Genomic DNA, 43,283 nt, shown 5'->3' with positions numbered 1-43,283 from the left:
GATGTTATTAGCGATGCGCTAAGCCGCTGGCACGAATAACTGACACTAAAAGGACGCTAAAAGCGTCCTTTTTTATTTGCTTTGCACAAATGGGTTAATCTTTTGATCCCGATTACGTATAATTCCCGAACGTAGTTATCCTGATGGATGTGTTATGAGTCAGTTAGCCCCCAGCCCATTTGCTCCAACAATAGAAACCATTGATTACCCGTTTCCGCCTAAACCAGTGCCTTTGTCCGATGCGCAAAAAGCCGATTACAAGGCGCGTATCAAACAACTGCTCATTGAAAAAGATGCCGTTCTGGTTGCCCACTATTATACCGATCCTGAAATCCAAGCCCTTGCCGAAGAGACTGGCGGCTGCGTTTCAGACTCCTTAGAAATGGCGCGCTTTGGCCGCGATCACCCAGCAAAAACCTTGATCGTTGCTGGGGTCAAGTTTATGGGCGAAACCGCCAAGATTTTGAGCCCTGAAAAAACTATCCTAATGCCGACCCTTGAAGCGACCTGTTCATTGGATTTAGGTTGTCCGATTGATAAGTTCAGCGCTTTCTGCGACGCGCACCCAGATCATACTGTGGTGGTTTACGCCAATACCTCGGCTGCGGTTAAAGCGCGCGCCGATTGGGTGGTGACCTCCAGCATTGCCCTCGAAATCGTTGAGCACTTAGACAGTGAAGGCAAAAAGATCATTTGGGGACCAGACCGTCATTTAGGCAGCTATATTGCCAAACAGACGGGCGCCGACATGTTGATGTGGCAGGGCGATTGTATCGTTCACGACGAGTTTAAATCTAATGCGCTGCGCGATATGAAAAGCGTTTACCCAGATGCAGCTATTCTTGTGCATCCGGAGTCGCCAGCCAGTGTGGTGGCGATGGCCGATGCAGTTGGCTCTACCAGTCAACTGATTAAAGCAGCGCAGACCATGCCAAATGAGCGTTTTATCGTGGCAACCGATCGCGGCATTTTTTATAAAATGCAGCAGGCGGCGCCAGGTAAAATTTTAATCGAAGCGCCAACGGGCGGAAATGGCGCAACCTGTAAGAGCTGTGCTCACTGTCCTTGGATGGCGATGAACGGTTTGCAGGCCATTGAAGCGTCACTCGCCGACAGCGATAAAACCACCCATGAGATTTTTGTGGATGAAGACTTAAGAGTTAAGGCGCTTATTCCGCTGACGCGTATGCTGGATTTTGCCAAGACACTGAATATGAAAGTGAAGGGTAATGCCTAAGCGCATTATTTAGCTTTTCTTCAGCCTAATAAAAATCCCTGCCATAGTGTGGGGATTTTTTATGCCTGTTGTTTTTATTAAAACTAAGGCAATAAAAAGCCCCGCAAATGCGAGGCTTAATTGAGTAACGCGGAATCTAGTGACTAGATTACTTTACGCTTACTTACTTGGCGTTCATCAGTGCAACCGCGTTATCTAACATACGGTTACTGAATCCCCACTCGTTATCATACCAAGACATCACTTTCACTAAACGACCGTTTACACGGGTTTGAGTTGCGTCAAAGTTTGAAGAAAACGCATTGTGGTTAAAGTCGATAGACACCAATGGCTCTTTGTTTACCGCTAACACTTCGCTCAATGGCGCAACGCTGGCAGCGCGTTCGATAATGGCATTCACTTCTTCAACTGTCGTGTCACGGGCAGCGATGAAAGATAAATCCACGAGTGATACGTTAACTGTAGGTACACGAACCGCTAAACCGTCGAATTTACCTTGTAATTCAGGTACAACCAAACCTACAGCAGCAGCTGCGCCAGTTTTAGTTGGGATCATTGACAGTGCCGCAGCACGGGCACGACGTAAATCTGTATGGTACACGTCAGATAAACGTTGATCGTTGGTATAAGCGTGAATGGTGGTCATCAGGCCTGATTCGATACCAATCTCGTCATTTAACGGCTTAGCAAAAGGGGCTAAACAGTTTGTTGTACAAGAAGCATTTGAAATCACTGTCATGTCTGACGTCAGCACGTTGTTGTTCACACCGTAAACAACTGTGGCATCGACGTTTTTGCCTGGAGCAGAAATAATCACTTTCTTCGCGCCAGCGGTTAAATGTGGTTGAACGGTTTCTTTAGAAGTGAAGATACCGGTACATTCGAAAACCACGTCAACCTGTAGCTCTGCCCATGGCAGTTTTGCAGGATCACGTTCTTGGAAAGTGAGGATCTTATCGCCATTCACATAAATGGCTTCTGCATCATGGTCAACCTTGGCATTGAAACGACCATGAACAGAATCGTATTTTGTCAGGTGAGCGTTGATTGAAGCGTCGCCTAAATCATTAATAGCGACAATCTTGATTGGATAAGCTTTTTCGCTTTCGTACAAGGCGCGTAATACGTTTCTACCGATACGGCCATAGCCATTTATTGCTACACGGATAGTCATCTCATATCCCTCTGGTGATTATAAAATTCAACTGGTAGTAAAATTACCAAACTGACAGCTATCGTCAAGTTAAATCGGCATTTTACCGCTGTCTTGATTAACAAATTAGGTATTTTTTTTACATCGGTCGCGAAATCGCCATTTTTTACGCGTTAATTGGGTAAAAAATTACAAGATGGCAAACATTTTGCCATCGATTGCTTAGTTTACTTTTTCGACAGGCGCAGGCGGCACCACCTCAGTTACAGTTGGCGCTTGGGCAACCGCTTGAGGATCAAGCCATTGTCTTACTGGGCTCATAGAATAAGTGCCCTTTTTTAGCGCATCGATAAGGGCTTGGGCTTTTAAATCGAGTTCAGTCGCCAGCGTTTTATTGCCACCGAGCAAGGCTAGCATTTTTTCTTCAGAATACTTCTGCTGCGTAAGTAGTAAATTTGCTTTTGTTAGCATATAGGATTTATCTAAAACCTGTTGCTGGCGATAGGCAGATGCGAGCCCAAGTAACCAGTTAACGTCGAAATCATCGTATTGGATCTCCGCAAAGACTTTAAGATAGAGTTGTTGCGCTTTGATGGCATTTCGATTGCTGTAATAGGTTGCGACTTGGGCAAGTAGAAAGGGGTCAGTCACTTCGCCGGCGTTTTCCTGTTCTAATAATCTATTTAACGCAGCGGTATCGCCAAAGCGAGTCCATTGGTAATAGGACATAAAAGGGTCTTGCCGTTCACGGGTTTGATCTTGTAGTAAACTTAAATTTTGAGTGCTTAGTCTAAAGGCTCTGGCTCTATCTGCTGTGCGATTGGTGTGGATGATATGCTGAACGCCAGAGGCGAGTTCAATGCAACGGCTGTAATCCTCAAGGTAGGTTAATTGTGAGTAGAGCTGCTTACCTGTGAGGTTTTCGTTGTCTTTTAACATGTAGCGGTTTTGGATAAGCTTGGTCTTTTCAGTCAAACACCAGCTGTCCTTATGCAAATCGGCACAAATTTCAGGATTATTTTTACAAATTGCTGAGATATTTCGGTCATTATCACAACCGAAAAGACCGAAAAAGCTCATCCCTAAGGTAAATGATGTAATTATTACTAGATTTTGTCTCAAAACACTCTCCAAACGATAATTTTTCTAATAAAATTACAGATTTACAGAAAATATCTTACTGGCAACAAAGCGCGACTTTCATTACAATGGCGCCGACCAAAACAGGGTTTTCCCTAAAACCCGCATTAGATTATTGGTCTTTTCGTCATGTTACTCAAACCTTTCAGTACATTTTATTGAAAAGTGAGATAAAGGATCTGTAAATGAGCGCTGATAAACACCTACAAAGTTGGCAAGAACGTTTTGAAATGGCAGAGGCGATGCAGCCTTTGTTAGGCAAGTTGTACCGTAACCAAGGCGTTGAAGTCGTGGTCTACGGCAAGCCGTTACTCAATGCTTCTACGATTGAAATCATTAAAGCGCACCGTTTAGTTCGTCGTCATGTCGGTGAAAAATTACGTTTACGCGAGAGTTTCCCCTTCGTTCAAGCTTTGAGCAAACTCGCAGTTAAACAATGTAAAGTGGATATTGGTAAACTCGCTGTCAATTACTGGCGCGACCATACTGATGTCAGCGAAATTGAAAGCTATATGGCAAAAGAATTGGCCGATGCTATCGACCATGCCGATGATGTCGCGCCGCGTGACGTCGTGCTTTATGGTTTTGGCCGTATCGGTCGCTTATTGGCACGCTTGCTGATTGAACGCACAGGTCGCAGCAATAAGTTAAGGTTACGCGCTATCGTTTTACGTGGCGGTAAGAAAGGCGATTTAGAAAAACGCGCGAGTTTACTGCGTCGTGACTCAGTCCATGGTCCTTTCAATGGTTCTGTTGAAGTTGACGAAGAGAACAACGCCATCATAGCCAACGGCACTTATATCCAAGTGATCTATGCTAATTCACCCGACGAAGTGGATTACACTAAATACGACATCAATGATGCATTGATTGTTGATAACACGGGTATTTGGAAAGATGAAGCGGGTCTTGGTTTACACCTTAAGAGCCCAGGTGCCAGCAAAGTATTACTGACGGCTCCTGCAAAAGGCGCGATTAAGAACATTGTTTACGGTGTGAACGAAGGCGATATTACCCCAGAAGACATTATTGTTTCAGCGGCAAGTTGTACCACCAATGCTATTACGCCAGTACTGAAAGCTGTGAATGATAAATATGGTATCGAGAATGGTCACGTTGAAACGATTCATTCTTATACTAACGATCAAAACCTGATTGATAACTATCATACCGCTGACCGTCGTGGCCGTAGTGCACCATTAAACATGGTGATCACTGAAACGGGTGCAGCAAAAGCGGTTGCTAAAGCTTTACCTGCATTAGCCGGTAAGTTAACAGGTAACGCGATTCGTGTGCCGACGCCTAACGTCTCTATGGCGATCATCAGCATGAACCTGAATGCTGAAACCAGTAAAGATGAGCTGAACGAGTATCTGAAAGATACGGCGCTACAATCACCACTGCAAAATCAAATTGACTACACAGACTCTACTGAGATTGTATCGAGCGATTTAGTGGGTTCTCGCTACGCGGGTGTGGTTGATTCACAAGCGACTATTGCAGAAGGCAAGCGTGCCATTCTCTATGTATGGTATGACAACGAATTTGGTTACAGTTGCCAAGTGGTTGGCGTAATGCAAACTATGTTAGGTTTAACGACGCTATCTCTACCTGCGTAAATTGCCCACGTAGTTTTTGCTTGAGTGATTAATAACTTTGCCTAACCTTTGAATAAAGCGCCCAATAGGGCGCTTTTGTTTTTCTATACTTCTACAATTTTATTGGACTCGACTCCATAGCTCACCATGATCCCCTGTTTATCTGCCGCGTTTAATTAGCGGTAGCATCGGCATCAGTATCGGTAAAAAGCTTAAATTGATGAATGAAACATCAACTTTACTGAGGTGTGGCGGTTTATTGGGCAAACGATGCGGCTTAGATCATTTTTTAAAAATTGTTGATTGACTCTGAGGTCTAAATCGGTAGAATGCCAATCCGCAGTCAGGGGAAAGCATGCCGAGCATGAGTTCAAATGATTAAGCGCAATGATAGGCGACATTAGCTCAGTTGGTAGAGCGATACCTTGCCAAGGTATAGGTCATCGGTTCGAACCCGATATGTCGCTCCAAATTTTAATAAATTTGGGAGTTTGGGCGCGATGGCAGAATGGCTATGCTGCGGATTGCAAATCCGTCGATCTCGGTTCGACTCCGGGTCGCGCCTCCATAGATTAAAGTATTAATGACACGATTCCCGTCGTTAATATAAAGAGTTTGCCCGAGTGGTGGAATCGGTAGACACAAGGGATTTAAAATCCCTCGCTGGTAACAGCGTGCCAGTTCAAGTCTGGCCTCGGGTACCAAAAAACAGAAAAGCCCTGACTGATGTCAGGGCTTTTTTGCTTTATAACTTCTATACCCACATTTCATGATTCTTAATCTAGTATCACTACAGCTATAGATTGGTCAGGCTCAAGCCTACTATTTTACTCATTCAGTATTGCGACTTCTGACCTGTTTCTTTTCTACAATACAAAACTGAGTGATTTTGTGATCTAGATGTTGTAAATCGCTTTATTTAAGTAATGTCACTATTTGGCTAATAATTGCGTAATAAAATGTACTTTTTATTGTTGAATCGACAATAGTGTAATAATTTCCCAAAGAAGGGACTTAAGTCGCTATTACCCCCTTAAAGACAGTGGTATAAATAAGCCGAAATTTCCCCCTACACGCGCATATTAGGATACGTAGTCATGATTTTCTCTCAAGTATTACTCGCACCCGCTGATCCAATTCTTGGTTTAACCGATACCTTTAAAGCTGATCCGCGTCAGGATAAAGTTAATCTTGGTGTTGGCATTTATAAGGATGAGGCAGGACAGACTCCCGTTCTGGCTTCAGTGAAAAAAGCCGAGGCCATTTTACTTGAGCAAGAGAAGACCAAAAACTACTTAGGCATTGAAGGCGTTCAAGCTTATAACCGTGTAGTACAAACATTGTTGTTCGGCGAAGGCAGTGCATTAATTTCTTCTGGCCGTGCTGCCACAGCGCAAGCTCCTGGTGGTACAGGAGCACTGCGTATTGCTGCTGAGTTTTTACTGCGTAATACCGATTCGCACACTATTTGGGTGAGTAATCCAACGTGGGCCAACCATCAGAATATTTTTGAAACGGCGGGTTTAACGGTTAAAGAGTACGGTTATTACAAAGCAGAAGCCCATGACATCGATTTCGATACCATGATGACTGATTTATCTAACGCGAATGCGGGCGATGTCGTGCTGCTACACGGTTGCTGCCATAACCCAACGGGTATCGATTTAACGTTGGCGCAATGGGAACTTGTTGCTCAATTGTGTGCTGATAAGAAACTCGTGCCACTGTTTGACTTTGCTTATCAGGGTTTTGGTGCTGGCATTGAAGAAGATGCGGCAGGTCTGCGTTTAGTCGCGTCTAAAGTGTCTGAGTTGCTGGTCGCTAACTCTTTCTCTAAAAACTTTGGTTTATACAACGAGCGTATTGGCGCCGTGACTGTGGTGGCTGAAGATGCTGATGCTGCCGTACGTGCTTTTAGCCAAGTGAAACGTACCATACGCGCCAACTATTCTAATCCGCCAGCCCACGGCGCACTGATCGTCAGCACGATATTAAATGATGCAGCTCTGAAAGCCATGTGGGTGCAGGAAGTCAAAGAGATGCGTGAACGTATCGCCGAAATGCGTACTCTGTTTGTTGATAGCTTAAAGGCTGAGGGCGTGACTCAGGACTTCAGTTTTATTTCTCGCCAAAATGGCATGTTCAGTTTCTCAGGTTTAAACAAAGCCCAAGTGGCACGTTTGAAAGACGAATTTGGTGTTTATATTGTCGGCTCTGGACGCATTAGCGTTGCAGGCATGACTAAGACGAATATGCCTGTTATCTGTAAAGCCATAGCACAAGTGTTGTAATGGTTATTGCAGCCTTATAGACAGACTAAAGGGACATTCCTTTTAGCTTTACAATATAAAGGACAGCACTTGCTGTCCTTTATTATTTCGATTGAATGATTAACAGGTAAGCGTTAGCAGGCAAGCGGTTGTTGAGTGAGATCATTGAGTCGCAGCAGGGCGCTTAATGCATCTAATAGGTTCGCTTGATCATGCAAGTTTGGATTATGGCGATTCTTCAACGGAAAATAGTTAATCAGTGGCCCTAAACGCGTTTGTTCACCGTGGCGAAGTACTTTGTGAATAATGGGCTTGCCAATCACTTGGTGACACCAAGCGATACGTTGCTCAATGCTAAACCGACCTGCGGGTGAGGCCTCTTCGGCAAGGTTATCGATAAAGATCACCTGTGCTTTAGTTGCGGCGAGGCTTTTCGCGAACTTAGGTAACAGCAGCGGCGGCACGATACTGGTTAAGAAACTCCCAGGGCCTAGGATAACTAAATCTGCGTGCCGAACGGCCTCACAGGCTTCAAAGGTGGCATCGACCTGTGGCTCAAGGCAGAGCGCGATAGGCGCTTCATCCATACTGTCGACATTGATCTCCCCAAAGACTTTACTGCCACAGGCTTGCAGGGCCACTAAGTGAGTGGGCTGCTCTGACATGGGAATAAGTTGGGTTTCTATCTTAAGTAAGTTACGGATGAGATTAACCGCTTCTAATGGACGAACGCAGAGTTGATCAAGAGCCAGTAAAATTAAATTACCTAAATTATGGCCACTGAGTTCAGTGGCACCTTGGAAACGATATTCGAACAATTGCGAGCCAACGGAAGGACGATTAGCTAAATGGGATAAGCAGTTACGTAAATCACCCCAAGCAATGCAGTCTTGTTCGGCTCTCAGTCGACCAGTAGAACCACCATTATCAGTGGTGGCGACAATCCCTGTAAGGCGGTTGCCTAAAAAATCGAGTGAGGATAATACTCGGCCTAAACCATGGCCTCCGCCAATGGCGACGACACGTTCAAATTGATTTAACATCAAATGCTGCATCTGGGTTCTTCCTTCCTGAATACCCGAAAATTTAATGTCATAGCCATCCATTGTCGCTATAAGCGGGATGACTCATGAGCCGTTGTGCAATGGTGATAACGCTAAGGAACCTTAGTATAAATACTCAGTCAAATGCTTGCATCTATAAATGACGGCGTAATAGCAAGCTCGACTCGATAATGGTGCCTCAGGCGTAATATTGTACCTGAGTTCGTGATCATGATGATGGGCAAATTTCGTGAAATCTGACAAATAGCTTATAATCCGGCCTTTATTTGCCCAATAAGGGCGTTACACCTAAGGTGAATGATTGAAAACGGGTAGAATCGGTTCGTTTACATTGGCATTAGCCATGGTCATAGTGGCGATTTTTGCATTACGAGTTTGGATCATTCCTCACTCGAGTGACTCATCCGCTATTGCGCCCCAATTCGTTAGCGATGTCGATCCTGTTACGCAAGTCCCTGACTTTTCAGCGATCAGCGACATTACCGAAAAGAAGAAAGCTTTTTTTGATTTCCTGCGGCCGATTGTTCAGCAACAGAATGCCATTATCTTGATGGAGCGTGGCTTTATCAATGAGATGCTTGCCTTAGTCGATAATGGTAAGAGTTTATCTGATACCGAATTAGCGCAGATCAATGCGTTATTTGATAAATACCAATATGCGGCGCGTAACGTAGATGCTAAGTCATTAGCAAGCTTACTTAAACGTGTCGATATCGTGCCGGAATCTATGGTGTTAATTCAAGCCGCGAATGAATCGGGTTGGGGGAGTTCACGTTTTGCCAGAGAAGGTTTTAACTTTTTTGGTGAATGGTGTTTTACTTCTGGCTGCGGCATAGTGCCGTCCTCACGTGGTTCGGGTAAAAGTCATGAGGTGAAAGTGTTTTCATCGGTCGATGAATCGGTTTCATCCTATATGCGTAATTTAAACTCTAATACTGCCTATGCGTTATTTCGCTCTATTCGAGCAGATTTACGTTCACAGGAGCTAGAGCCAACAGCGGATCAATTGATTTACGGTTTAGTGAATTATTCAGAAAGACAAGAGGCTTATATTGATGAGCTGCTTGATATGTTACGTCATAATGAAAAATATTTGGTGAATGTCGATGTATAAAAAACTGTTGTTTAGTAGCCTGTTTTTTTTGGCAACTAGCGCCGCTGCAGAAACTGTATCCCTTGAATATAAAGGCTTTTATGATAGGTTGAAACAAGTCAATAAAGGCGGTTATCAACTCGTGGAAGTGGCTTTTAGTGTTCCAATGCAAAAGAATTGTTTGATCCAAAGTGGTTCTATTTCCAGTGAAAAAACCTCAACGCCACTGACGTATACTGATGCTCAGCGGTTATTCATTCCCTTAGATGATGATTTAAAAGATCAGCGAGCCTTGGTTAATCTGCATTTCGCTGGCAGCGCTGAGGGATGTGGTATTGCAATGCAAGTTAGAGCAAAACAGACATTAGCCGAGTACGATAAAACGCGCTTACAACAAATCATGACTGAGATGGACACGCTGCTCGGTGCTATGCAAGGCTTCCCAATGCGTTATTTTAGGGAATCCATTACTGGCTTAAACTTTGAATTCTCACCTGAACAAGAAGTCTATGTACGCCTTAATGGCCGTGAAAAAGCGATAAAAGGCAGTTATAAATTAGCCGCTAATGAGCTTGAAAGCATCACCACGCTAAGCTTCAGTGCCCAGCCATTAGTGTTAAGTCCTTGGGTGAAGTAATCATCTTTGTATCTTTGAATAGGCATCTTGAAATAATCGATTCAGAAGCGCGGGCTCAAAGATAGTGTCGGGAGTCTTAACTTATTCTGTAGCCATAAAAATGCCCACATTAAGTGGGCATTTTTGTTGTGTTAATTTATCTTGTTTACTTTCGTTGCGTTAACTTCTCTTACTGAATAGGCGCTAAATTCAGTCTAAGTTAGACTTCGTAAGTGTTAACAATATCAATGCGTTTTGCTGCATCCAAATCGATACGACCACGATTGGCGATATCAAGAAAATCGAATGCAGGTAGATTGGCTTCAGCAACATCACCACGCATAGGCGCATCTGGGTCACGTGTTAGAGACACAAAGTCGAACTGCTCACGGTCAACACCCTGTGATGGTGCGGTGTTTTGCATGGCGGTGAATATTGTTTCAATGCGGCCTGGGTATTGTTTATCCCATTGATTTAGCATGTCTTTGACTGCGGCGCGCTTTAAGTTTTCCTGTGAGCCACACAAGTTGCATGGAATGATTGGAAATTCTTTTAAGCTGGCATATTCTTCGAGATCTTTCTCGCGACAATAGGCTAGGGGACGTATGACGATATTAGCGCCATCATCCGACAGCAGCTTTGGCGGCATTGCTTTCATCTTACCGCCAAAGAACATATTTAAGAACAAGGTCTCGATAATGTCATCCCTGTGATGGCCTAGGGCGATTTTAGTGGCGCCGATACGCTGAGCAAAGCCATAAAGCGTGCCGCGGCGCAGGCGAGAGCACAGGGAGCAGGTGGTTTTACCTTCAGGGATTTTGTCTTTTACTATCGAGTAAGTATCTTTCTCGAGGATGTGATAAGGCACATTGAGCTTATCGAGATAGGCGGGCAATACATGCTCAGGGAAGCTCGGTTGCTTCTGATCTAAATTAACCGCAATGATTTCAAACTGAATGGGCGCACGTTGCTGCAGATTCATCAAAATATCGAGCATGGCGTAGCTGTCTTTACCGCCACTGAGGCAGCACATGATCTTATCGCCATCTTCAATCATATTGTAATCGGCAATCGCGCTACCCACTTCACGACGAAGCCGCTTCTGTAATTTATTCAGACGGGTAGTTTGTTTTTTTGATAATTCTTCCGGCATAGGATTTGCCGTAACTTCAGATATAGCTTCAAGCATAAAAAAGCGCCCAGTAACACAGTTTCAGGGCGCGTATTATTCCAGCTATCTTTGGCGGGGTAAAGAGCCGCGTATTGCTTAGGCTTCTTCTAACGGTGATTTATAACCATCGGGCTTTATAGCCAATAAATCGCAGTTGATGCTATCGATAACATGTTCAGCGGTATTGCCTATCAGTGCTGCTGAAAATCCGGTACGACCAACAGTCCCTAGGATCACCAATTCAGCATCAAGTTTTTCAGCCAGCTCAGGGATCACATCCTCTGGTAAACCTTCTTTTACATGGCAATGACTTGGATTAATATCATAAGCGCCTGCAAGATAACTCACGCGCTGCTCATGCTGCATGCGAATGGTTTCGTTGTATGACTGGGCATCAAAGTCAGGAAGCTCAATGGCTAAGTTAACTGGCGTGCCGGGATAACCATTAACTAAATGTACTTCAGCAGAGAACTTTTTCGCCAAATCTTTTGCATGTTCAATAATTTTACCGTTAAGCATTTGATGATCGGTATCTTCGGTTGCCACATTCACAGCACAGAGGATTTTACCCGTGGCTGGCCAGTCATGGGCTTTCACCATCAACACTGGCACAGGGGCTTTACGCATTAAATGCCAATCAGTTGGAGTGAAGATCACCGCCTTGAGTTTGTCGTGGGCATGGGTGCCTTTAACAATCAAATCGTATTGCCCTGAAATAGCATGATTAATAATGCTTTCAAAGGGGCGGTTATGCCAAATGACTTGAGTATCGATATTGAGTTGCAGATGAGTATAAGCGGCGAGTAAGTCTTGGATCCAGGCGAGCCGTTGATCTATGACACCTTGACGCATGGCTTCGCGTTCTTGATTCGACAGAATCGAAGTCATTTCGTAAGAGAAGTCGAAGATAGAAAGAAACACAGTGACTTGAGCGTTGCATTTACTGGCCAAGGCGACCGCTCGTGCAAGGGCAACTTGATTCTCAGTGGTAGGGTCAACCACAACCAGTATTTTTTGATAATCCTTCATGTTTGGTTCCTTTAGTCATAGGCTCAATATCATCATGAGCCTTTGGCAGTGAGCTGTATTGTTCTAGATCAAACTCATTTGAAATTGATTAAAACTCGCTTAAAAATCATGCCTTAATCTGCATGACATGTCTAGCAAGCACAGCTTTTACCATTAAACTGTTATGCTATTGGCGACAATTATTTAGCGCTTGGCCTCTCACGGTTAATGCTCTTGCGATTGACTATCTCGCGATGCGAGAATTACCCGCTAACAGATTTAGCTCTTGCGAGTCGAGGATAGTGATGTACTTACCCTTAACCTCAATCAAGCCTGACTTTTGGAAGCGTCCAAGTAAGCGGCTGATGGTCTCAACGGTTAAACCGAGATAATTGCCAATGTCACCGCGGGTCATGGTTAAACGGAATTCTTTAGGTGAGAAACCACGGCTGCCGAAACGATTTGCTAAATTGCTGATAAACGCTGCTAGACGTTCTTCGGCATTTTTCTTACTAAGCAGCAGGATCATTTCTTGATCGCTCATGATCTCATTACTCATTAGACGCATGATCTGCTGACGTAACTTAGGCATAGTGCCCGAAAGTTCATCGAGGATATTAAAGGGGATTTCACAAACCATAGAGGTTTCGAGGGCCTGTGCAAAACTCTGGTGCAACTGAGCGTGAATACCATCAAAACCAATCACATCACCCGCCAGATGGAAGCCCGTTATCTGCTCATCACCTTGCTCGGTAATAGTGTAACTTTTGATGGTGCCAGAGCGGATCGCAAACAGGGATTTCAACGCATCACCTGACTTAAAAATTTGCTCGCCTTTCTGGATTGGCTTTTTACGCTCAATAATATCGTCGAGCTGATCTAGCTCACTTGCATTGAGGGTAAAAGGAATACAAAGGGTACCCATACTGCAATCGTGACAATGGATTGTGCATCCGCTAGCGGCAGGACGACGATTCTTATTTTGTTCAATTGTCATGTTGATTCTCAAGTTTATCCACTGCAACCATGTTAAACCAATTCACTCACTTGGGCTAGTTTAGCTGCGCGAGTGCGATATATAAAGTTTGACCACCAAAGGCAATTAACAGTAAGCCGCTCAATAGTCTAACGGTTTTCTTTTGTACCCATGCAGCAAGGCGTTTTGCCGCCACGCCAGCGCTTAATAGAGCGGGTAAAGTACCCAAGCCAAAGGCTAACATAATTAAGGCGCCTTGGCTGGCAGAGCCAGATGCAACCGACCAAGTTAAGGTGCTATAGACGAGGCCGCAGGGGAGCCAGCCCCAAATGAATCCCGCCATGACTGCTTGGCTCGGATTCTTGATTGGAACAAGGCGCTGCGCTAGCGGTTTTAAATATTGCCATAGCCATTGACCTACACGCTCAATTTGCACTATTCCAACCCATATTTTAGCGATGTAAAGCCCTGTTGCAATCATCATCAGTCCAGCAACCATGCGCAGGACAATCAGATAAATATCCAGTTCAAATAAGTGACCAAGACCTGCCGACGATGCGCCTACTAAGCCGCCCGCTAAGGTGTAACTTAAAATACGTCCTAAATTGTAACTCAGTAAATATTTAAGCTGATGGGCTAGCTGGTTACCTATTTTAGGATGGGGGATTTGGGCGGAAAACGCGCCCACTAAACCGCCACACATACCAAAACAATGTGCAGCTCCCATCAAGCCGACGAGAAAGGCACCAGTGACATTGTACTCAATCACAAAGGCATGCCTTTTTGCTGATTTTTTATCGCTTGCTGCGCTGCGATGTCATCATGTTCTGCTGTTGACTGAATGGCGGGGGGGGCTAGATGGCCAGGTTTGTCAGTATTTTCATCAAACAATATAGAAACACTTTGACGGTCAAGATCGTCAAATTGCTCAGATTTTACTGCCCAAAAAAAGACCATTACCGCAATGGCGACGAAGATCATGGCAATGGGGATAAGCACATAAATAATTTCCATAATGACCTCTTACTATCTGGTTAAACGTTTTATTATGATCACACTTTTACCCGTAATAATCTCAGGCTATTACCGACCACAATCAAAGAACTCGCCGACATGCCAATCGCGGCAATATAAGGTGCCACATGACCAGTGACAGCTAAAGGCAAGATAAGGGCGTTGTAACCCAGCGCCCACGCTAAATTTTGTTTAATAATTTGCGTGGTCAGTTTAGCGACCGCGACAGCTTGGGTGAAACGGGATAGATGATCGCCCAGTAAAATCAAATCGGCACTGTTTTTGGCAATCGCACTGCCACTGCCCATGGCGACCGACAAATCAGCCCCCGCAAGTACAGGCGCATCATTGATGCCATCGCCAAACATCGCCACGCGAGTATGCTGTTGTAATTTCGTTACTAGGGCAAGTTTACCCGCGGGCGTTAATCCGCTGTGCACATCTTCAATTCCCAGCTCTTTGGCCAGTTGATGCACATGTCCGGAGCTATCGCCGCTGGCGATACTAATGCGACAACCTTGTTGCTTTAATATTTCAATCGTGGCCTTACTGTCTTGACGAATATTGTCTTGGATCTCAAAGCTGGCAAGCACTTCAAGCTGCTCATTAGCTGAGCGTGCTAACCAAATCTTTTGGGTTGGGTCCTGAGTATCGACACGTGCACCAGTAAATACAGCATTACCAATTAAATAATCAGTCCCCTCGATACGGCCTCGAACACCAAAGCCGACTTCATGGTGAACTTGTTCTGCGACCAAGGTATTATCGGCAAATAGGGCAAATGCAGCCGCAATCGGATGACGAGAGCCTGTTTCCAGCGCTGCGGCAATAGCTAAGGCCTGCGTCTTTGTTAAATCGGCCATGCACTGCGTTTGCCCGATAGAGAGCGTACCACAGGTAAGGGTGCCAGTTTTATCAAAGACCACATGTTTAATCTGCGGAAGTTTTTCAAAGACACCGGCTTTGCGGGTAATGATCCCAAGACGGGTAAAAATGGCGGTTGCACAGGTGACGGCGGTCGGTGTCGCTAGCGCTAAGGCACAAGGACAAGTGGCGACCAGAACCGATAACGTTACCCAAAAGGCATCCTCTGGGGAAATCTGTTGCCAAACCAAATAGGTGATCGTCGCGATTGTTAGAATCGTACCCGAGAAATAGCGGGATAATTTATCGGCTAATAGGGCTATCGCAGGTTTTGTATTGGATGCCAGTTCCTGCAGTCGAATAATTTCAGCCACGAGTTGGTCTTGCCCCAATGCGGTAACTTTAACTTTTATCGGTTGGTCGACGTTGATAGTACCAGCGTACACTTGCTGATCTTGCTGTTTTTCAATGGGCATTTGCTCACCTGTGAGCATAGCTTCATTGATATTTGTGTGGCCTTCAATCACCACACCATCGGCCGCAACCATTTCTCCTGGTTTCACAAGGATCACATCATTGAGGCGTAACTTTTTGGCCGGAATTTCTTCTTGACCATTTTCGGTGACTAAGTGTGCAGTGAGCGGCACCAATTTATGTAAATTACTGGAGCTGACCGAGGCCTTTTGTCTTGCCTTTTGCTCGAAGTAACGCCCGAGTAACAAAAAGAATGTAAACATGGATACGGATTCAAAATACACTTCGCCTGTGCCATTCACTGTGGCAAAACAGCTTGCGGTATAGGCACCACCAATGGCAATCGAAACAGACACATCCATATTGAGTTTGCCGCTGAGCAGGGTACGAATGGCACTAAAATAGAAGGGCTGCGCCGAATAAAGCACCACAGGCGTGGCAAAAATCATGCTGACCCAGCGGAAATAGTCCCGATACTGCACGTCTAAATCAGTGAAGTAGCCAGTATAAAGGGCGAGGGCGAACATCATGACTTGCATAGTCGCAAAGCCAGCTAAGCCTAAACGCAGTAAAAATTTGCGACTATTGAGTTTATTGTTGAGCTCTTGTTCGTCAACTTGGTAGGGCGCGGCTTGATAGCCAATACGACTAATTTGTCCGAGAATATCGCTAAGTTTTACCTTGCGTTTATCCCAACTGATCATGGCGCGTTGGGTGGTTGAGTTGACTAGCACTTGGCTCACGCCCGCGAGTTGTTTGACTTTGTGTTCAATTAACCAAGCACAGGCTGCACAGGTGATACCATCGATGGAGAGTGATACTGATTCGACATTGTCCTCAGAATGCACAAAGTCTTGCTGCACTTCGGGCAAGTCATAGGCGCTAAATTGCGTTAATGCTTCGGGGACCAGGGCATTCTGTTTACTGCCAGGCTCAGTGCGGAACTTGTAATAACTGAGTAATCCCGCATCGACAATCGCTTGAGAAACCGCCTGGCAGCCAGGGCAACACATCAGTTCATCACGTTCATTAATGCGAGTCACAAACTGCTGGCCCGTTAGAACGGGCTCTTGGCAGTGAAAACAACTTGGATACGTCATAGCGCTACTTATTTAACCACAATCAATTCAGCCAAAGTTGGACGTGATCTTTTAATTCAACGCGTTGGTGAATTCGCCATTTACCATCGTAACTTTCGAGGCGAACTTCCCAAGGGCCGGTTAGGGTAGTAGGGATGGTAATGCGATACACATTGCTGGCATCGGCCGTCGCAGTGAGTTTCATATCTCTGTCGGCAATGGTTGGATGATAGAACTCGACTTTCAAGGCGGCTTGATATGCAGGTCCCCCTTGCTGCGTCAGTAAAATCTCATTATTGGCTTGATCGAGTGAAAAATTCATGCCTATTTGTTTGGCATACTTCACTTTACTTAAGTCCATATTAATGGCTTTGCCATCTTTGTAGTAATCCTCGGCGACTAAAGAGTCCGAGTTCGTAAGGGCAATTTTTAGCGTGGTAAAACTTGCGACGACGGCACATAAAGGAAGAATAATTAAAAACCAAGGCCAGAACTGCTTATACCAGGCTTGTTGTTCGCTCATGTCAGATACCCATTCAAAAAATTTGCACCATTTTACCGTTAAAAGACGGTTTTAGCACTTTAAAAAAAAGGCCTCGAAGTCTTCGAGGCCTTAGTGTTACTTATACCTAATTACTTGTTTGACAAGCTATAAACATAAGCTGTAATGACGTGAACTTTCTCTTCACCGAGAACGTCTTTCCACGCTGGCATCACACCTGCGCGACCATGTTTAATGGTCTCTTCGATCATGCCACGGCTACCGCCATATAACCAAACATCGTCAGTTAAGTTAGGAGCACCCATAAACTTGTTGCCTTTAGCGTCCATACCATGACACGCGAAACAACCTTTCATGAATGAGCCTTGACCTTGGGCAGCGAGTTTCTCGTCATGCTCACGACCAGACAATTTAACAACGTATTCAGCTAAACCAGCAATCTCGCTATCTTCGATTGGCAAACCACCTTTGGGTGGCATCATGCCATGACGACCTGCCATGATAGTGGTCTTAATCGTGGCTAATTCACCACCATATAACCAGTCACCATCGGTAAGATTAGGGAAGCCTTTGCTACCACGTGCATCAGAACCATGGCACTGAGCACAGTTTTGCAGGAACAAACGGCCACCCACTTTCAACGCTTCTTGGTTTTTCACTAATTCTTCTAGTGGTGTTGCCAAGTAAGCCGCGAAGATTGGGCCATATTTGTCATCGGCGTGCTTCACTTCCTGATCATATTGCACCCAGCGACCTTCTTTTGCGGCTAACTCAACCGCGGCAGCAGAATCGGCTTTAATCCCCTGTTCAGTACCAATACTTTGGTTCGCACTGCTCCAGCCTAATAGGCCTTTGTAGTTGCCTAAACCAGGATATAAGGCCAAATAGATCAAGCCAAACACGATAGTGATATAGAACATATAACTCCACCATTTTGGCAGTGGGTTATTGAGTTCTTCAATACCGTCGAAACTGTGACCCATGGATTCGCCTTCTTTTACGTCAGTGGTGTTCTTAGAACACACACGCAGTAATAGAAAACAACCCGCGATCACGACTAACGAGAGTACAGTAATCCAAACACTCCAGAAGCTACTCATCACTTATTCTCTCCTGAGTCCTTCGATACCTTGTTGACTTCCTCATCGGAAAACACAAGGTTAGCTGCTTCATCAAATGATTTTTGACGACGCGAGCTATATGCCCAAGCAAATATACCGACGAAGGTCAGCATCACAATGATGGTTAAAATGCCTTGTAATGTGCCGTAATCCATATATTGCCTCCTTATTTGAGTGCGTGACCCAAAGACTGAAGATATGCAATCAAGGCGTCCATTTCTGTCTTACCCGCAACAGCTTGCTGTGCGCCTGCGATTTCTTCATCGGTATAAAGATCATTACCTTTGTAACCGCCTTTATGCAGGTTACGTAGGATAGTCATCTTGTCACCCGTTAGTTTGCCGTCTAACTTGTTTTCGGCTAACCATGGGAACCCTGGCATATTCGATTGAGGAACTACAGCACGAGGATCGATTAAGTGAACTTCATGCCATTTATCGCTATAACGACCGCCAACACGTGCAAGATCAGGACCCGTACGCTTAGAACCCCATTGGAATGGATGATCCCAAACTGATTCGCCCGCGACAGAGTAGTGACCATAACGTTCAGTTTCTGCACGTAAAGGACGGATCATCTGGCTGTGACAGTTATAACAACCTTCACGAACATAGATGTCACGACCTTCAATTTGCAGGGCAGTGTATGGCTTTAAACCTTCAACTGGCTCAGTCGTATCTTTTTGAAAAATCAACGGTGTGATTTCAACGAGACTACCGAAGCTGATAGCGATAACGGTAAAAATCGCTAACAAACCGATGTTTTTTTCAACTATCTCATGATTAAATTTCATCGAGTTTGCTCCTTTAAGCCGCTGTTGGTTCAGCCAATGCTGGCAATGAATCTTTAGAGGCTTTCACAGTACGGATCACGTTATATGCCATGATCAGCATACCGGTCAGGAAGAAACAACCGCCAAGGAAACGTACAAAGTAGAAAGGATAAGAAGCTTCCAGACTTTCAACAAAGCTGTAAGTCAAAGTACCGTCAGCATTCACTGCGCGCCACATCAGACCTTGCATTACACCTGAAATCCACATAGAGACGATGTAAAGTACAGTACCAATAGTCGCTAACCAGAAATGGACGTTAATTAACTTGATGCTGTACATACGGCCGTGACCGAACAATACAGGGATCAAGTGATACAGAGAACCGATTGACACCATTGCAACCCAGCCTAGCGCGCCGGAGTGAACGTGACCGATAGTCCAGTCTGTATAGTGTGATAATGCGTTAACTGTCTTAATTGCCATCATAGGGCCTTCGAAGGTAGACATACCGTAGAAAGACAGAGAAACAACTAAGAAACGTAACACAGGGTCAGTACGCAGTTTATGCCAAGCGCCAGACAAGGTCATGATACCGTTAATCATACCGCCCCAAGAAGGTGCGAATAGGATCAGTGACATCACCATACCTAAAGACTGAGTCCAGTCAGGTAAAGCTGTGTAATGTAAGTGGTGAGGACCAGCCCAGATATACAGTGCGATCAGTGCCCAAAAGTGGACAATAGAAAGACGGTAAGAGTACACAGGACGACCTGCTTGCTTAGGTACGAAGTAATACATCATCCCCAAGAAGCCTGCGGTTAATAAGAAACCTACAGCGTTGTGACCATACCACCACTGCACCATAGCATCGACAGCGCCGCTATACAGAGAGTATGACTTGAACAGACTGACTGGTACTGCCATAGAGTTAACTATGTGAAGTACGGCAACGGTAATAATAAAGGCACCAAAGAACCAGTTCGCCACATAAATATGCGAAGTTGTTCGTTTGATAATAGTACCGAAGAACACGATAGCGTAGGACACCCAAACGATAGTAATTGCGATATCGATAGGCCATTCTAATTCAGCGTATTCTTTTCCTTGGGTGAAACCCATTGGTAAAGAGATAGCTGCTGACAGAATGATGGCTTGCCATCCCCAAAACGTAAATGCGGCTAACTTAGGTGCAAATAGTCGGGTTTGACAGGTGCGTTGTACGACATAATAGGATGTTGCAAAAAGGGCTGATGTACCGAACGCGAAGATCACCGCATTGGTGTGTAATGGTCGCAAGCGACTATACGTTAACCAAGGAGTGTCAAAGTTCAGCTGAGGCCAGATTAACTGAGCCGCAATTAATACGCCGACTGACATACCAACAATACCCCACAAAACTGTGGTTAAGGCAAATTGGCGGACAATGGCGTAATTGTAATCAGCGCCTGTTGGCTGGGAATGGTTCATCATAATGCTTCCACTGCTTATTACTTTTACTTTTAGTAAAGACAAGCTTTACCTGTTATAAATGACATAAAACTCAGCCTCCCTATTAAGGTTGCTGAGTGATGTCAATGCGTTACCCTGCATATTTTTGCTCAAATATGAGGTTTCGCAATGATACTTGAGCCATATCAAAAAAGATACCAAAGAAGGGGTGTGGAAAGTTGATCTAGATCAACCTACGCCATAGAATGTTAACATATTGCATCATAAGGTTAATCTTTGTGCTAACTCGTCTGAGTCCCTATTTATTTATTGCATTATTTAGCTTCAATCTCACAGCTTGTAAGGAAGATGCAAAGCAAGTCACACTTAAAAGCAGTCTTGATCCTTCACTTTGCCAATTTTCTAAGGGGGATTGTGTTAAAAAAGTTGGGGATGTTGAGCTCACTTTTCGCTTGTCACCAGGTAGTGCACCAAGCGAAAAGCCATTGACATTACAGTTGTTATCTTCCATGCCAATTTCTAATGTGCAAATCCGCTTAGAAGGAAGAGACATGTTTATGGGTGTTATTCCTGTAAATGTGAAGCAAACTGACAAAATGACTTATATCGGTCAGTTAGTCTACGGTTCTTGTAGTAGTGGCTACATGGTTTGGCGTGGCTTTGTTAGTTTTAGCGTTAATGGTGAAACTCAAACGGCTGTTTTTGATTTTCTCGCAGATGACAATGGTTAAAACTGCCTTGATATATCTTTGAAAGTGCTTGATATGGCTTTCTAAACATCAAGACCATCAACTGGGCATATTACAGATTAGTGATCCTTCCAGTTTTCTTTTACTTTGACAAAAATGTCTACATTTTCAATAAAGAGCTGTAATAAGTGAGGATCAAAGTGTGTTGCCGCCCCTTTACGCATTTCAGCTAAAACCTCTTCTAAAGGCCAAGCTGTTTTATAACAGCGGGCATGGGAAAGGGCATCAAACACATCTGCGATTGCCACAATCCGCGAGAAAATGTGAATTTCGTCTTGTTTTAGATTTGCAGGATAACCAGAACCATCATATTTTTCATGATGTTGCAGTGCAATAATTGATGCGGCCTTTAGTATTGGTCTCTCAGAATTTGCAAGAATTTGATGGCCAATCATAGGGTGCTGACGCATAACTTTCCATTCTTCGTCATCTAATTTGCCGGGTTTAAGTAGGACAGCATCGGGGATCGCAATTTTACCAATGTCATGCATTGGTGAGGCACGGCGCAGTAAATCGGCTTCGTATTCACTTAAACCGGCGAGTAATGCTAATTGAGAACAATACTCCGCCATACGTTTCACATGATTGGCAGCTTCTTTCGAGCGGCTTTCAACAACATCACCTAAACGTAAAATAAGCTCTGATTGTGTATCTTCCACCTCCTGATTGAGCAGCAAATTTTCAAAGGCTATGCCCACGTTGATGGCAAAAATATCAATGAGTTTCTTATCAAGATCATCAATTCTATCAATACCATCCATATAAAGTAGATTGATTAAACCGCCTTTGGTGGGAAAGTAACCGATAAAGCAATTGTCTTCATAAAGGCACCGCTGTTGGGTGAGCGCACTGCGCAGTAGACGATCAATATGTTCAGGTAGTTGCGTAATGTGGGATTTATTAGCAAATTGGCCAGTACCAGCAAGGATTTCTATATTGACAGGTTCAACATGACCACTAATCGCATCAATCGCATTACAAGTCAGCAGTAGCGTTTCTGAATCGAGATTAAGTAGAGTGGCCACTTGAGTCAGTAGCCCATCGGCGAATTTATGCAGGGTGCGTAGTTCAAATAATCCTGAGGTGGCTTCTAGTACTCTTTCTAAGCCCTTACGGTGATTTATTTGGGTGCGCCTTGCTTGCTCGATTTCCATGATATCGCGATAAGAGCGAAGGGCTGAGTAGACGCTGGTCATCAGCTTACGGGAATCCAGTTCAGCTTTTGCTTTGTAATCATTAATATCGTAATTGACGATAACGTCTTCTTCAGGTGCTTGCCCTGGCTGGCCTGTACGTAAGATCAATCGAGTGGTTTTATTCAGTAATTCTTCACGGATCCACTTTACTAGTTCTAACCCTGCATGGTCACTTTCCATGACAACATCAATAAAGGCAATGGCGATGTCATGTTCTTGATTGAGTAATTCTTTTGCTTGTTCGGCACTATAAGCATTGATAAAGGTGAGGGCACGGCCATCAAGTTTAAAGCGGGAGAGGGCAAGCTTAGTGACGGTATGAACATCAGGTTCATCATCGACCACTAATACCTTCCAAGGAATACCAGACTCTGTTGTCTCGGTAGACTTTTTACCGGAAAAAAGAGGGTTTTTCTTTGCAAGATCAATCAGCATCCGATACCTCATTCAAGTAAAAATAATGATCACATAATCAGTGTAGTAGACACATTTCAAAGCGGTGCAAAATCTTGCATAAAATAGCGAGGTGAGTGGCACTCCTTAAATTACATTGTGATAACGATTCTCATTTGTGTATTCTGTTACTATCAAATAATGATAGGGAGGGAAAGGGCATGACTAATCGAATTAACTTATCAATTTCAGCGCATAAATTGGCACAACTGATACATGATGGACACATCTGCGCATCTGACTTCACGTGCTTAGATAGCCAATCGAAACAGCAAGTGTGGCAGCTATGCTTGATCTGTTGCAAAAAGCGTATTACTTGTCAGCAATGTTCATTTTCAAGTTGCGCTAAAAATCTGACATATCTTGATGCCGATAAATAACATTATCGGCATTTACGTTTAAGTATTATCATACAAGAAACTCTTATAATTCAGATGTAATATGCAACTTCCTCCAGTAATCCCGTTATTTGACTCATTTGAATTCATACAAGTTGGCAATAGTATTGTTAACCAATATATCACCCAAATTAGCATGAAAAAGGTGGTTGATGCGGGCTTAGTCATCGAGCATGCCAGTGATTGGCTATTTGAGCAAAAGCATAACGAAAACAACTATAAAGCTTATCGCAGTGAACTCACCACGTTTCTGCATTGGTGTTTTGATGTGGTTTCAATGTCTCCCATTCAAGTTACGCGCAAAGACATGAGCCGTTACGTTGATTATTGCCAAGCACCGCCGATAGCACTGATCGGTTATTTTAATGTGCCACAGTTTAAGTACGATAAACTGCATGATGAACGGGTTCCAAACTCGCAATGGCGACCATTTGTCGGCAAAAAACAACTCGGGCAAATCATGCCTTATGTGTTAAGCGATAATGCGTTAAAAACGAAAATGGCCATTTTGTCTTCGTTTTATTCGTACCTGACAAGTGAAGAATATTGTGAGCGGAATCCTGCCCAAATCTGGCTTAATCACAGTCGATTTGCAGCAAACAGGCAATATCAGTGTCAAACTCATGAAGATGAAAATAGTCTCGCATTCACTGAATTACAGTGGTCATATATTATGGCGACCGTTACTGGGCTAGCAGAAGAATTTCCTGAGTTACATCAAAGAAGTTTATTCCTCATTACATTGATTTATTGCTGTTATTTACGCATTTCAGATGTGTCTGCACGTGCGGGTTATTCGCCGGTGATGAACCAGTTTAAACGTAATCAGCAAACGGGCATCTGGAGTTTTCATATTCCGTTGAGTAAAGGTGGTAAAAGACGCAGTGTTGCGATTTCAAAAGCCTTGCTCGATGCGTTAGTCAAATATCGTCAGTTTTTAGGATTAACGGATTATCCAGGACCAAACGAAAATCATCCTTTGTTTGTACGGCACAAAGCTGCTGGACGCGGCCGAGATGTTGGTATCCTCAATGCCAATCTAGGCATTCGTCATGTTCGCGACGAAATTCAAAAAATAATTAATCTGGCTGCAGAACGTATAGAAATCGATGGTTTTACACAAGATGCGGCGCAGATGCGCAAACTTACTGCCCACAATATTCGTCACACTGGCATTACGCACGATATCAACATCAACCGCAGACCGTTATCCCATGTACAAGCCGATGCTGGCCACGAAAGTATCGACACTACATCGCAATATTTGCACACAAGCCAAATTGAACGTCATGAAAGTGCATTCAACAAACCAATCGATCATTTGAAAGGTATAGAGTGATTAGACATATGGCTACGCACAATGTATATTATGTTAAATTACCTGTGTCTGTTAATTAGTACATCGACACATTTGTTCGTGGCCACTCAGAATGAGATTTCGCGGCAGACTGAGATTTGCTTTTTTTCCGCCGAAATTTTCTGGGCCATCTTACCTGCTCTTATTTGTGTATTGGTACGATTAACTAAGTTTGTTGCTTGGGGACTAGATGATGGTTTGTTGCTATTTGCTGGTAAATGGAAAACGCAGTTTTTGTATCGCGTCGCTACGTGAATTCTTTAGAGTGTTGGCTGGCAAATCCCTCTATTATTCACGTAGCAGCGCGTTCATTTTGACTGGTATCAATACTGACAATCTTCATAGGTCAATTGCAGACTGATGGCGTTCAAGTAAATATCTTGGAAATTTCGGCTAAATGACTTTGCAGTCCGTTTATGCCGACTAACTGATAAATATGTACATCGCCTGCCTGGGACTCATTTGATAATTGTTCAGCACTTAAGGAATGCTTTGCGCTGGTGATGATGATGAGCCAGTCCATGTTTGGCCCACCGATGGCAATACTGGTTGGATTGGTGACGGGTAATGTCAGTGTAAGATCGACTTGACCTTTGGGACAATAACGCACCACTTGGCCGCCACCTCATTGAGCGTTCCAAATATATCCAGCGGCATCGACTTCAGAACCATCAGGGAAAATCATTTGTTCTGTTGTGACAAATGAACGCTTATTGCTGACTGATGCCGTGTTGGGATCAAAATCATATTGAAATATTTCATGTGTTGGTGAGTCTGCATGGTACATAGTTAGCCCATCTGGACTCCAGCAGAGCCTATTCGAAATGCTGATGTTCTCGCAATAGATTTAACGACGGCCAAGTCGACAACACTTTTAAGCATTGGCTTTGATGACCTAAGCAGTAAAGTGCCGCATCACTACTTTGATAAGGGCCATTTTCGACGATAGTTTCAACCATAGTGCCAGCCCAGAAGCGCCCTTGCCTGTCGACTCGGCCGTCGTTAAATCTAATTCGTTAAGTGTGATTCTGGCCTAGTAAGCCATTGTACTTAATTGTTTTTTTAATGGTATAAAGCTATATCACGGTCAAACGCGACAATCAGTTGCTCTGCATTTTGCGTCAGACCAAATGAACCTACTCGGTACGGCATGGCAATGGTTCGAAGACTTTGAGTCGTAATTGAATATCTCAGCAGCTTTAATATCAGTCCATGGCAGTCAAAAAATCCCTCTACCCTAAAGCGAGTTCAACCGATAAATACATAGGGGACGTTCAGTAAGTTCACAAGTCTCGGCTGCAATATCACTATAAGCTATATAGTCTTTTGCGGTCTTTACGGTAACATTTAAAAGCCAAGATCCAGAACGAAACCAAAACGAATAACGCTACCTTATCGTACCTATGTAATAACTTCCCAACAATGGCATCTTCTAATGGCTTCATTACTCCTTGGAACTCAATTTCAGCGATGTAGTATTTGCCAATCAATAATATTACAAAGTGAAAAACGACACCAAAAATCAGGGCTAACTGAGTGCGTTTTGATAATGACAGCACATATAGTAATTCATAAAAAAAGTTCATTTTTACCTTTAAAAACGACGTGTTAAGTAGTGAGCAACATAACCATTCAACCTAAAACTATTGCTCTGTAAACACAAGGCTCTACCTGAACTAAAAATACCGAGCGTTGCGAATTTTAGCGTCGCGCAGAGAGTGCGCTCCAATGCTTAGTTAGAATACAGACTCCTCAGACAGAGTTTTTCCTATCCGAAACGAGATAGCACCTTCGTCATCTGGCCCTGCGTCTAACGCAAAAACTCGAACCACACTCTCAACAGGTACGCCCTCAACATATAGATTTGGCCAGGTACCCAAAGGCTCCTCAGTCCTCTCCTCCCATCTCAGATATTTCGCCATTCCAGAAACATCAATCTCAAGAACGACAGGCTCTTCCTCAACAGAAAACCATCGGTTCGCTACAAGCTCCACATCCTTCAATTCGTTCAGATGAACTCTGCCCCGCCGTTTATCTGCCTGGCATCGAGGGACACGCCCGCAACGCTCAGCCTCAACCCAATCTTCTTTAGGAACAACTCTATACAAATGATTCACATCAACGCTTCCTATCTGTTTTATAGATGCCCATTTAAAGGGCTTGGTTTAACAGCTTCGAGGCAAAACGTTTTAAGGGCTTTGTTTCCTAAAAGCACAAATAACTACAGAGTGCTTTTTGAGCGCCAGTATGGCGCTTAAAACCCTTGTTTCATCGTCAGTCGTTTATCTATAATTAGAATATTATTTTGATTTAAACCCGAAAAACATTGGATTTCACTATTAGGAAACAAAGCCCGTTTTAAGGCTAAAATCTACTTTTGGACAAAAACTACTTAGAGCATTCAGTCTAAGTTGACTGATTTTTGATTAGAAAAAGTATCGTAAACCATCATGAAGGCCATCCTTAACTAGTAGTGAAAAATCGCAAAATGAAAGCCTAGTTAAGGATGGTAATAATCAGAAAAAGATGTACCTGTCCTTTCTTTCCCCAGTTATACATTTACACTTCTATAGGACTAATTAAACCGCGTGTTCGCCAACGGTTGCCATTAACCAAAGCCTCAAACGATTCCCCGTTTGATAACGTCAAATTATCTGCATGGTCTGTTACGATGATTTGTGGGCAAAATCCGTTGCTCAGCTCAACCTCATTGCAATAAATCGAGAGCTGACTAAATAGGTTTTCAACAGCCTCAATGTCTTCATCTATATTTTGTTCCACTTTTAATATCTTACGTTGCTCTGTTTCTTGGCTTTTTTGGTCTTCAAAGGATTCAGAGTTATCGCGATTGAAGTTAGGGAAATATACTTGCGTTGGCTGATCAAAAAATAGTATTGATGGTATAGCGCATTTATTACCTAACTCAGCAAAATATTTGTGTAAAGCTAAAAAGAGCGTTACGTGGCAATACAACCAATTGGCACCACTTCCCATTGATCTTAAATGGATTTTTCCGTTTTCTTGCGTTAAGTGGTAGAGGTCAAATGTCTCGAATGAGAAGTGAAGATTGATTGGCTTATAGCTGGCTTCAAATTCAAAATGGCTGCCGATTTCAGCCATATATTCATTTACCTTTGCAGAAGCGTTTTCTAGCCCTTTTTGTACATCATATTGTTCAAGATCTTTATTGATACCTTTAATTTTTTTGGTGATCTCTTTTATTTGCTTTTCAAGTTCAGCATCATCGGCCATGTTGAGGGTATCGAGAAGCATAAATAGCTTGGCTTTCTGCATCAAAATGCTTTCATACAGACTTTTTAGCTCTGCCAACTGCTTTTCTGTTTTCTCGATTTCCGTTATTTGTTGATTTAACGCGGTCAACTCCTTATCAAAAACCTCAATGTTGCGTTGTACGTCAACCAAGGACGATTCAAACTTTGCTTTCATAGGACGAGCTTGCGCAAGGTTGCCCGAAACCTTAGTAATGGCTTGCTGCAGTTTTTCTGCGCTTTCTCGTAATGTATTTTTTTCAGTATGGCAAAATGGGCAAACTGAAGTCGATATATGGACATGTTTTGGCGAGCTAAACTGTTTTACGTTATCAACAAAACGTTCTTCTTCTTGAATATGTTTGTTAATTGAGGCTGTTTGGCGCTGCAATTTTCTTAACTCGGCAGTCTTTTGGGTACGTTCTAGCTTGAGTTGGTTGTAGCGTTGCGTGGCAGCATCTGAATTATGATTAATTTGTTCAGGCACTATAATACTATCAAGTTGGTCTTTGGCACTCTGTGGGTGCCGTAGTACCTTTTCCAAAGTTAGCGGCTCGTCTTTAAATCCCATCAAAGCATAAAGCTGGCTTAAAACGGGGCCAACGTTTTGTTTATAGCTTTCAGAGGTACGTTTGTTTGTTTCTTTCTGACGCTCCAATCGTCTGACATCAGCGCTCAACCGTTCTTTCTCTTGTGACAAGTGAAAGTATTTCTGGTCAACTAAGCCCAAGAATATCTTGGTATGGTCTATCGCTTGATCACGCTTGTCCTTTTCATCAAATCGGTAAAACAACGCATGTTTATTAGCTACAAGATTTTGATGTTGAAGCATAAATGATGAAAAGCTACGTATTGAAGGAGTTGCAGCTTTAGCGTTATTCCGACGATTGGCTCTTGCTGCTAGTGATTCATCTACATCATCTATATCCAAGAAAAAGTCTCTTAGATGCTTCTTAAACTGATCTAACGGGCGAAAATAGCTACTGTTAAAATAATCGCCAACAATATCGTCAGAATTGAACGACTCAACAAGACGAAAAAAAGCCTTACTCGCTTTGTCAGGATCACGGGCAATCACGATGCTCTGTTCATTAACTGAAAAGGCAACATAATAAATAGCGGCGCTTGTGGTAATGACTCCTTTTGGAATGGTGTTTTCGCCACTGCCAAAGCAATAATCAAAGATTTCGATTAAGGCACTTTTACCCGTCGATGACTTACCAGTAACAACATTTAGCCCCTTTTTAAAATTAACGGGATGCTTATTCCCTTGCTTATCAATAACGCCTATTTCGTGAATTAATGTTTTCATTGCGGCTTCACCCCTAGAAAGGCATAAATTTCGACCACTGAGTGACCACTGAATAATCGCCCTAGCTTCTCTGCATTTTTTTTATTGGTAAATGAAAAATCAGATTCATCACATGCGTGAAGGGACAAACTTTGTTCTTTGATAGATAACCAGTCATTGATTAAGCAATATTGAATGCATTGCTCCGTTAACTCTTGAAACCCATCAATTCGCTCTTGTAGGTCATAAAGCTTGGTACGGTCATTGAAAATAGACCAAATTGAACTTTGTTTTGTCTTTCCAAATACAGCCCCTGAAATTGTTTTACCAAAAACAGGATGACTGCAAAGCGGAATAACCAAAGGAGCAAGTAACAGGTTATTTTCTGATTCAACTAATGCTGTGTAAAATGACGCAAGATACGCCCCATACTCGAATGGGTTGTACTTCAGCTCGTACAGTGCGCCGACAATGCTACTCATGGCTCAACCTCCCATTTTAAGTCACGTTCTTCATCATCCATCGCATCGTGAATTAAGCCATTTTTATATTCAAAAGGAGGGATATCATTTCCCATGTTCAATGGCTGTTCACCTATGGTTTTGTTATAAAGCAATTTTGAACTTTTAATTGCATTTGTTGACTCAAGTTGCGCACTGGAATAGGCAAGCTTAAATTTTTTTACCAACTGATTCTGGTAAGTAATTGTTTTGTCTCTATAGAGTGGGTACTCATCCAGTTGTTCAATCAGTGAGTTTTGTAACTCAAGCCAATTACCTACAGCGTCAGGAATCATTTCGTGATGCTCAATTTCGATAATTTTGTGCACAAAAGGTCTGTCCAGGTACAGTTCAACCTCTAGCTCAGAGGCTTCGTAGCCAGAAAATACTGGGAAGGTGAACTCTTTTTTACACAGATGAGCTGTTAACTCTTCGCACTTCGCTGAAAAATCTTGGTACTTGATGCTCCAAGATTGCTGAGTTGCCTGTGCGTACACAAAGCCAATAAGCCCATGAAGATAACTTTTAAGGTTATTTTTGGGAATACCTACTGGCCTGGAAAGTATCTGCATTTCTAGCTCCAGCGCGTTGTCAGCTAGAGTAAATAAAGTGACTTTACTAAGTACATTTTTAAGAAATACCTCATCAGCTGCCATTACCGCTTTTTGTAGTTTGATAACATCTGATTGCTTTTTGGCATTTAATTGGGCTTCGCTACGTTCCGAAAAAATATCTTTTAATATTTGTAGACGCTGTTCTGCACTTTGTGTGTTCCACTCTTTTAGGCGAGTAGTTGCGCCAAATGCTTGAGTGGTGTGAAGCACCAAAATACTGTATAGAGAGCTGTCAAACTCTGGCGCTAGCCAATTCTTTAACGTCTTCCAAAGGTTTTCATGGTGGTCAGTCAGAGGTGCGGCGTAGTCTTTCACTTCGGTTTGCGTTGATGCCAACACGTCTTGAGAAATCAAGCTAACATCACCGTCTTTTTCAAACCAAACAGACTGCCCATCTTCAAGTGAAAAGCATTTTTCCAATCCAATCATAGCTTGGAAATGAAATGCTAAAGCGGTTGTTAGCGCAGCATTTTTGGGTTGGCTTCCGTTCATGCTAGTCCGTTCCTTTATTTGTATTTAAACAATGTTTGGGCAGTTACCTATTTAACGTTCACTTCAGGTCAAATATAGACAAACGCACCCTCCTGCATAACACTTTGTTCACTGACAATACTTTCGATTGAATAGGCACCTTTTATAGCAGGAATAGCATTTTTTGTCAGTTTCAACTTTTATCAAAAATGAGTGTAAATTCAAACATTTCAGTATGATACCTTTAAAATAAGTCGATTGGCAATGTAGAAAATTGGAGGGCAGACTTTTGTCTCCAATGTTCAAAATTCTAAATCGCAAGTATACATATAAGAACAATGCCAGTTGGGTCAAGAACGCTCGCCTGATAGATAGGTGATGTTACTCCAATCCAACCAACATTAAGAAAACTAGGTCAAATTATGGTTTAGTGATTTGAGTCGTCTATCAGGTGAAACAAGCTTTGGGGCATATGTGAGTCAACGAAGATGTCGCTGACTCAAAAATGGGACAAAAGCGTGTTAGAACGTCGGCAGTATCAGGTGAATTTCGGATAAAAATTTCTATGGGTAAGCCCCTGTTAATCGCTGACCAACGCAATACAAAAGCTGCTGCTAACCACCACTTTGTTCAATTGAATCAATACATAGCAAAAATGCAAAGCGTTGTGAATCCCTATTGAAGAGTTCTATATTAGTAAAATATGCGCTCAAACTCCCAGTCAACATACCTAAGACTTGAAAAATCACTGGTTAACTAGGTGTCTAGGAAATTAGTGGCGATTCAAGTTGCTGTTTAGATAATGAGTTAACAATGCAACTAGATTGTGAGATGATAACTTTATCAATTACCTAATTTTTTGCTCCTTTATGATCGTATCTTCCTTAAAAGCTATGACTGGTGACTCTTTTGTTATCACATGGCAAGGTAACTGCGTTTTGATTGATGGTGGTATGCCCAATACATATGGTGAGATACTGAGAAAAGTACAGGGCAACAATCTTAGAGCAATATTTATAACGCATGTAGATTATGACCATATTGGCGGAGCCATCAATCTAATCAAACAAGCTGACATAGATATAACAAACTGCGCGTTCTTTATGAATAACCCCGACTTGGCAAGTAATTATAATGGCACAGATGTTCGATATGAGCATGGTGATACGCTTCAAAAAATGCTTCAGAAAAGAGGTACTGACTTTCTCCCTATTACAAAAAATACAGCACCTATTGAAATTGAGGGGTTAAAGATCAAACCCATACTCCCATCTCTGGAGCTTTGTCAAAAGCTTTGTCAAAATTGGGACTTGAGTCGAGTATGGGACGAAGCAAAAGGTAATTATGACTATCAAAAGTCTCAAAGAAACAATGGAGATATCCTTAATAAAGCGTCTGTATGTCTAGTAATTGAATATAAGAATAAAAAGGCACTCTTTTTAGGTGATTCACACGCTGGCGATGTAAAAGAGGCTTTATTAGAATCTAAAGAGTTAAAGTTTGATTTAGTGAAACTTTCACATCATGGTAGCAAGCATAATACCGATGCAGATTTATTAGAAATAATTGAATGTAATGATTATATTGTTGCAACAAATAGTAGCAGGTATGAACATCCTGATCCCGAAACGATGAGGTTGCTATCAAACCGTGCGAAACAAAAGGGTTGTATATTTAATGTTTATTTAAACTACCCAATTGAAGGTCTAATTAGACAGCGGTATAAAGAAAAATATTTGGAAGATATGGAAAGTTTGACTTTTATTTTGCAACAGGATGTAGAGCTGTGGTGTCTTTAATAATTCAACATAAAAACTTATTGGTTGGCCATGTAAAAACATCTATGAGTGATTCTCTACTTGGAAGTTGTATTCCTTTTAAAAAAGGAAATGATATTTTCATAATTACTTGTGGGCATGTCTTATATAAAGAAGACTGGAGTGGTTTACGTCACTCACTGGCAGATTTAATAGTTGAAATAGATTCTATAAAATATAATCCTATAAAAATCCATGGGGAATTAGAAGACGCAAAAACGACTGATTTATCAATTTTACAAATAATCAGTTGCAATGAGGATATTCAATCCTTTATTGAACTAAATCTGCTGGAAGTTAAAGATAATACTTTTTTAACCAACTCAATGATATGTGTTTACCCTTCTTCAGATGCTCGTCCACAATTTATTGATAACATTCAATACTCTGGAAGTGATAAAAAATTCGAGTACAGTGTCAAAGTGGATAAGGATACCTTTCATAATCTAAATATGGGAGGAGCGGGTGCTAGCCAATTTAAAGGAGTTTCTGGTTCAGGGATTTTTTGTCAGCACAATGGGGAACTGTATTTACAAGGTGTTATTAAAGCTTTACCTGAAACCAGTGTTATCTCAGAAGTAGATCTCGTTGGTGTTAGTGCAATAAAGACAATTTGGAAAGACGTTGAGATAAATACGAGCTTAGGAAAGTTGCATAATAACCTACACCATAATTCTCCTTTAAACTCTGAAGAATCTAGAGCTGAGCTAGCAAAAGAGTTGCTAACTCAAATATCTGATAAAAAATACAAAATATTGGTTTGTGCTCCTAGTGATTGTAGTTCGAGCACTAAAGCCAAAACTGTATTTTCCAAATTAATACATGGACTTAATCAAGAAGGAATTAATTTTTCAGTTGGTGGTGGAAAGGAGGTTTTAGTACAAACAGGCTCATACCCTCATCTTGAAGAGCGAACCTTCATAGAGTCCGTAGAATGTAGTTCATTGGTTATCATTGCAGATGATCACTCAACTTTTTCTCAGTTGTCTCTGTTATCTAGTTTCATATTTAATAGTAGGAAACAGAAAGATGTTTATATATTCTATGAGGATAATGTCATAACAACTCAAGACTTTATCAAGGATGGCCCTTTTAAGTTTGCGGAAGATAAAGTTAAAGCACGTGTTTTCGAATTTAGTAAGTTTAATGACTCGATGATTAAAGATGTTATAGATGGAATCACTAGTCTTCACACATGCTTAGGGAAAATAACATGAGTAGTGAATTAAACCTTAAAACTTTCATTTGGGGGCTGGGCGTGATCCAACCAGCAACCCCGAATGAGGTTCAGCACTTTATTATTCAGATGCTGTTAAAGCAATCAAACAAAGAGTTTGACATAGAAAAAACAGTTGAAAAGCTTATTACTGATGGTCTTATAAGATGTGTGTCGAAAAGAAACAAGTTATACAGTATTACGCATGAAGGCGATGATTTTTTAGGCAATCAGCTTAGAGCACTAAAGGATAAAGAACGACTTTACTTGCTGAAATCTGTAAGGGATGTTAGCTTTGTTGATAAGGGTGCTTCTGAAAGAAATATGGGTGGTGCATCACCACTTAAGCAAGCAAGATCAAGCACAAAAGTATCCCCTAGGCCAGAAATTCCTCTGTCCTCGGGGCCCCTTCCCCAAACCCAGAAGAATTTCTGGCCTAGGGTATATTGGCAATTAAATATTGGTTCAAAATCAGAAGCCCCCTTAACTTCAACTCATCTAAATTTCTATAGTGCGAATAGTATCCCTCGTAAGTTTGACAGTATTGATGATGCCATTATTACAATTTCTGAACTAGTCGGTGTAAGTTCATACTTGTTAAAAGATTTTTGTAATCAAACAGAAAAATATTATCGATATTTTGAAATACCAAAGAAGTCAGGTAAAGGTGTAAGAGTTATATGTTCTCCTAGAGCATTTTTAAAGACAGTTCAGTATTGGATCTTAGATTATTTTCTAATCCGACTGAAAGAGCATGAAAACTGCTATGCATACAGGAAGAACAAATCAATTAAAGATAATGCTAATGTACATTTGAATAGAAAGTTTATTTTGTGTATGGATATAGAATCTTTTTTTGATAACATTTCTACCAAACAAGTCGCAAAATGTTTTGTACAAAACAAGATTGAACCCGAGCTTGCCATTTTATTTGCAAAGATAGTTACTTTGAATGGTGCCTTGCCTCAAGGTGCACCTACTAGTCCAATTATTTCAAACTCATATTTGTACAAGTTCGATGAGTTTATTTCTAAATATTGTTTGGATAATAAACTTAGTTATAGTAGATATGCAGATGATTTGATTATCGGCTCTGATGATTATGATTCACTTAAAAATATAAAGGATTTAATATCAGAAAAACTAAATTCATATTCATTAAATTTAAATAAAAATAAAACCAGAATCGTTAGCTACAATAGCTGCCAAATTGTAACTGGTGTTGCCATAAATAACGGTGAATTAAGGCCGTCAAGAAAGTATAGAAAAGAAGTAAGAGCGCTTTTTCATAGAACTGAAGTTGAGAATAACATTGATCTTTTACCAAAGCTTTACGGTCACTTGAACTATCTAAAAAGTTTTGAGAATGGAGATACTCCAAAGAATTTAAAGAAGTACCAATCTATTATTGATAAATTAAAACTTCTATAAAAAGTTTAGTAAAGCCATAGAAGCCTATGAAAGCTATGTCAAAGAGGCACTATGTTATTAGCCTATTTGAAATTGATTTTTGGCTTCAAACTGAAGCGGTTATGTTAGAGGCACTGCTCTGCCACCCCAAAGACATTGATATCGCAATCCGTGTTAACTAAGGTACAAGATAACCGTCTGCATGTGCTTATTGACTATTATTAGACGTTCTAAATTTGATCGCACTGTTCGGAGCTGCTGGCTAGTATGAAAGCTGGAGGCTAAATACCTCCGACTACCAAATTAGTATTATTTCTCATACCAATACTGCTGATAATTATGTGAAAAATAGCTTTTTGTTGAATCAATACTTCCAATATGTTCGTATTCCCCAAGGTTTGTCACGATTACGAACTTATGCTTAGTTCTTGGTATGAAGCCTGGTATTGAAACATATATGTCTCTATTGTTTTCCACATATACATTTTTATATTCTTCAGCTCTCGATTTTATATTTAGGTCATCTAAGTTAGTTGTCGGCCACCATTTTGCTTCTGTCAATTCTAGCCATTCACGCTTATTTAAAAACTGATTTAACCAGCTACGATTCTCTACGATTTCAAAGACAGTAAGACTATGGAGAAGTAACCCAACCTCTGAAGGATTAAAAACAACCAAATGAGTCACATATCGATCATCCAGTTGGGTTGATTTAACAAAATCAACATGTAAATTGTAGTTTCGAATAAGTTTACGGTTTATTAAATAAGATTTCCTACTAACATTATTGTTCCGATAGTTCAAATAAAGAGCAAAAATAGAGACTGACAAGCTGATTAAACTAATTGCTGCTGAATAAAATTCTTGATTCATAACGACCTCTCGTTGAAACCTACCGCCTCAAGTAGCGGAAAATGCGAACGCTTTGGCGCAGATAGGGAGTGATATTTAGATGGAGATCGCAGTTCGTTATCCTGACTTGAAAGTTCAAGTTGAGGCGTTCTAAATGAAGAGCCCTGTTAGAATACATGAATAATCAGCTAGCATTTGTACTCCACTGTATCACCAGAAATCTTAACGAGTTCTTCCTTCACCAGTTGGTTGAAATAATTTTGTATCGCTACATCGTTGCCCTTAACCCCCATATGCGCCGCAATATGGTTACGAAGACTTGTTACCTTTTTAGGTCGCTTTTCTTTAGGCTTCGACGTTAATGAGCTAATCAATTTACTTTTTGTACTTGGTGCGGTGGCAACTTTGACCTGTTTGCAAATTCTGCCATTCGTTTTGATATGTGAAATTAGCGGTGAAAAACCTTGATCATTACTGATGATTTCAAATGATATGTTTGAAGAAGCTTCGCTATCAAACTTACCGAGGTAATATGATAGATGGAAGTCTAGGTTATTGGATTGAGTTGCCTTAAGTTGAACTAAAACAAGCTCGATAGGAGAATCGTATTTAGTGTCGCCAAGGTCAATTTTTGGCTGTTTCGCACCAAGGAATAGAACCACTTTGCTGTAAATAGCGAGGTCTACTTTACTAAGACATCCAATGTTCTCATAGTCTATAAATGCCCACTTCAATGTGTGTCTCCTTAGTCTTCGTATAATTAACGCTGCGCTTGTTTAAGCCAATAGCGCTAATTCCTTCCCTCATAAGCAAAATCGGATTGATATGTAAAACTAACGTCCGGTTGTTGTTCAGTATCCGATGTTTTGTGCGGTTCTGCTAGATACCGACATTTCAACAGCTTCATTACTTCACTTTATTATTAATAAACTCTAAGGAGTTGAAAAATTGATCTGACATAAGTGTAATACCATTAGGTACATTCTGTAGATCAGAACGATACGAAACCTCAAGCTGGATCACGACGCTTTTGTTGCCAGGATGCCTACAGATATAGCCCATAGTGCTGAAATATTGAAATGGTTGGCTGCTCTTACTTTTGCTTGCGTGATCTTCTGCAATGGTGACGTACTTAATACAGGCGCTTCCGTTTAAGGTTGCTCGGTTGTTTTTCACACCTCGGTCGACGAATCTCGTTTTATCATCGTTTCTCTCACGCTCTGCAATCACATAATCAAAGAATGAGTCATCATCTTCATGCCCGCCGACACCAAACACCCATGCATTTGCAATCAGACTATCTGTTTTAGACGTCATTTCTTTGCCAAAGAAAATGCCCATTTGGTCATGTTGCATCAAGTACCAGTTAGGCTCATTGGGTGAACTTATTGTTGCCCCAAGAATCTCATAGGTCTGCCCAATACCGGCTTGAGGAAAGTTTGGTTTGGATGCGCATGCACTCAAACCAATGGCGAACAGTATCACGAGATATTTCATTGCAGCTCCTTTGCCCCTAACCTAACAAACAGTGCTTGAATGCCAAGCTGCAGTCGCGCAAAGAAAAACGCATCAATGCAGCGACTCCAAACAGATTTAGCATACCTATACCGAAACTGAGCATTAACGATCGAAGTCAAAATATATTTACGCAAGACCTCCTTCATTAAGCTGATGTTATTAAATGTTAACGGCTAAAAAATGGCAAGCTAATTACCTTCAAAATGGGTCTCGAATAACACAGTGAAAAATTGATGATGGACAGTCTTGTACTGAAGAGAGAGTCATTTATGTAAGTTAATTTTAATGATGTCTACTGGCAGAATCGTATTGAACATCTAAACTAAAATTGGGTTGTTGCAATGTTCGTGATATGCAGTCCGGTTTATAGCGTAAATCAGCTGCTTAAACGCACTTGCGCCTTTAATATTTAAGGAGCAACCCATGATAGAAAAACTGGCTCAACAAGCTGAAATAACAGCAGAACTGTTCTCTCTTGAAGGCATCCCTACCGCATATGGTTGTCGAATGGATGATATTGAACAGATGAAATTGCATTGTAAGTCAATCCAACCATTCAAAGCTTGGTGCGTCGTTTCAGAGTGGATCATTTGGATTATTGATGTCCCACAAGGCACCCCTGGCACTCACCCTATTAAAGAGCTGGTACTGGCGAATCACATAATTGAAGATGGCCAAGGCCGTTTCCCCAGTGGTGGATGGGTCAGAACCACAATGGTTATCCATACTCACCATAACTGCATCTTTGAAACGAACAATACCTTCTACATTTTAGTGGGAAGCGGTAACAGTAAGCACCTGTCCCTCAACGAGTTTGGTCAGAAAATTAAATTATTCAGTCAAATCTACTGATACGCTCAAAATGGGCTCTTGAATAAGGGCCTACCTACCTTGCTAGTAAAGTCGATGTTGATATAGAGTAAACCACAGCAATCGCAACCACCGCGGCTCAATGGGGCAGGAAACGCCAAGCGTTGACAGTCCCTATTGAAGCGTTAGTTAAATTGCAATTGCTCGCAGCTTTGCTTGAGCAAATACTGTTATTGAATTCTCAGTTGCTCGCTCTACTTCAAAATAACCACCGGACATTGAAAGTTGACGCACATTCAATGAGTCTGAACCAAATTTTTTAAACCAATACGGTGCAAGAGAGCATTGTGCTGAGCCTGTTGCCAAATCTTCAGATATGCCAATTTTTGGAGCAAAGTATCTTAGAACATAACCATTATTACTATTTGCAGCCGTTACAATTAAAGCATGATATTCATTGATTTCTCTCAAGCGCTTATAATCTGGCTGGAAATTCATTACCGTCTCTACCGAGGGTAAAACTAAGACTAAATCTCGAGTAGAAAAAACATCAATGGCATCAATCGCCAAATCAGATATTTCTGCTGGAACAGCACAAGGCTTACCTTCCCAGATCGGCAATACGAGTGAATATAGGCCATTTCTTTTAGAAATCACTACCTCACCGTGTTTACTGTTGAAAACTACTTTTTCCAATTGGTACTTAGAAAGGATCGCTGCACCAGCTCCCAAACTACCGTGACCACAAAGGTTAATTTCACCATCCAATGCAAACCAGCGAATGTGAAATTGTCCGTCGACGTTAGTAATGAACGAAGTCACTGGCAGTCCAACATCATGAGTAATTTGATGCAACTCAGTATCAGACAGCCAGTTATTTAGCTCTAACACTCCACAAGGATTGCCAAAAGCCGATTCGCCGCTAAACACATCATAAATCTCTATGTTGATAATCCACCATCCTTGACTGCAATTTAACGCTTTGCACACGTGCAGTCGGCGCGAAGCGGCGCCAGTCAAAGCCCCAACGGGGCGATGTGCTACAACTTGTTATACGGCAGGTTTACCATGAAATGCAACATATAAACTTTGTAGCTTTGTTGGCACTAAAGGCCAGCCCATTTCTTTAGTTTTCTGGCTAGCCTGCCAAAACAAATGTTCTACATAATACACATCAATAAACTCAAACTCTTTTGGATGCGCATTGGGTAATTTTTCATTTATGTAATCTAGATAGCTTTGAGCTAACGCAATATTGCCAGAAGAAAATGCCTGAGTAGTAGCATTTGCAAACTCCTCCATTTTTGAAGTGGCCATAAAGACATCGTGCGAATCCATTTTGCGTTTCACTTCTGGGAATAAAAAGCATATCTCATTCAAGAAATTATCGATAATTGGCTCTTCTGTCTCGTTCATATTTAAGTCCTATTACGCCCAAATTTAGCGCGGAAAACCGCGCAGCGGGTTGCCGGCAATAATATTTGATTATTATGTGATAACTACGCGCACCACTCGCCTACTGCATCAGGCGAAACAAAACCATACATCATAATGTTGTCTGGTGTTTCTCCGAACCCTAACGCAAACTCATTTGTAGACTCTAGTGTAAGCAGCCAGCGGTTACCCATTTTTGCGATTGCTAGCACATTTGATTTCTATGTTTGTCATAATCGTGCCCAATAAGCGAAGCGAATGTTGTTTATTGTTTTGTTAGCCGCGTTTCCCAATTATGCGCTTTGCCCTTTCTAAGACATGATCAAACGTCATAATTGTTAGGTTATGGTAACTACTATTGAGTACGCGAAATGCCTGTTGTTGCTCTTTATTCCAATCATTTGAGCGCCCGTAAATTAAAGTGCACCTTGGCTTGATGGTTTTAACGTAGCCTACCCTTTCCATGAACTTGACGCTGTTAGCTTCCAGTTCAACTTCATGAATGTAACTCTGGGATTGAGTGATAGCTTTAATTAGGTCAGAGTGCGGATAATAGTTATTGTGGTCAAGTCCCGTAGACCAAAATTTAAGGCTTCCCTCAGGGCGTTTTATTTCGACAATATCCAGAAAACCATCATAGCTTTCCATCAGAAAGTCTGAAATATTGTGGGTATCTATAGCCCTCTCATCTAGAACTTTGACAAAGTCACTACCAAGAACCCAACTATTTTTTTCAAACCAGTTTTGCCATACGTTTTCAGTAAAGTCCGACTCTAAAAGGTATTGGAATTCATCTAGCGCTCGGACTTTTCGAGCATGCTCTAAACCTAACTCTAGATCTTCAGGGATTACCTCATTTGCCAAAAGGAACTCAAGCATTCCCCGTTTGTCTGGCAAATTCAACAACTGTTTAATTTGCTCAGCATTGGAAAGATCATACGGATTATCAAGTGGCAAGAAAGCTCTAGTACCTTGCTTGAAAGGTTCATAATTGTTTGAAATAAAATCAATTAAATTGTGAAACTCTTCACTGTCTAGTGTTAGTTCACTTTTAGGGCTATCGAGCTCGAGAGTTTCACTCTCATGCCAACTCTTTGGTTTATTGTATCTACCAAGCTTCAAAAACACTTCATCTTCTGAAGTGTTGTGCGGAATCTTCCAAAATATAGCTCTAGTCAGAACACGAGGTTTATCACGAATTATCCTAACTAATCTGTCTTTAATTTGTGCCATGATACCTCTCAATTAACTCATAGCTGCTAACGCCCGCCACAAACGCGAGCAACTTGTTGCGAGTCGAGCGCTCAAAGGGCGCGTTTTTGATGGCGATGTGTACGCCCAGCATGGCATGAACTAATGAGGTGAAAGTCCTCTGTAGGAAGATCACCGTTCAATAACATCCTGTTATTAAACGTTAACTACTAGCGAATGGCAAGGGCTTATCCGCGAGGATTGGTTTGAAGGAAGCCGCTAGCAAATTTGCGAGCTGATGAACAAGAACATCATATGAGGCGTAGGCTAGAGGTGAGTTGGCAGGGCCTCCCTCACGCAGTAAGGGGACAAGACGAAATCACGTGATTTAATGGCCACCGTAAATGATGCAGCAGTGCAAAGAAAGTTCATGTTCTTATCTGGGGAGATCTGCTTAACACGCGATCGGTCATTAACCAGTCAGGCTCTGGTTTATAAGTGCCTTGGCTTTTCAGTGTCATCGACTGAAAAGAGCGAACCAGATGAAAACCGATAGCGCATGACGGGGCAACTCGGCATGTGATTAAGCAAAAGTCAGCAGACGGCATAGTAGCCCAACGCCCATCGTAATGGATGGGATAGCATACCCCGCGTTAGCGTTGTGGGTACATGGTGAAGGCCTGAACATTTAGAAGAAGGAAGAGTCTTGTCAAACTTGTTGATACCTACTACGTCGCCAGACGATTACTATCAGCAGCGTATTGATATGCAACCAGCCTTCAACAGCGATTTATTCCAACAACTGCTTCAGCCTGAGAATTTACACCGAGCTTGGCGTCAGGTTAAAGCCAATAATGGCGCGGCTGGTATCGATGGCATGACCAAAGCCAAGTGGTTAAGGTACGACAAAGCAAGTTCCTAGGGTTTACCTTTAACCGCGGAAAGATCCAGTGGCATGTCAAAACACTGCACATCTTTAAACAAAAGATAAGGCGACTGACAAACCGCAATTGGGGCGTGAGCATGAGCTATCAATTGTTTAAAGTGCGGCAATACATGCAAGGCTGGATCAATTACTTTGGCATAGCCAACGCTTACCAAGAGTGTGTCGATTTAGACCACTGGATCCGTCGTCGAGTACGTATGTGCTACTGGCGTCAATGGCGAAAGCCACGGACTAAGGTACAAAACTTACTCAAACGTGGCGTCAGGATCCAAGCGGCCGTTGCTTGTGGAATTACAAGCAAAGGGCCGTGGCGAAGCTCGAAAACACCAGGGATACAGCAAGCGCTGAGTAATGAGTATCTTAAGAAAGCAGGATTGTATTCACTGAGAGATGGATGGATCGCGGTTAACTATCCGAACCAGAAAACAGGTTAGGCGTTCTAAATGAACCGCCCTGTGCAGAGCCGCATGCAGGGTGGTGTGGGGGCTGGAGGCTAAATACCTCCGGCTACCCGATTAGTTTTGGATATTTGCATACCTTTGGGAAGCAGGTGCATTAACTAAACTGAGCCTATATTCCATATATTTTTTAACGGTTTTTGAATCACAATATTCAACAAGATCTTCCCAAAACAATACGCCAACATCATCTTTGAAGTCCTTAATAAAACAGGCGTAACTACTACTCTCGTGCTTTTTCATTTTTATGGCTGACTTCCATTTAGTGGAACTTACTAAAAGGCAAAAGTGTAATGTATATTTATAATACCTTTCTCTAATAGCGTTAATTCTTTTAAGATTACTCTTAATATCTTTCTCTATAGACCAATTAGTTAGGTATTTCGCTTCAATTGCGATCATTGTCTTTGATACTGGGTCATGAAGTAAAATATCCGCAAATTCCCCTCTGTCAGAGTCGATATCGAGTAAATATGTATGATTATCAAAACTGATTGAAGGAGACTGCAAGGACACTGTTTTATTTAATTTTTTTGATAGGTAGCTATTTATCCACACTACACGCTCGTCGTATCCATCAATAAATTCATTAAAAAAATAACCAGCAAAGAACTTTGTATAGAGGTTCCGCTCTTTTTCTGATTCTAAAACACATGGCCCTGAATTAAAAATCATACGCAATCCTAATTGTAAGAAACTAACGCTTTGCTAATTGGCTGCCGCAGCGTAAC

General features: G+C 42.0%; 41 protein-coding genes, 3 tRNA genes and 1 pseudogene. 17 read left to right on the top strand and 28 right to left on the bottom strand.

Translation table 11 applies throughout. The annotated features are described in order from the left end of the window. The first annotated feature begins 154 nt into the window (after positions 1 to 154). Complete coding sequence (nadA, locus tag ACHA99_RS15775) at positions 155 to 1,237, top strand: quinolinate synthase NadA (protein ID WP_028759980.1); 1,083 nt, start codon at positions 155 to 157, stop codon at positions 1,235 to 1,237. A 163-nt stretch (positions 1,238 to 1,400) separates the two neighbouring features. On the opposite strand, the gene gap is transcribed toward nadA, so the two are convergent. Together gap and ACHA99_RS15765 are read right to left on the bottom strand one after the other, a co-directional pair. Beyond that, positions 1,401 to 2,411, bottom strand: a complete 1,011-nt coding sequence (gene gap, locus ACHA99_RS15770; RefSeq protein ID WP_006081590.1) for a type I glyceraldehyde-3-phosphate dehydrogenase — start codon at positions 2,409 to 2,411, stop codon at positions 1,401 to 1,403. A 201-nt stretch (positions 2,412 to 2,612) separates the two neighbouring features. Further along, positions 2,613 to 3,512 (bottom strand): DUF2989 domain-containing protein, encoded by a 900-nt coding sequence (locus tag ACHA99_RS15765; protein ID WP_168825261.1) that lies wholly within the window; start codon positions 3,510 to 3,512, stop codon positions 2,613 to 2,615. Between the two features lie 203 nt (positions 3,513 to 3,715). Here ACHA99_RS15765 and ACHA99_RS15760 point away from each other — a divergent pair, with 203 nt between their 5' ends. The 5 genes from ACHA99_RS15760 to ACHA99_RS15740 all read left to right on the top strand — a co-directional run bounded on the left by ACHA99_RS15760 (position 3,716) and on the right by ACHA99_RS15740 (position 7,419). Beyond that, positions 3,716 to 5,149: a glyceraldehyde-3-phosphate dehydrogenase gene (locus ACHA99_RS15760; RefSeq protein WP_028759978.1), complete on the top strand. Its 1,434-nt coding sequence runs from the start codon at positions 3,716 to 3,718 to the stop codon at positions 5,147 to 5,149. A gap of 373 nt (positions 5,150 to 5,522) precedes the next feature. Beyond that, a tRNA-Gly gene (locus tag ACHA99_RS15755) sits at positions 5,523 to 5,598 on the top strand. Between the two features lie 24 nt (positions 5,599 to 5,622). Next, a tRNA-Cys gene (locus ACHA99_RS15750) sits at positions 5,623 to 5,696 on the top strand. Between the two features lie 49 nt (positions 5,697 to 5,745). Then, positions 5,746 to 5,832 (top strand) — tRNA-Leu (locus ACHA99_RS15745). 393 nt (positions 5,833 to 6,225) lie between these two features. Next, positions 6,226 to 7,419 carry an amino acid aminotransferase gene (locus ACHA99_RS15740; RefSeq protein ID WP_028759977.1) on the top strand — a complete coding sequence of 398 codons (1,194 nt, stop codon included), beginning with the start codon at positions 6,226 to 6,228 and terminating at the stop codon, positions 7,417 to 7,419. A gap of 113 nt (positions 7,420 to 7,532) precedes the next feature. Here ACHA99_RS15740 and ACHA99_RS15735 read toward each other — a convergent pair whose 3' ends face one another. Next, complete coding sequence (locus ACHA99_RS15735; protein WP_393943763.1) at positions 7,533 to 8,453, bottom strand: YvcK family protein; 921 nt, start codon at positions 8,451 to 8,453, stop codon at positions 7,533 to 7,535. Between the two features lie 310 nt (positions 8,454 to 8,763). Here ACHA99_RS15735 and ACHA99_RS15730 point away from each other — a divergent pair, with 310 nt between their 5' ends. Both ACHA99_RS15730 and ACHA99_RS15725 read left to right on the top strand, forming a co-directional pair. Continuing rightward, positions 8,764 to 9,576, top strand: coding sequence for a glucosaminidase domain-containing protein (locus ACHA99_RS15730; RefSeq protein WP_393943761.1), 813 nt, complete (start codon positions 8,764 to 8,766; stop codon positions 9,574 to 9,576). After that, the gene (locus ACHA99_RS15725; RefSeq protein ID WP_131524185.1) at positions 9,569 to 10,192 is read left to right on the top strand and encodes a DUF2987 domain-containing protein; all 624 of its coding nucleotides are present in this window, start codon (positions 9,569 to 9,571) and stop codon (positions 10,190 to 10,192) included. The genes ACHA99_RS15730 and ACHA99_RS15725 overlap by 8 nt, the downstream gene beginning before the upstream one ends. A gap of 199 nt (positions 10,193 to 10,391) precedes the next feature. Here the strand turns inward: ACHA99_RS15725 and ttcA are convergent, their stop codons facing one another. From ttcA to ccoN, 11 genes are all read right to left on the bottom strand, one after another. Continuing rightward, positions 10,392 to 11,360 carry a tRNA 2-thiocytidine(32) synthetase TtcA gene (ttcA, locus tag ACHA99_RS15720; protein ID WP_393943759.1) on the bottom strand — a complete coding sequence of 323 codons (969 nt, stop codon included), beginning with the start codon at positions 11,358 to 11,360 and terminating at the stop codon, positions 10,392 to 10,394. Positions 11,361 to 11,438: 78 nt separating this feature from the next. After that, complete coding sequence (uspE, locus tag ACHA99_RS15715) at positions 11,439 to 12,371, bottom strand: universal stress protein UspE (protein ID WP_168827704.1); 933 nt, start codon at positions 12,369 to 12,371, stop codon at positions 11,439 to 11,441. 223 nt (positions 12,372 to 12,594) lie between these two features. Next, positions 12,595 to 13,347, bottom strand: a complete 753-nt coding sequence (gene etrA, locus ACHA99_RS15710) for an electron transport transcriptional regulator EtrA (RefSeq protein ID WP_006081599.1) — start codon at positions 13,345 to 13,347, stop codon at positions 12,595 to 12,597. Between the two features lie 55 nt (positions 13,348 to 13,402). Next, positions 13,403 to 14,095, bottom strand: a complete 693-nt coding sequence (locus ACHA99_RS15705; RefSeq protein ID WP_198573458.1) for a sulfite exporter TauE/SafE family protein — start codon at positions 14,093 to 14,095, stop codon at positions 13,403 to 13,405. Beyond that, complete coding sequence (gene ccoS, locus ACHA99_RS15700; protein ID WP_263143450.1) at positions 14,092 to 14,340, bottom strand: cbb3-type cytochrome oxidase assembly protein CcoS; 249 nt, start codon at positions 14,338 to 14,340, stop codon at positions 14,092 to 14,094. Before ccoS ends, ACHA99_RS15705 begins: the two co-directional genes overlap by 4 nt. Before the next feature lie 38 nt (positions 14,341 to 14,378). Then, positions 14,379 to 16,778, bottom strand: a complete 2,400-nt coding sequence (locus ACHA99_RS15695) for a heavy metal translocating P-type ATPase (RefSeq protein ID WP_393943756.1) — start codon at positions 16,776 to 16,778, stop codon at positions 14,379 to 14,381. A 22-nt stretch (positions 16,779 to 16,800) separates the two neighbouring features. Then, on the bottom strand, positions 16,801 to 17,280 hold the full coding sequence (locus ACHA99_RS15690) for a FixH family protein (RefSeq protein WP_113940485.1): 480 nt from the start codon (positions 17,278 to 17,280) through the stop codon (positions 16,801 to 16,803). Positions 17,281 to 17,390: 110 nt separating this feature from the next. Then, positions 17,391 to 18,359 carry a cytochrome-c oxidase, cbb3-type subunit III gene (gene ccoP, locus ACHA99_RS15685; protein WP_113940484.1) on the bottom strand — a complete coding sequence of 323 codons (969 nt, stop codon included), beginning with the start codon at positions 18,357 to 18,359 and terminating at the stop codon, positions 17,391 to 17,393. Beyond that, a complete protein-coding gene (locus ACHA99_RS15680) occupies positions 18,359 to 18,535 on the bottom strand; it encodes a CcoQ/FixQ family Cbb3-type cytochrome c oxidase assembly chaperone (RefSeq protein ID WP_028759966.1) in 177 nt (58 codons plus the stop codon). Before ACHA99_RS15680 ends, ccoP begins: the two co-directional genes overlap by 1 nt. A gap of 11 nt (positions 18,536 to 18,546) precedes the next feature. Further along, a complete protein-coding gene (gene ccoO, locus ACHA99_RS15675; RefSeq protein WP_028759965.1) occupies positions 18,547 to 19,173 on the bottom strand; it encodes a cytochrome-c oxidase, cbb3-type subunit II in 627 nt (208 codons plus the stop codon). Positions 19,174 to 19,186: 13 nt separating this feature from the next. Continuing rightward, a complete protein-coding gene (gene ccoN, locus ACHA99_RS15670) occupies positions 19,187 to 20,623 on the bottom strand; it encodes a cytochrome-c oxidase, cbb3-type subunit I (RefSeq protein ID WP_028759964.1) in 1,437 nt (478 codons plus the stop codon). Between the two features lie 224 nt (positions 20,624 to 20,847). Between ccoN and ACHA99_RS15665 the strand changes: the two genes are divergently transcribed. Then, complete coding sequence (locus tag ACHA99_RS15665; RefSeq protein ID WP_393943752.1) at positions 20,848 to 21,333, top strand: hypothetical protein; 486 nt, start codon at positions 20,848 to 20,850, stop codon at positions 21,331 to 21,333. Between the two features lie 77 nt (positions 21,334 to 21,410). Here ACHA99_RS15665 and ACHA99_RS15660 read toward each other — a convergent pair whose 3' ends face one another. After that, on the bottom strand, positions 21,411 to 22,982 hold the full coding sequence (locus ACHA99_RS15660; RefSeq protein WP_113940482.1) for a DUF3369 domain-containing protein: 1,572 nt from the start codon (positions 22,980 to 22,982) through the stop codon (positions 21,411 to 21,413). 179 nt (positions 22,983 to 23,161) lie between these two features. Between ACHA99_RS15660 and ACHA99_RS15655 the strand changes: the two genes are divergently transcribed. Both ACHA99_RS15655 and ACHA99_RS15650 read left to right on the top strand, forming a co-directional pair. Continuing rightward, positions 23,162 to 23,380 carry a hypothetical protein gene (locus ACHA99_RS15655; protein ID WP_105252484.1) on the top strand — a complete coding sequence of 73 codons (219 nt, stop codon included), beginning with the start codon at positions 23,162 to 23,164 and terminating at the stop codon, positions 23,378 to 23,380. Positions 23,381 to 23,441: 61 nt separating this feature from the next. Next, positions 23,442 to 24,737 (top strand): tyrosine-type recombinase/integrase, encoded by a 1,296-nt coding sequence (locus ACHA99_RS15650; protein ID WP_393943750.1) that lies wholly within the window; start codon positions 23,442 to 23,444, stop codon positions 24,735 to 24,737. 385 nt (positions 24,738 to 25,122) lie between these two features. Here ACHA99_RS15650 and ACHA99_RS15645 read toward each other — a convergent pair. The 6 genes and pseudogenes from ACHA99_RS15645 to ACHA99_RS15620 form a co-directional block, all read right to left on the bottom strand. Continuing rightward, a pseudogene (locus ACHA99_RS15645) lies at positions 25,123 to 25,542 on the bottom strand (SMP-30/gluconolactonase/LRE family protein). A 28-nt stretch (positions 25,543 to 25,570) separates the two neighbouring features. After that, entirely contained in the window at positions 25,571 to 25,714 is a 144-nt protein-coding gene (locus ACHA99_RS15640) for a hypothetical protein (protein WP_393943748.1), read from the bottom strand. 777 nt (positions 25,715 to 26,491) lie between these two features. Continuing rightward, a complete protein-coding gene (locus ACHA99_RS15635; RefSeq protein ID WP_393943746.1) occupies positions 26,492 to 26,872 on the bottom strand; it encodes a DUF952 domain-containing protein in 381 nt (126 codons plus the stop codon). Between the two features lie 442 nt (positions 26,873 to 27,314). Next, complete coding sequence (locus ACHA99_RS15630) at positions 27,315 to 29,336, bottom strand: DUF3732 domain-containing protein (RefSeq protein WP_393943744.1); 2,022 nt, start codon at positions 29,334 to 29,336, stop codon at positions 27,315 to 27,317. Next, positions 29,333 to 29,797, bottom strand: a complete 465-nt coding sequence (locus ACHA99_RS15625; RefSeq protein ID WP_006081630.1) for a three component ABC system middle component — start codon at positions 29,795 to 29,797, stop codon at positions 29,333 to 29,335. The genes ACHA99_RS15630 and ACHA99_RS15625 overlap by 4 nt, the downstream gene beginning before the upstream one ends. Then, entirely contained in the window at positions 29,794 to 30,921 is a 1,128-nt protein-coding gene (locus ACHA99_RS15620) for a hypothetical protein (RefSeq protein ID WP_393943742.1), read from the bottom strand. The genes ACHA99_RS15625 and ACHA99_RS15620 overlap by 4 nt, the downstream gene beginning before the upstream one ends. An 848-nt stretch (positions 30,922 to 31,769) precedes the next feature. Between ACHA99_RS15620 and ACHA99_RS15615 the strand changes: the two genes are divergently transcribed. The 3 genes from ACHA99_RS15615 to ACHA99_RS15605 are packed head-to-tail and all read left to right on the top strand — an operon-like array spanning position 31,770 to position 35,364. Continuing rightward, positions 31,770 to 32,699: a ComEC/Rec2 family competence protein gene (locus ACHA99_RS15615; protein WP_393943740.1), complete on the top strand. Its 930-nt coding sequence runs from the start codon at positions 31,770 to 31,772 to the stop codon at positions 32,697 to 32,699. Further along, the gene (locus tag ACHA99_RS15610) at positions 32,690 to 33,934 is read left to right on the top strand and encodes a hypothetical protein (RefSeq protein ID WP_393943738.1); all 1,245 of its coding nucleotides are present in this window, start codon (positions 32,690 to 32,692) and stop codon (positions 33,932 to 33,934) included. Before ACHA99_RS15615 ends, ACHA99_RS15610 begins: the two co-directional genes overlap by 10 nt. Further along, positions 33,931 to 35,364 (top strand): retron St85 family RNA-directed DNA polymerase, encoded by a 1,434-nt coding sequence (locus tag ACHA99_RS15605; RefSeq protein WP_393943736.1) that lies wholly within the window; start codon positions 33,931 to 33,933, stop codon positions 35,362 to 35,364. The genes ACHA99_RS15610 and ACHA99_RS15605 overlap by 4 nt, the downstream gene beginning before the upstream one ends. A gap of 288 nt (positions 35,365 to 35,652) precedes the next feature. Here ACHA99_RS15605 and ACHA99_RS15600 read toward each other — a convergent pair whose 3' ends face one another. From ACHA99_RS15600 to ACHA99_RS15590, 3 genes are all read right to left on the bottom strand, one after another. Continuing rightward, positions 35,653 to 36,216 carry a hypothetical protein gene (locus ACHA99_RS15600; protein WP_393943734.1) on the bottom strand — a complete coding sequence of 188 codons (564 nt, stop codon included), beginning with the start codon at positions 36,214 to 36,216 and terminating at the stop codon, positions 35,653 to 35,655. A 167-nt stretch (positions 36,217 to 36,383) separates the two neighbouring features. Then, positions 36,384 to 36,929 carry a PIN domain-containing protein gene (locus ACHA99_RS15595; RefSeq protein WP_393943732.1) on the bottom strand — a complete coding sequence of 182 codons (546 nt, stop codon included), beginning with the start codon at positions 36,927 to 36,929 and terminating at the stop codon, positions 36,384 to 36,386. A gap of 172 nt (positions 36,930 to 37,101) precedes the next feature. Continuing rightward, positions 37,102 to 37,692, bottom strand: coding sequence for a hypothetical protein (locus ACHA99_RS15590; protein WP_393943730.1), 591 nt, complete (start codon positions 37,690 to 37,692; stop codon positions 37,102 to 37,104). Between the two features lie 444 nt (positions 37,693 to 38,136). Here ACHA99_RS15590 and ACHA99_RS15585 point away from each other — a divergent pair, with 444 nt between their 5' ends. Beyond that, positions 38,137 to 38,565 (top strand): DUF6957 family protein, encoded by a 429-nt coding sequence (locus ACHA99_RS15585; protein ID WP_263255515.1) that lies wholly within the window; start codon positions 38,137 to 38,139, stop codon positions 38,563 to 38,565. Positions 38,566 to 38,712: 147 nt separating this feature from the next. Here the strand turns inward: ACHA99_RS15585 and ACHA99_RS15580 are convergent, their stop codons facing one another. From ACHA99_RS15580 to ACHA99_RS15570, 3 genes are all read right to left on the bottom strand, one after another. Further along, positions 38,713 to 39,453, bottom strand: a complete 741-nt coding sequence (locus ACHA99_RS15580) for a PhzF family phenazine biosynthesis protein (protein ID WP_393943727.1) — start codon at positions 39,451 to 39,453, stop codon at positions 38,713 to 38,715. A 120-nt stretch (positions 39,454 to 39,573) separates the two neighbouring features. After that, entirely contained in the window at positions 39,574 to 39,939 is a 366-nt protein-coding gene (locus tag ACHA99_RS15575; RefSeq protein WP_393943725.1) for a hypothetical protein, read from the bottom strand. Between the two features lie 294 nt (positions 39,940 to 40,233). Then, positions 40,234 to 41,190, bottom strand: a complete 957-nt coding sequence (locus tag ACHA99_RS15570) for a Shedu immune nuclease family protein (RefSeq protein WP_012089215.1) — start codon at positions 41,188 to 41,190, stop codon at positions 40,234 to 40,236. Between the two features lie 664 nt (positions 41,191 to 41,854). Between ACHA99_RS15570 and ACHA99_RS15565 the strand changes: the two genes are divergently transcribed. Both ACHA99_RS15565 and ACHA99_RS15560 read left to right on the top strand, forming a co-directional pair. Further along, positions 41,855 to 42,070, top strand: coding sequence for a hypothetical protein (locus tag ACHA99_RS15565; RefSeq protein ID WP_263186900.1), 216 nt, complete (start codon positions 41,855 to 41,857; stop codon positions 42,068 to 42,070). 101 nt (positions 42,071 to 42,171) lie between these two features. Continuing rightward, positions 42,172 to 42,528 (top strand): group II intron maturase-specific domain-containing protein, encoded by a 357-nt coding sequence (locus tag ACHA99_RS15560; RefSeq protein WP_263212441.1) that lies wholly within the window; start codon positions 42,172 to 42,174, stop codon positions 42,526 to 42,528. A gap of 81 nt (positions 42,529 to 42,609) precedes the next feature. On the opposite strand, the gene ACHA99_RS15555 is transcribed toward ACHA99_RS15560, so the two are convergent. Next, on the bottom strand, positions 42,610 to 43,227 hold the full coding sequence (locus tag ACHA99_RS15555) for a hypothetical protein (RefSeq protein ID WP_263212442.1): 618 nt from the start codon (positions 43,225 to 43,227) through the stop codon (positions 42,610 to 42,612). Between the last annotated feature and the right edge of the window lie 56 nt (positions 43,228 to 43,283).

Origin of the sequence: Shewanella sp. S23-S33 (assembly GCF_043359565.1) — a bacterium.
Taxonomy (GTDB): domain Bacteria; phylum Pseudomonadota; class Gammaproteobacteria; order Enterobacterales; family Shewanellaceae; genus Shewanella; species Shewanella oncorhynchi.
The sequence above is the reverse complement of the archived record's forward strand: the minus strand, read 5'-3'. Positions and strand labels throughout refer to the sequence as shown.

Coding starts and splice junctions, on each gene's coding strand:
- ACHA99_RS15740 (WP_028759977.1), top strand. CDS start 6,226: ATGATTTTCTCTCAAGTATTACTCGCACCCGCTGATCCAATTCTTGGT.
- ACHA99_RS15630 (WP_393943744.1), bottom strand. CDS start 29,336: ATGAAAACATTAATTCACGAAATAGGCGTTATTGATAAGCAAGGGAAT.
- ACHA99_RS15760 (WP_028759978.1), top strand. CDS start 3,716: ATGAGCGCTGATAAACACCTACAAAGTTGGCAAGAACGTTTTGAAATG.
- etrA (WP_006081599.1), bottom strand. CDS start 13,347: ATGACAATTGAACAAAATAAGAATCGTCGTCCTGCCGCTAGCGGATGC.
- ACHA99_RS15585 (WP_263255515.1), top strand. CDS start 38,137: ATGATAGAAAAACTGGCTCAACAAGCTGAAATAACAGCAGAACTGTTC.
- ACHA99_RS15735 (WP_393943763.1), bottom strand. CDS start 8,453: ATGCAGCATTTGATGTTAAATCAATTTGAACGTGTCGTCGCCATTGGC.
- ACHA99_RS15575 (WP_393943725.1), bottom strand. CDS start 39,939: ATGAACGAGACAGAAGAGCCAATTATCGATAATTTCTTGAATGAGATA.
- ccoO (WP_028759965.1), bottom strand. CDS start 19,173: ATGAAATTTAATCATGAGATAGTTGAAAAAAACATCGGTTTGTTAGCG.
- gap (WP_006081590.1), bottom strand. CDS start 2,411: ATGACTATCCGTGTAGCAATAAATGGCTATGGCCGTATCGGTAGAAAC.
- ccoS (WP_263143450.1), bottom strand. CDS start 14,340: ATGGAAATTATTTATGTGCTTATCCCCATTGCCATGATCTTCGTCGCC.
- ACHA99_RS15655 (WP_105252484.1), top strand. CDS start 23,162: ATGACTAATCGAATTAACTTATCAATTTCAGCGCATAAATTGGCACAA.
- ACHA99_RS15620 (WP_393943742.1), bottom strand. CDS start 30,921: ATGAACGGAAGCCAACCCAAAAATGCTGCGCTAACAACCGCTTTAGCA.
- ACHA99_RS15615 (WP_393943740.1), top strand. CDS start 31,770: ATGATCGTATCTTCCTTAAAAGCTATGACTGGTGACTCTTTTGTTATC.
- ccoN (WP_028759964.1), bottom strand. CDS start 20,623: ATGATGAACCATTCCCAGCCAACAGGCGCTGATTACAATTACGCCATT.
- ACHA99_RS15695 (WP_393943756.1), bottom strand. CDS start 16,778: ATGACGTATCCAAGTTGTTTTCACTGCCAAGAGCCCGTTCTAACGGGC.
- ACHA99_RS15665 (WP_393943752.1), top strand. CDS start 20,848: ATGTTAACATATTGCATCATAAGGTTAATCTTTGTGCTAACTCGTCTG.
- ACHA99_RS15600 (WP_393943734.1), bottom strand. CDS start 36,216: ATGAATCAAGAATTTTATTCAGCAGCAATTAGTTTAATCAGCTTGTCA.
- uspE (WP_168827704.1), bottom strand. CDS start 12,371: ATGAAGGATTATCAAAAAATACTGGTTGTGGTTGACCCTACCACTGAG.
- ACHA99_RS15590 (WP_393943730.1), bottom strand. CDS start 37,692: ATGAAATATCTCGTGATACTGTTCGCCATTGGTTTGAGTGCATGCGCA.
- ACHA99_RS15650 (WP_393943750.1), top strand. CDS start 23,442: ATGCAACTTCCTCCAGTAATCCCGTTATTTGACTCATTTGAATTCATA.
- ACHA99_RS15640 (WP_393943748.1), bottom strand. CDS start 25,714: ATGGTTGAAACTATCGTCGAAAATGGCCCTTATCAAAGTAGTGATGCG.
- ACHA99_RS15725 (WP_131524185.1), top strand. CDS start 9,569: ATGTATAAAAAACTGTTGTTTAGTAGCCTGTTTTTTTTGGCAACTAGC.
- ACHA99_RS15570 (WP_012089215.1), bottom strand. CDS start 41,190: ATGGCACAAATTAAAGACAGATTAGTTAGGATAATTCGTGATAAACCT.
- ttcA (WP_393943759.1), bottom strand. CDS start 11,360: ATGCTTGAAGCTATATCTGAAGTTACGGCAAATCCTATGCCGGAAGAA.
- ACHA99_RS15680 (WP_028759966.1), bottom strand. CDS start 18,535: ATGGATTACGGCACATTACAAGGCATTTTAACCATCATTGTGATGCTG.
- ACHA99_RS15555 (WP_263212442.1), bottom strand. CDS start 43,227: ATGATTTTTAATTCAGGGCCATGTGTTTTAGAATCAGAAAAAGAGCGG.
- ACHA99_RS15690 (WP_113940485.1), bottom strand. CDS start 17,280: ATGAGCGAACAACAAGCCTGGTATAAGCAGTTCTGGCCTTGGTTTTTA.
- nadA (WP_028759980.1), top strand. CDS start 155: ATGAGTCAGTTAGCCCCCAGCCCATTTGCTCCAACAATAGAAACCATT.
- ACHA99_RS15660 (WP_113940482.1), bottom strand. CDS start 22,982: ATGCTGATTGATCTTGCAAAGAAAAACCCTCTTTTTTCCGGTAAAAAG.
- ACHA99_RS15560 (WP_263212441.1), top strand. CDS start 42,172: ATGAGCTATCAATTGTTTAAAGTGCGGCAATACATGCAAGGCTGGATC.
- ACHA99_RS15605 (WP_393943736.1), top strand. CDS start 33,931: ATGAGTAGTGAATTAAACCTTAAAACTTTCATTTGGGGGCTGGGCGTG.
- ccoP (WP_113940484.1), bottom strand. CDS start 18,359: ATGAGTAGCTTCTGGAGTGTTTGGATTACTGTACTCTCGTTAGTCGTG.
- ACHA99_RS15625 (WP_006081630.1), bottom strand. CDS start 29,797: ATGAGTAGCATTGTCGGCGCACTGTACGAGCTGAAGTACAACCCATTC.